Consider the following 57,671-nt stretch of genomic DNA (forward strand, 5'->3'; position numbering starts at 1 on the left):
TTGGTACACTGGCTGCGCTTTGGCTTTTTACCCAACATAAACTGGATGTGGTCATTCTGGAAGTAGGGTTGGGTGGGCGTCTTGATGCAACTAATGTCTGTGAGCATGATGTAGCGGTGATAACCAGTTTAGCAATAGACCATGTTGACTGGCTGGGGGACGATATAGAAGTCATTGGTTTTGAAAAGGCGGGTATTTTCCGCTCGGGCAAGCCAGCTATTTGTGGTCAGCCTGAACCCCCTGCCAGCGTATCTGCGAGGGCTGATGAGATTGATGCCAAGCTGTTTCAGGTGGGATATCAATTTGAATACCAACAGCAGGGTGATGTGTGGCATTGGCATTGCGGTGCGTTTGATTTAAAAGACTTACCCATCCCTGCGCTACCGTTACAAAATGCAGCTACCGCACTGATGGCGTTGGGGGCGTCTGACTTATCTATTACCGACGAGCATATTGTTGCAGGACTAGAGAATGCCAGATTAGCAGGACGCATGGAACAGGTCAGCGATTCACCGCTGGTGTTGATGGACGTTGCTCATAACCCTCACTCTGCACAATATCTTGCAAAACAACTGGCAACGCTCAAAGCCAAGTCTAAAGCAAAAGTACACGCAGTGGTTGCTATGCTGCATGACAAAGATATCAAGGCAACATTGGCTGAAATGCAACATGTAGTTGATGTATGGTGCCCTGCTAGTTTGTCTGGCCCGAGAGCTGCATCGGCCGCCGAACTTTGTCAGTATCTCCCAGATGGGACAAAATCATATGATTCACCTGCTGAGGCTTATGATGAGGCATTGGTATCTCTCTCGTGGCATGGTGATATTGTTATTGTCTTTGGCTCCTTCCATACTGTGGGGCAAATTACCTCGCATCTTTCAACAATGGAGTAATTGTGGCTACTCAGTTTCAAAACCGTTTGGTCGGCACTGTTATGCTGGTGTGTCTGGGTGTGATTTTTCTTCCTGATGTACTCGACGGGAAGAAAGAAAAATTTCAGGAAGACTTCGATGCTATTCCTCTCAGAGAACCCATTGATAAAACTCTATTAGACAGTGAAATTAAGCTACCGGATACCGGGGGGGTGGTAGAAGATATCGATAAACATGCCGATCACCTCCTGGATGATCGACTTGCCACTGTTACGCTTGGCGACACTGAAGAAAAGGTATCTGCTCAGTCACCAAAGCCCGCTGTCGTTCAGAAGCCTAATGCCGAGAAGAATAATCTGGGGCTCAAAGATTCCGCATGGGTCTTGAGACTGGGAACATTCCGAAACATAGATAATGCAAAGAACCTTGTGACCAAGTTGCGCAACAAAGGCTATCCGGCTCACATCTATCCCAAAGATGTTCGGGTAGGGCAATTGGCCCGTGTCGAAGTCGGTCCTGATTTATCAAAAGATAAGTTACAGGGGATGCGTGCAGATCTAGAGTCTTTGACTGGCCTCAAGGGCCAATTGGTCAAATTTAACCCTTTAAACCTTTAAGAAAACGTTTGCGTCGCCATTTTTTCTGTTAGAATGCGCGCAAATCCAATAGAAGAAGAATATATGAATTGGATTGATTACATTATCCTTGGCGTCATTGGTTTCTCGGCATTAATCAGTATTGTTAGGGGATTTGTTAAAGAGATTCTTTCTCTCATCATCTGGTTTGGCGCATTTTTTGTTGCCAGTAAATTTTACCTTCAACTCGCGGCATATTTTACTGAGTTTAAGGATGAGATGCTGAGAAATGGGTTGGCAATCGCTGCTCTTTTTGTTTCAACGCTGATCATCGGTGCTTTGTTGAATTTTGTTATTGGGCAGTTGGTTGAAAAAACGGGTCTTTCAGGCACAGACAGATTACTCGGTGTAGTGTTTGGTGGTGTAAGAGGGGTACTGGTCGTTGCCGCTTTGCTGTTTGCGCTCGACGCCTTCACTGGAGCACCAAACCTCGTCGAGTGGAAACAATCACAACTTATTCCGCGTTTCGGCATTGTGATTGAGTGGTTCTTCTCGTATCTGGAGCAAAGCTCCAGCTTTTTACCCAAGGTGGTATGACACCGAGGGCTAATTCAGGCTTAAAAAGGAAATTATTTACATGTGTGGGATTGTTGGAGTTGTTGGTCAAACGCCTGTAAATCAGTCGATTTATGATGCATTGACAGTGTTGCAACATCGCGGCCAGGATGCTGCCGGTATCGTAACCATAGATGATAACCGTTTCCGGCTCAGGAAAGCGAATGGGCTGGTAAAGGATGTTTTTCAACTCAAGCACATGCAAAGACTTCAAGGGCACGTGGGTATCGGACACACCCGGTATCCAACTGCCGGGAGTTCGAGTGCATCAGAGGCTCAGCCTTTTTACGTTAACTCGCCATATGGTATTACCCTAGCTCACAATGGTAACCTCACCAACGCTAACGACCTCAGACAATCTCTTTTCCAACAAGACAAACGCCATCTAAATACCACGTCTGATTCCGAAGTACTTCTTAATGTTCTGGCTCACCAGATAGACAAAGCCTCCGCGCATCCGCTTACGGAAGAAGATATATTCAAAGCGGTGAGTGCTGTACATCAACAGGTATCCGGTGGCTATGCTGTGGTGGCTATGCTTATTGGTCATGGTCTTATCGCCTTCAGAGATCCAAACGGCATTCGTCCGCTGTGTCTTGGCAAGCGAATTAACGAGCAGGGCAAGAATGAGTATATGGTGGCGTCTGAATCCGTCGCACTAGATGCTGTCGGTTTCGATTTTATCCGCGATGTAGCCCCGGGTGAGGCAGTCTATGTGACTTTCGACGGTGAATTGTTCACTCGGCAGTGTGCGTTAACGCCTAAGCTGTCTCCCTGTATTTTCGAGTTCGTTTACTTCTCCCGTCCAGATTCTTTCATCGATAAAATCTCAGTGTATGCAGCGCGCCTGAATATGGGTAAGAAGCTCGGTGCTAAGATTCGTCAGGAGTGGGAGGATATGGATATTGATGTGGTTATCCCCATTCCGGAAACCTCAATGGACATTGCCTTAGAAATTTCTCAGGTGCTGGGAAAACCCTATCGCCAGGGTTTTGTGAAAAACCGTTATGTTGGCCGTACTTTTATCATGCCGGGTCAACAACAGCGAAGAAAGTCGGTTCGCCGTAAGCTCAATGCTATTCGCTCTGAATTTAAAGGTAAGAATGTCTTACTGGTTGATGACTCGATTGTACGTGGCACGACCTCTGAGCAAATAATTGAGATGGCACGTGAAGCTGGAGCAAAGAAAGTATATATGGCTTCAGCAGCTCCCGAGATACGTTTCCCGAATGTTTACGGTATTGATATGCCAAGCGCTAATGAGCTCATTGCGCACGGTAGAGATGTGGATGAGATCTGCAAAATTATTGGCGCAGATGGCCTTATTTTCCAGGACCTTACTGATCTCGAAGATGCTGTGCGGGAAGGAAACCCTGACATACAAAGATTTGAAAGCTCGGTATTTTGCGGTCAGTATGTCACTGATGATATTGACCAAACCTACCTCGACTACCTCGAAAGCCTTCGTAGTGACGATGCAAAAGTGGTTCGTGAACAGCAGCAGGAACTTGCAAACCTTGAAATACATAACGAGAGCTAACGTAGTACGGATATAGCTCGAACTCAGGTATATAAAAAACGCAGCCATTGGCTGCGTTTTCTGTTTGCGAATATTTACTGAACGAACACGGGTCCTAGACCTGAATTCCATAGTATGACAGACGCCGCGAGAATGGAGACCAACAGAACCAGACCACATGTCACAACAGAGCTGGCATAAATAAACCCTCGTTCCTCTGGTATGTGCATGATAATTGGTACACCGGTGTAAAGAAGGTAGACTGAATACGCTACCCCCACTAATCCAACAAGCATGACGAACCAGACAACAGGGTAGAGTGCTGCTAATCCAACCATAAATATTGGTGTGGCAGTATAAGCGGCCAACTCAAGAGATTGAGTATAGGTCGGTGCTGACCCAAAAGTGCGGCTCATCCAATGAGTCAGATATGCAAGAGCACAAACACCAATAATGAGTGCAAAATACATTGCAACAGCAATCATTATGGCGCTTTCTGGGGTAATAAAAATAGGGTCTCCGACTCCAATTTTCCAGCCAATATGCACGCTTGAGTAGTAGGCACACAATGGTGGAATCAACGCCATGATCAATGCGTGGAAAAGACTGTTAAATGTTCCTTCGTGTAATCTATCGATATTTTTCCATTCTTGCTTGGGCTGCACGTAAAGCCCGACTAAATGTCCCAGTATCATGCTCGCTCCCAGTATTTGATCAATAGAGTAATCTAATAACTCTAACTATGACTAAAATTTATTATTAACAGTTGGTTACGCGGAAATTAGATGTGTCTTGCTTCTGCTGTGGCCAGAAATAAATCCACAAGAGACAGACTTTTTGTTAAAAATAACACGACATTCGGTTTTAAAAATAACTTAAATTTCACTATTTTTTAACATTTATTATTCCGCAGATGATCATTGAGAGAGAAACTGTGACCAAAACCTGACTTTTTATCAGGTTTTAACCTTTTAAGGATGTAAAGAGATATGTATGAGCTTCTTGGGGAGGTATTCCTGAGGTATAAATTTTTACACCTATGATGTTCTCTGCCTTGTTTGAACTCGGTTTCAATTTATGGTCGATAGTCTCAATTTGAGTACTCTCTATTTTTTGCTTAAAACCTTTTCTTTGTTTTCATAAAGTTAGAGTAAAATAATAGAGAGATGATTTGCATTGAAAAGCATGCTCATCTAAGTAAATTGAAACCAAATAAAAAATAAATAGTATATTAAACAATAAAATATAATATTTTTAATGTCTTTTTTTCCATGCAATATGCCGAGTCAGTGAAAGCCAACTATCCTTATACATGAAAGATAAGTGGTTCGCACATGGCTGGAGGTGCAGTTAGGAAGTTCAGGGGAGAGTGAAGGTGCTGGAAGGTAGAGAAGTACTTATTGTCGAGGATGATCCAGTGTTCAGCAGGCTGGTGTCAGGTTTTCTTCATAAAGAGGGATGTGTTGTTCGCATAGCAGAGAATGGCCTTGAGGGGCTGCGTTCCCTACGTGAGGCTATCCCTGATCTTCTTATCAGCGATCTGTCGATGCCTGTAATGACAGGTCTTGAGTTTGTAGAAGAAGTCAGCCGCGAATACCCTATGCTTCCTGTGATTGTTATTTCTGGCACTGGTGGTATGTCTGATGTCGCTCAAGCTCTCCGTTTTGGTGTAAAAGATTTTCTGATAAAACCGATAGAAGACGTGATGACCGTCAAGTCATCAATTTTATCTGTTCTCGGCGATGATAAATTGGCTGCAAATGCGAACAACGATTTCAGCCAACAATGGTTCAGAGTGAATCATGACGATGAAAGACCTCTCAATGAGGAGCTAAAGTGGCACTTGGACGAGCTTTTGGATAACCCGGTTATAGCGAGAGACTTATTGATTGGTTTGCTACCCGAGCAGACATCTAAACAAGGTGATTGGCAACTTTCTTATCACTCTCTGCAATCGACGGATGCCAGTCCAATCGTGCTTGATTACACTTGGCTCATTGATGGTAAGCTTGCGTTTTATATTGTTGATTCAGCTTCAGCAGAAGAAAACGGTCCAGCGACAACGCTGATGATTCGTGCTTTTTTTAATGAATATCTTCGCTCTAATCAGGCTACAGAGCGTTCATTGATTAAACTCATTCAGCAAATAGAAACAGCAATAAAAAAATCCTCTTATGCCTCGCCAATCAATGCCTTATTCGGCATCCTAAATGCACCAGAAAGCGAGCTTGAGTTGCTATCAGTTGGTCTAGATGTTCAGGCAGACGCAGAAGGAGAGGTTCATTCTCTTCGTAATGCACATATGCTGGGCATCGATGCATGTGACTCCTCTTTTAATGTTCTTAAGCTGGAGCAAGGGAAAGCAAGGTTATCACTGAGCCAGATAGGACTGAGCAGTTTCAGCGTGGAAATTGAGCGTTTAAACTCTTGATTAAAAGACTGCGTCAGTTTCCTATTAAATTTCAGATCAACAAGTTAGTCGAAAAAACATATGATTATTTAATTGTACACTGATTGAAATGTCGATTTTCTTTCGTCAGGCTTGCTGCCGAATGCATGTAAGAATATACTTGCGCCTGTTATTTTTAAGCCTATATCTCGCTCAATTTGTGGGATTGGTCTAGTGGGGGCATGTGTTTTGCACAACTGGTATTTACTTTATTGTAAGCGCAATGAGATGCAAAGGGCTGAGGTCCACCTGAAGCGACAAGGAGTAGATTGCTACTATCCTCAAGTTACAGTGGAAAAATTGAAAAGAGGAAAGCCATCTTCAACATTGGAGCCACTGTTCCCTAACTATCTATTTATTTCCTTCGATCCTGAACAAATCAGCTACACCACTATACGTTCAACCCGCGGTGTGATGCAATTTGTCCGAAACGGTAGTGTGCCAAGTGTTGTTGATATAGAAATCGTCAAATCATTAATGATTAATGAAGATTCGGATGAGTCAAGAGCGTATTTTATGCAGCGTTTTGTTGAGGGAGATAGGGTTACCCTCAGTAATGGTCCTTATTCTGGTATCAAAGCAATTTTTAAGGAGAAGGATGGCGATAACCGCTCTATTCTCCTACTGTCAATGCTTAATAAAAAGGTTACATTGTCAGTAGAAAATAAAGAGATAATAGCTATTTAGAGATGCATTTTAATGTCTGATATCTACGACAGCACAAAAAAACTGTGACAGTGAGTGGAGCTTTTAGTTCTTCCCATTACGAGTCATCCCTCATTCTGATAACGTCTATGAAAAGCGAAACCAAGCAACTGTAGTCTTTGCTTAGCCATAAAGGTAATTCATGTCAACACCATCTTCACCTCATATCACCTCTCATACAATGGTAAGAGAGGATGAAATTGATTTAGCCAAATTGTTTGGTATCTTGCTAGATAAAGCGGTCGTTGTTGCTGCCACAACAGCCTCTTTCATAATCCTCGGTGCGTTTTACGCGTTTTTGATTGCTCAACCTGTTTACGAGTCCTCGGCAACGCTAAAATTGGTTGGTAATGGCAATATTTCATTGGATGCTCCTGCCGAAAAAGAACTATTAAAATCAACAGTGGTAATCGGTCCGGTTGTTGATGCAATGGATCTCACTACAATTGTTGAACCTAAGCTAGTTCCCATTATTGGTAGAGGACTTCAACGAGTTATTGGAAAAGAAACCAAATTAAACGTTGCTAAGTTTGATGTGGCCAAACTATGGTTAGGTAAAGAGTTTAAACTCGAAGTTTTAAACTCAAACACTTATAATATAACGTTGCCAGATGGTGAGACATTGAAGGGGTTTTTCGGGCAAAATATTGACTACAAAGGCATTTCAGTACTGATAGAAGCAGGTCGTAATGCGGTTGGCGACGAATTCCTAATATCTAAGATTGCCAAGCAAAAGGCCATAGAAGATGTACTGTCAAATCTTTCAGTGTCTGAGGCTGGAAGAAGAACGAATATTATTGACGTTAAATATTCGAGTGACACTCCCCAGACAGCACTTTCAATGACAAACATCATAGTTGAAAAGTATACTCAACATGTGCTGCAGACAGCTATGGATAATTTGGTACGAAAAATAGATATAACAAAGAAAAAAATTGATGCCCTCCATCTACGGCTCCAAGATACTAAATTAATCAGGGACCTAGATGAAGAGAAAGTAATTTTAGAAAAAAGAAAATTAAACGAACTCAAGGCATTACTTGAAAGTTATCTTATTAGCGAACAAACTTTCAAGTTACCGATAGATGTCGTATCGCTCCCATCTGTATCTAATAAGGCAGCAAAACCGAAAAAAACATTAATTCTTACACTGTCAGGATTGTTGGGTTTAATGGTATCAATCGGTTTTGTTTTGGTGAATGCTGCATTTAAACGTGGTATACACTCAACTGAGGAATTGCGGACAACTGGGATTCCACTATTAGTTAGTGTCCCATTAGAAAAAATCAATAAAGGAAAATCAGCTTCTGATATTACTATGGAAGCGCTAAGAGCATTGGTACCAATGCTTAATGTAAAAGGTCAGGAAAAAGCTAGTATTGTTATGGTTGCAGGAGCATGCCCAGGTGATGGGAAATCATACATCGCCAGAAAATTAGCAGCCGCAGTTACCGAATCACAGCAACGTGTTTTACTCATCAATACAGACCTGAGAAAGCCCACTAACTCATCGGTTCATGGCTTGAAGCAAATACTGGAATTGGAGAAGTCTGCTTCCTCTGTGGTCGATTTAACTCCAGAGGCCTTTAGTTTAATTGACGCAGGCGGTGTAGTAGAGAATCCTGTTCCACTTTTTTATTGTCAAGAATGGTTTGGTCTAATGCAGTGGGCGTCGGAAAACTACGATGTTGTGATCTTAGATACACCAGCGGTGCTCGCTGCAGCGGAGTCACTAGTAATTGGTGCTGCGTGTGACCAGCGCATTCTAGTTTGCCGCGAAGAGAAGACCACTATCGAGCAGGTTAGATTAGTTATCGATAGATTTAAACATTCTGGGCTCTCCATTACTGGTAGTATTTTGAATGGAACACGTAAGCGGTTCTTTACCGATAAAACTGAGTTCTATTTATATTACAAAGACAAGTAATATTTGCTAAATATAACTTTTACTGTAAAAAAGCTCGCATTGGTAATGCGAGCTTTTTTTTTGACTGATGAGCTTGTAATTAAAACAGGTGGTCTATCGCTCTCTCACTGTAATACACAGTAGTGCTCCAAATAATAAGGTATAAGCATACATAATGTGTGTATGGTGGAAAGGAACATCAGTTAAAGAGGCGATGAGTATCGCAGTTAAAGCTGAAAAGACAAAAGTTTTCTGATTGGTTTGCAATAGTTTTATTAGTAAATATGGTAATGAAATAAACCAGAATAAAAAGACGAATAATCCCAATATGCCATTTCTAACTGTGGTGTCAATAAACTGATTATGAAAATGAGCTCTCAAAAAATACCTCACGCCATCACTAATATCGGCATTTTGGGCTCTCGGAATAATGGAATTTGTGCCAATGCCTATAATTGGTGACTCTTTAATCCATTTTAGGCCAATGGACCACATACCTAAACGGTAGCCAATTGACGTATTTAAATTACCATTCATTATTTCATTATATTCATAAACTGATATGCTGATTCTTTTATTAATCGATTCTTGGAATATATAAAAAAAACAAAATGTAAAAACACAGAATAAAACTACCATGTTAACTCTAAATTTTTTTGATAACGATTCTTGGAATATGAAAAATATTATAAACGTCAATGGTGTTGCGATCCAAATTCCCCTTACGCCAGATAGTACAATTGCTATTAACGAGAAAATTAATCCGATAATATAAAGAGCTTGGTAAGACCATTTTTGTTTTTTTGTAATTATTGTATTAATTAAAAATATAGAGCAGATAAGACAAAATAAAGCAAAAGGGATAGGGTTTACCACCTCACCTGCTCGTTGCTGCTCTAAGACTTGGGTGGCATACAGTGCATAAGTACCAGATGATATTCCTCCCAAAACGCATGCTAAAAATAGATGGCGAGACTGGAATTTCTGCCATGGTATGGCAGCAAGGTAGATTACACTCGTCAGTATTGTTCTGTATGGACCAAATTCTTCTCCTCGAAAAAACGAAAGCGTAGCCCCATAAATTACAAATACAGCTGATACTATAAAAAATAACCTAAGGTTTTTATTAGCTACATTTTTTTTTATCTCGCCACGATATTTCAATAGACAGTAGATAACAACTATGGGAACAAGGCGTGAAATCAACGATTTGGCATCAGGTACGGTAAACGCAGTCGTCATAAAAACTAAAATTGGGGACAGTAAAAATACTTTTTCAATTTCTTTGATAATATTTTTGTAGGTCATACGCTGGCTTTTTATGCTGTATATAGATCGTAAACTTCGTAAATGTTAACATCAAACCTGCAGCGATGCATTACGGAAGTCAGATATTGGTTCGCCTTATCTTATTCAAAATTTTTGTAAAAATAGGTTTCTTAAAATCGTGTCAGATTTAGCTAGCGTGTATGTAATTAGTCTCAAATCTAGTGATTCGCGTAGAAGATTAATAAAGCAACAATTTGAAAAAACTAACACAGCTTTTCGGTTCTTTGATGCTATCGATGGAAGAGAGTCGTTCCCTGAGTTGGCATCTGACTATGATATGGTCCGGAGGCTATGGCTTACCAGTGGTAAGAAACCAATGCCTGGAGAAGTTGGTTGTTATGCGAGCCATTATTCGCTTTGGTTAAAATGTGTTTCCGAGCAAAGGCCATTGATAGTTTGCGAGGATGATATTCACCTACACAAAGATGCCAACGAGATTATAAAAAAGGCACTTAATAACGTAGATAGGTACGGTTTTTTGCGTTTGGAAAGTATAGAGCCGGGTGGAAGTTCACTGGTTGTCCATCGTGAAAACGAGTTTAGTTTTCGATTGATGCACGATAATTATGGCGGTTTAAGAGCATATGCCATTTCCCCAAAAGCGGCATCACAACTTATCAAACATCGCTGGTATTTCCCGGTTGACTGCTTTGTAGGAGCCAATTATATTCATAATGTTGATTCTTTTCAGATGGCACCTACTTTGGTAGTACATCACGGAGACGAGATAACAACCATACAAGAAAAAAAGTTACAAAAAACGGCATGGTATCGAGCTCCATCCAGAGAAGCGTACACTATTTACAAAAAAATTCGTTTGTATTTAAGATATAAATACAATTGTAGAAAAGTAATAGCTAATCAAACCTGACTATTTATTTTCACGTTAACTTACTTTGGATAAATATATTTAATAGAGGTTGATATTTTTGAGTTTCCTTATATATGTAGGGTATTTTAATACCATTCCGATATAAATGTGGTAGTTATTTTTAACTCGGAAACAATATTTACATTCAATTACGCTGTGTCTTAAATGTTAAACATTTTAATCGCGGAGAGTGCGCTATCTTATGCGAATTGTACGTATTTTACTAACGGACAATATTGCAGCAGACCGAGTGATAAGGACGAAAAATGGCCGCACTATTTTCACTTTTTTTGACTTTTCTCGCACTCACCTTTCTGCCTCTAAAGCGTTTTGCTGACGAATATGGCCTGTTAGACGTACCAGATGGTCGTAAAGATCATATGTATCCGACACCTCAGGTTGGTGGAATACTTGTGATTATGTCAGTGTTGATAACAGCCGCAGTATTCCCAAACATTTACGAAAAACACCTGATTTTACTTCTTTGTCTAGCTGTAGTTTCAATGCTTGGAGTTGCAGATGACAGACTTGATCTTGATTACCGCATTAGATTAATAGGGGTGACAGGCCTTGCTATCATCATGATGTTATCTGGTATTGGTCTGAACTCACTTGGCGACTTATTCGGCACGGGGCCGGTGCACTTGGGGATCACATCCATCTTCGTTACTGTTTGCGCTGTCTTGGGCTGCGTCAATGCATTCAATATGATAGATGGTATCGACGGTCTTTTGAGTGCTGTCAGCTCTGTTACCCTTCTAAGTCTAGCTTATCTTTTTCAGCAACAAGAAAATATTGAGCACACGCAAATCTGTTTGATCGTGTTTATGGCTTTAGTACCATGTTTTTTATTCAATATCGGAGCATTTGGTGCAGTACGCCGCATATTCATGGGTGATTCGGGCAGTATGTTCCTTGGCTTTTTGATTGTATGGATGTTGGTCGAGGGCTCGGGAAATGAGCTAAAGGCATTCAACGCAACCACAGCTCTTTGGTTAATAGCTGTTCCTCTAATGGATATGGCAGCGGTTATTACAGGACGCTGCGTAAATAAAAAACTGCCGTTCTCTGCCAGTAAAGATCACATTCATCACATATTATTAAAACAGGGCTTGAGTAATTTACAGGTTCTTTTCTTTGTGACGCTGCTTTCATCGATTATGGCAATAGTTGGAATATTGCTCGATGTAAATAATGTTTCTGATTCTGTATCCTTTTCACTTTTCTTAATTTTATTCGTACTTTATTTAGCCATCTTTCGAATAGAAAGTGTCATAAAAAATATCATAAATTGAGGAAAGGCAAGAGCCTTTCCTTATTTACTTAGTCGGCTAACGAATATTCACTTTTTTGATATCTTTGATTAGTCAGGTCATACAGATTATATTTAGTATTTAACATCTGACCACCATCACGTGTGAGTGGTATCCAACTGATAACTGAGCGATTTACAGTGGGATGAGTCATTAAAGTATCTAGCGGAATCGAAATGTAAAATCCTTTATTGAAACTACCCTCACCAAACTCTTCCGCTGATAGATTTGTTTTGGTGGCAAATGCTCCCACTTTTACACCGCTTTTGAATTGTCGAGATATATTAATCGTAAAGCCTTTATCTTCTGCTAAGTATTTTCCAGCACTAAGCTTCAATTCTAGATCTTCAATCCAAGTCCACTGGGGGCGGTAGTAAAACGTACCATGGCCAGTGACAGTTCCAGTTTGAGTTCTATAGTTACGTTTATCACGCATATCATAGTAGGTTTCAGTATCGAAAAATCCAAATTGTGATGCGGGATCGCGTTGCTTCACATAGTTGGCGTTGAGACCCAACGCCCAGTTACTATTGTGTTGTCGAAAAAGTACTTCTGCACCGACACCTGCAAACATGCTCTCGAGGTAGCCAGCGTAGAACTGCCCAAAGACACTGTCTCCGAGTTGGTCAAACTGAGTAAGTTGCAAGTTATTCAGTCTCACGGGTTGATCTGATAAGTAATTTCTTACCAATGTCCTCACCCGTTTAAGTTGGGTGGAGTCTCCGGGTGCAACGGTATGACTGAACTTATCGTAGTTATTGTAAAGGTTAAGGTGAACTTGAGCACTAAGCTCTGTATTTTGATTGAATCTGTATAAGACGTTTCCAGCAATACCTACGCTAAATAGATAAAAGTCTTCCGCGCTACCAAGTGATTGGGCCAACGTCGGCGCGAAATCATAGCTAAAAGGCTCGTAATTAGAGGCTAATACCTCAGTCTCGGGAGAGTTTTTGGGATTGGGTGGTTGGACTGCAGATACTGTTTCATCAAATGTCAGACCAATTTGCTCCTGGTTAGCGTATTTCTTATGCTTATCCGCATCAATAATGGTCTCTGTAAGTGACAATCCCTTTGACTGGTCAATAATCCGAAATGAACTGGCGCCTGTCACTGCATTTTCTATTATCGTAGCTGCTCGTTCATAGCCGCTTCCAGCATTACGATAATGAGTTTGCTTGCCGTATATCAAAATATCCTGTTTATCGCGGTATATCGAGACGTCTGAATACCCAGCATTTTTTGACAGAGAACGTGCAATCTCAGACCAATCTCGAGAAGTGTTTGGAGAATATACCGGTGCTGGGTTGTTCAACCACTCCTGTTGTAGCGAATTGAAGTTGGTTCGTAGCGTAAAACCGAGCGTCCAGATATTTCCACGCTCGAAGCTTGCTCTAAGACGCCCCCAATCTCCGAGCGCATACAACGCACCAATGTTTATATGGCTCTTTGGTGGTTGCTCCAGAGGCGCGAAATCGCCAGTATAGTCATTCGCATCGTATTCCGCTTTTAGTGCAAGTGGTCGCCACGGTGTCTGATATTCTAATCCGCCATACACTGATGCACAGCCAGTAAACCAACGTTTTATATCGAATTCTCCGCCTTTACCGCCATATTCAGATACACGACCACACTCTTTGTTCGATGAGGTCTGACTTCCGCGCAGATTTGCCATATTACCCATATAGCCCCATGCGATACCTGCTGTAATATCAATCGGTCCTACTCGTTTTGTTGCAGCAATGTACTCACCATCGAATAAACCAGTTCCTCCAAGATCTCTAACCCCAACCGAGGTTTCTGGGACCCAAAAGCTTTCATCAAAAAGTTTAAATTTAAAATCTATGCCTTTGTCTGTGTATTTAGTATCGCCACCGAAGCTACCAGAACCATAATTTCGATTCGGCAAAAGAGTGTATCGCAGGGTCGCTTCCAAGCGATCTAACAATTGTATCGAGGCATGATAGTGCTCGTAATCTGCGTTAAATGATAAACCAAAAGAAAACTCCCCATCTCTTGCAACGCGACCTGTGGGCATTTGCATTAAACCAACACCACCAAAATCTGTCTGTGAGGGCTCGAAATATCGATGATCTGCAGATACTGCCAATGCAGGAAGTGATACGAGACAGAGGGTTATAAGTTGAGACAGCGATTTTTGGTAAGATTTCATTAAAGAGGAACCCTGTTGGAGAGCAATGTGAGGAAGGTAGAATTTAAATGCTCAGCATTCTCTGAAATGTTTCTGTAATTGAAATAGACTGCACTTCCCGGGGCTAAAAATAGCTCTTGCTTGTTCCAGTAAGCAATGCCAACTTTTTTCTGTTGTCCATTGGGGGAGATCACAGTGGCATAGCTTCTGTCAGCAAGTTTTGTGTGAGGTTTAGCTGTGTTAATGATATCACTCAAACGAATACCGGGCTGCCACCGTATGTCATTATCACCTGTAGTTGCACCAAAAACAGATATGTACTGAGGTCTCGGTGGAAGATAAAGTAAAAAATTACCATCTAACAAGGGGTTATTGGGAGGGCCGATCCTTGCCGCATCGTAGTTCACATCTAACCAGATACGAGACGCAAATACGGAGCGATTGAGTTGTTCAATGTCGCTAGAAAACACATTGAAACCGTCTAAATCAGTTTGTGAATTTGCTAAGCGATTTAGTAAGGTAACCAATACTTGTTTGTCTGATAAAATTGCCCCCGTCTTGCTTGAGTCAAAAAGACCCGCAGCTGACCAAAATACGCCATTAAACGATTGCTCTTTACTTTTATCAGCTTTTATTTGAATGTCTAGCTGCGCTTTCCCATCTGTCACGACCCGAGCAAAGCGAGGAGGTAGTAAATATCTGAGTGTAATATTTTGATCGCTTTCGATTTTACTTTTCTCCACAGAAAATGAATGCACAATGTTTATTGAAGTGGCATTTACTTGTATGGAATATATAAATAGAATAAAAAAAAAGCAATAAAACAAAGACTTAAAAACGCCTATCAAATCTCGTGTTTTGCAACGACAATTATTTGCAATTAACATCTCAATGATACCTTATTTATACTATCCGAAAGGTTTCAGGATAGTCATTTTGATCTCAGGAAGACCTGGGGCAAGATGTTGACGACTTGCAAGTACATCGCCAGAGTCGGGGGATAACCAGAAATCATTAGAATATTGTAGGTCAAGTGATTTTACTCTTACATGCTCAACAATATGGATAGTATTGACGGGCTTATCGTTCACTGAAATCAGTGTACTACCTCTATTTTCGAAAGTAGAATCTACTCTCACTGCGAAGTGATTACCTGGCTGCCAATCTAAGTACCGTGTCCAGTGATTTGGCGTTGTTTTGAGTAAAAGACCATCTGATATTGGGTCTTTACTCGCCGTATTAACATTGAGTAACTCGCCCTCGCGAAGCCCATGAGTGCGAGTTAACCTTCCTGATTCGGTGACCAGCATCTTTTTGTCGGCAGACAACCAACTTAATTCTGTTTTACTTACTAAGCCATTTTGTGTGCGATGTGTAATTTTATCGGCAAATGCCAAAACTACGAAAGCTCGTGCGCCATCGCCGACTTTTGCGTACATGCTGGCATAGGGAAGGGCATCGACATCAGCTTGAGACACAAAGACATCATTACTATTATCCCACGCATCAGAAACAGTACGGCCAAGCAGTGAAGTAGTCTGACTGCATCCTGCAGACATCATTAAAAGTACATAAAATATGTGCTTTGTCCGAATAAGTGACCGGATGGTACTGATAGGTAAATTCATGTAGTCTCGACCAAGACTCTTTCAGTAAAGTAAGGTGTGATGGAGCAATTACTAGAGCTGAAGTAATCAACCAGCTCTAGCAATAAAGAAGCGATTAGTTGGTGCCAGTTGTACCGGTTGTACCTGTATCACCAGCGGCATCAACTGCTGCAACTACTGCTGCTGCTGCAACCACGCCAAAACCAACAGCAGCAACACTCACTCCACCGATAGCTGCACCACCTGCAGCACCAGCGCCAGCAGCCGCGCCTGCAGTCGAACCAGCACCTACAGAAGAACCTGCAGCTCCAGCTGTTTCACCTGCAGCAAGTACTGAAGACGACATAAATGCCGTTGCTAATAAAGCTATTGATAATTTTTTCATTGTTCTCTCCATTTCACTCAAGACTTGGCTTACTCCACAACAAAGCATATGCTATCTGCAAGATTGAGCAGAGTAAACTGCAATCAAGTAACAATTACATTTTTTAATTCAAATGTTATCAGTGATTCCAAAACTATTTGATTTTATTCTTTCAGCATTGAAGAGAATAATGCGGCCTATATAGTTTGTCTCTACAAGATCGTTACATAGGCATAGCCCAAATGTATACCTGGAGTATCGAAATGATTAATTCTCTATCCTCTAAAGTGTTTCCAGCAATACTACTTATAGCTGTCTTGATGTCCCAGGCTTGCACATCACCAATGACAAATTTGATGGAAACCCATAACGGTGTTATTGAGTGGTCTAGCGGGACGAGTGAATATGTGAATGTATCACTAACAGCTGAATACCTCACATTTGTCGATAGAGGTTTTGCTAACCAGAGACATGTCGTAATTTATAGTAGAATTGATGGTGCTTCTGATGCGCGTTGCGAGTATTACGTTAACGAGCCTAATCCAAAAGCAAGGCTTACGCTATGTGATGATGGTGAAATTAAGCTCATTCAAGGTGGGAATACTTTGAATGTAGGGCGGTTGAAGATTTTTGAACGGTCATGAGTTATCTGTTTTTTGATCAGGCCGATTGGTTTTTCGTCGTAAGCTTAAATGCCGTTAGTGATAGTAAGATGTATATTGGCTCGGTTTGGGAACATAGGCCGTGTATTTAGCAGCCTTAGATGTAATTTGAATTTGCTTTTCGTGATGAACTTTTTGAGTGTCGAGGGCAAAATGCGTCCAGAGATAAATGAACTTCTACACAAATTTTCCTTGACACGGAATAATTAACGCTACCAGTTTTCTTAAACTTTAAGCTGTGTCACAATCGACAAGCTGCTTTGGTGCGTGATTGTCATATAAATATGATAATGTTTGGTGAAAATTAAGTTTGTGTTTCTAGACAGTACGGTCTCCGCTGTTGGTTGATTTAGTAAAACGAAAAGACACACATCGAATTTAGGTCTAGTGAACATTGAAACTCTGTTTGCAGAATGAGTATCTGCAAACTCTATTTACTAGCTAAAATCAAGCTGTTTATACGAAAAACAACAAGATATTTAATGATAAGGATTTGGGGCCTACACCTAAGGGCGGTAGCGTACCAATTTTTCAGGAGCGGAGTTCTGGTTAATTCTGTGCCTAATTAGTTAGACTTAAATTTTAGACTAATTGACAATAATATTGATTTAATCTCTTCATTTTGTTTTTGACTTCAGAGTCAACGATTAAAGAACGAGTTTCAGGTAGTGTAGAGCGTTTATGAATATAAAATCCAAATTCTTTATTATGGTTTTGGCCTTGGGGGCTCTATCAGGTTGTTCCATGGTAGGAAGTCATATAGAGCTCGATGCAAAGACGATTGAATCCAACGATGCATCTAATGATATTTCAACGATGGTTATGGTCCATCCCCTGACAGTAGAAAGTGTTTCAGAATTTAAATCACCATTACCGCAGTCTCGGGCCAATCCATCGCTTCAGTCTCAGATCGCTTCTTATGAATACCGTGTGGGCGCTGGTGATGTACTTAACGTGATCGTATGGGATCACCCTGAATTGACGACGCCTGCAGGACAATTTAGAAGTCCGAGTGACTCAGGACTTTGGGTTGATGCTGATGGTACTATTTTCTACCCCTATATCGGCCGTGTCGATGTACTACACAAAACCGTATCAGAGATACGTGCCATTATTGCCAAGCGATTAGCAAAGTATGTTGAAAAGCCACAAGTTGATGTGAACGTGGCGGCATTTCGTTCTCAGAAAGTACATATCACAGGTGAGGTTGCCCAACCCGGCCAACAGCCTATCACTAACATCCCCATGACGCTTCTAGATGCGGTAAACATGGCTGGTGGATTGTCGGAGAATGCCAACTGGAAAAAGGTAACCATTGTTCGAGACGGCGTCAAAGAAACCACTTCGCTGTATGCGCTGATGCAGCGAGGAGATATGCAGGAAAACCGTCTGCTGCAAGCTGGCGACATTATTAATGTCGACAGCAATGACAACCAAAATGTTTACGTGTTTGGCGAGGTTCAAAATCCAAAACTTTTAAATATAACCAGAAATGGTATGTCGCTGACAGCAGCATTGAGTAGTGTTGGTGGAATTAATGAGCTTGAGGCGGATGCAACAGGCATCTTCGTTATTCGCGGTAGAGAAGTTGACGCGATGAATAGTAAGAAGACTTTAGACAGTGATAATCACTATATCGCCGATCTATACCAACTGGATATAAAAGATGCGACAGCTCTAGTAGTTGGTACTGAGTTTGAACTTGAACCTAAAGACATAGTTTATGTTACCGCAGCCCCAATCTCTCGCTGGAATCGTGTCATTAGGCAGCTGCTACCCACTATTAGCGGTTTTGATACGCTTACTAACGGAGTGAGAAGAGTACGCAATTGGCCAAATTAATAGTGCATTTGGAAGAAAGCACGGTTTTTCTCGACTTCTAAGGGCAATGATGCAGACGACGAAAAAGGATAGATATATGTTTAACAGTACTCGCTAGGTATGTATTAGGAATATTTGCTACTTCCGAACAGTGGAGCACCTGCCAAATCGTCTGCTCCCAGTAAATTAATAGTATCAGCGGGAATTGCTACTGACAGAAGTAAGCTTGCTGGCCAATTTGCATGACAAGCTGTCCTAGTACACGAACTTAGCTCAGAGCAGATCATTAATCCGCAACTCACGGGGTCAATGTACCAGGACTTCGAGCTGATTCTGGTGATGGAAAAAGGACATATTGATGCAGTTTACGATATTGCGCCAGAAGCCCGAAGCTAAATTACGTTGTTCAGTCATTGGCTGGATGAAGCCGGTATCTTTGGCCCACCAAAAAAGCGAAGAAGTTCATCAGCATTTTGAGAACCTAATTGAAAAGTCAGCTCACAAAGGGGTCGCCCAAGTTATAAAGCTGAAATTGGTTACCTACTTTTAACTTTAATTAAAACAAATTTTAATCTGCCCAAAACGTGGCACTTGAGAGCGAAACGAAGAAGCGTATGACAACAACGAATACAACGCAGACAGCATCAGATGAAGTAGATTTAGGTCGCTTATTCGGCATATTAATTGACAGCCGTTGGATGATAATCAGCATTATATTTTTGTTCGCAGCTATTGGTGTGGCATATGCGGTACTGAGTGCACCCATCTACAAGGCAGATGCCCTGTTGCAAGTTGAAGAAAAAAGTAATGGCATGCCAGCACTTGGTGAAATGGGAGAGCTATTCAGTAGCGAGTCATCATCGTCGACTGAAATAGAGATTCTTAAATCACGTATGGTGTTGGGCAAAACCGTCGATAAGTTTGCGCTTACCACAGTGATAGAGCCTGTTTACCTGCCATTTGTTGGAAAGGGCATAGCAAGATTAAACCATGCTCAGCCAACTATTGATGTTGCTCGCTTCACCATACCTAAAGATGTGGATGATTCCTCTTTTGTATTGACCATTGATGATACTGAAGCTGGCAAATACCGCTTGTTAAACAGCCGTGATCAGACTGTATTAACAGGCGTTGTTGGTGAACTCGCTGAAAGTAACGGCTTTAGTCTCCGGATACTTAAAGTAGATGCCAAAAACGGCACCTCATTTACAATCAGTAAAAGAAGTCGATTTGATGCCATTCAGTGGATTCAAAAACATTTGACGGTGAGTGAGCGCGGTAAAAAAACGGGAGTGCTTCAGCTTTCTTTTACCGGAGAAAACAAACAGTTTATTGGAAAGCTGCTTGATGATATTGCAACCAATTACTTTCTTCAGAATGTTGACAGAAACTCAGCAGAAGCACAGAAAAGCCTAACGTTCCTTGAAAGTAACCTACCTAAAGTAAAACAAGAATTAACTGACGCAGAAAACACGTTGAATGCCTTCCGATTAAAAAACGAATCGGTTGACTTAAGTCTTGAGGCGAAAGCGAACTTAGATGCTGCGGTAAAAGTGGAAGCCACTTTAAACCAACTAGCTATTGAAGAGAGGGATTTAGCCACCAGGTTTACCAAAGAACACCCTCTTTATTCAGCACTTATTGAGAAACGTAAAGCAATACTTGAGCAAAAAGCCAGACTAAATAAACAAACTCAAGCTTTACCGAAGACGCAACGCGAAGTACTACGCTATACAAGAGATGTAGAAGTTAAACAGCAACTTTATGTTGAACTACTTAACAAAGTACAAGAGCTAAAGATCGTTAAAGCAAGTACGGTGGGGAACGTACGCATACTTGATTCCGCTCAAGTGTTTAGCGCGCCGATAAAACCGAAAAAGTCCTTAATTTTTATTCTCGCTACGATTCTTGGGGGGATGTTGGGTGTTGGCATCGCGTTATTACGAGCTGCACTTCATAAAGGTGTTGAGAACCCTGCTGAACTTGAAGCAATAGGGTTATCGGTTTACGCAAGTATCCCGCTTTCAGAACAACAATCTGGCTTAGAGAAGCTGTATAAACGGCAGAAAGTACAGTCTTCAAATGAGGGACTTTTAGCGGAATTAAACTCGGCAGATCTCTCTATTGAAGCTCTTCGTGGACTTCGTACCAGCTTGCATTTTGCAATGATGGAAGCAAAGAACAATGTATTGATGATATCCGGTCCTAGCCCAAATATCGGTAAATCTTTTGTGTCTGCTAACCTTGCTGCAGTGATGGCGAAAGCCGGGCAGAGAGTATTAGTGATTGATGCAGATATGCGTAAAGGTTACTTGCAAAAATATTTTGGGATTAATTGGGAAAACGGTTTAAGTGATGTGCTATCAGGTAAGGCAGAGTTTGCAGATGCTGTTAAACATTCCGGCGTTGTGAACCTAGATATGTTGACACGCGGTAGTGTACCACCCAATCCATCAGAGCTTCTGATGCACTCGCGTTGTAAAGAATTTATTGATTGGGCATCGAATAATTATGATCTGGTGATTGTAGATACGCCGCCTGTGATGGCAGTGACAGACCCTGCAATTATAGGTGCACTTGCAGGGACCACTTTGATGGTTGGGAGATTCGGCGTCAATCCGATCAAAGAAATTGAAGTGTCACGAGAGCGTTTCGAAAAAGCTGGCGTAGAAGTGAAGGGATTTATCTTAAATGCCGTTGAGCGAAAAGCAAGCAATGCATATGGTGGTAATTATGGGTATTACAACTACAGCTATAAATAAAGCTAAATAGTTAATGGTATATTCTAACATGTCAAAAATATCACTTAGTGGCATGTTAAGTGCACAAATAAAGATACTTATCCCAATATATCCATATAAAATTCGTATTTTTCTTACCGAATAGCTCTGAGTTTTACCTCGGAGTTATAGCCCCGAAATTTATCCGACTACATAAAAAGAGAGTCAATTTTGAAGATTCTATTAACTGGTGGTGCGGGCTTTATTGGCTCAGCCGTTGTACGTCACATTATAAAGAATACGAAAGACAGTGTTATTAATGTAGACAAACTAACTTATGCTGGGAATTTAGAGTCCATTGCTGACTTTGAATGCAATGAGCGTTATGCATTTATTGAGGCTGATATTTGTAATCGCAGTGCGATGGACGATATTTTTGCTATCTATCAACCTGATGCGGTAATGCATTTAGCGGCGGAGTCTCACGTTGATCGCTCAATCGATGGCCCTGCAGCATTTATAGAAACCAATATTATCGGCACTTACACACTATTGGAGGCTGCTCGTCAATATTGGAATGCTCAGAATGACGATAAAAAAGCATCGTTTCGTTTTCATCACATCTCCACTGATGAAGTATATGGTGATCTAGAAGGAACTAACGACCTTTTTACCGAAGAAACATCCTACGAACCGTCTAGTCCATATTCTGCATCAAAAGCATCTAGCGACCACTTGGTTCGTGCGTGGCAGCGTACATATGGTTTACCAACGTTAGTGACGAACTGCTCGAATAACTATGGGCCATATCATTTCCCAGAAAAACTCATTCCGTTGATGATTTTAAACGCGTTGGAAGGGAAAGCTTTACCAGTATACGGTGACGGCATGCAAATTCGTGATTGGTTGTTTGTTGAAGATCATGCACGTGCGCTTTACAAAGTAGTGACTGAAGGCGTTGTTGGCGAAACTTACAACATTGGCGGCCACAATGAAAAAGCCAACATTGAGGTAGTGAAAACGATTTGCTCGCTCCTTGAGGAGTTGGTTCCCAATAAGCCGACGGGGGTCACTGAGTACAAAGAACTTATTACTTATGTAAAAGATCGCCCGGGGCATGATGTCCGCTACGCGATTGATGCTTCCAAAATTGAACGTGATTTAGGTTGGAAACCAGAGGAAACCTTTGAATCAGGTATTCGTAAAACTGTCGAGTGGTATCTTATAAATCAAGAGTGGTGGGCTCGTGTACTTGATGGCTCTTACTCTCGCGAACGTTTGGGTTCAAATTAATTGAGTCTTCTTATTTTGCTGTCTTCAGCCCCTCAAATTTAAACGTCGGAACTAATTATTTATGAAAGGTATTATCCTTGCTGGTGGTTCAGGAACTCGTCTTTACCCCATAACTCGCGGTGTTTCAAAGCAGCTACTACCCGTATACGACAAACCTATGATTTATTACCCGCTATCGACCTTAATGTTAGCGGGAATTCGCGATATCCTAATTATTACCACTCCTGAAGACAACGAGAGCTTCAAGCGTTTACTGGGTGACGGCACAGACTTTGGTATCAATCTAGAATATGCCGTACAGCCGAGTCCTGACGGGTTAGCTCAAGCATTTATCATAGGCGAAGACTTTATTGGTGATGACAATGTGTGCCTGGTTTTAGGTGATAACATATTCTACGGTCAATCTTTTGGTAGGCAGTTGAAAAATGCGCGAGAGCTTGCTGCAACTAGTAAAGCCACAGTGTTTGGCTATCAGGTAAAAGATCCAGAGCGTTTCGGAGTCGTCGAATTTGATGACCAAATGCGTGCGATTTCTATCGATGAAAAACCAATAAAGCCAAAATCAAATTATGCGATAACAGGCCTGTATTTCTATGACAATCGTGTTGTTGATTTTGCAAAAGATGTCCGACCATCCGAGCGTGGTGAGTTAGAGATAACAACACTGAACGAAATGTACTTAAACAATGGTTCACTGAATGTTGAGTTGTTGGGACGTGGTTTCGCATGGTTAGACACTGGAACTCATGAAAGCCTTCATGAAGCATCTTCTTTTGTTCAAACAATAGAGAATGTTCAAGGCTTGAAAGTGGCATGCCTTGAAGAAATTGCTTGGCGAAACGGATGGCTCTCTACAGAAGAAATTGTAAATCTAGCTAGACCAATGTTAAAAAATGAATACGGTCAATACCTCATTCGCATAATTGCTGAGGACGGAAATAAGTTATGAAAATACTATTAACAGGAAGCTCTGGACAAGTCGGACGTTGTTTAGTTGAAAAATTGAACAATACGATTGGTACAGAGTTTATTGCACTAAATAGAAACGAACTTGACATCACTGATTCGATTTCTGTTGATAAAATTGTAACGTCTTTCCAGCCTAACGTGATAATCAATGCTGCAGCGCACACGGCTGTCGACCGCGCTGAAGAAGAAGTTGAGCTTTCATATGCTATCAACAGAGATGGCCCAGAAAACTTGGCTAAAGCAGCAGCTAGAATTGGTGCAACAATACTACATATATCTACGGACTATGTCTTTGCTGGCGACAAAGATGGCGAATATGTAGAAAATGACGAAACTGTGCCGCAAAGTGTTTACGGTAAAAGTAAACTGGCGGGTGAAATCGCTGTTGCCGAGGCGTGTCATCGTCATATCATTATTAGAACGGCCTGGGTATTTAGTGAGCACGGGGGGAACTTTGTAAAATCTATGCTGCGTTTAGCTGAGAGTCGAGACGCATTAAGCATTGTTGCCGATCAGTTTGGCGGCCCAACGTATGCGGGTGATATTGCCGATGCACTACTTCAAATCTCAGCGGCTATTGTCAAAGAGAAAAACGTAGAATTTGGTATTTACCATTATTCTGGTATGCCGCATGTGAGCTGGTATGACTTCGCTAATACCATTTTTATTGAAGCGAAAGAACAGGATGTGTTAAAGAAAGTTATGGCAATAAACCCAATAACGACTGCAGTCTATCCAACGCCAGCAAAACGTCCGGTAAACTCCAAACTGAATAGCGGGAAAATTAATATCCAGTTCGGAATAGTCCCAAGTAATTGGCCGTTGGCTCTAAAAAATTTGAAACACTACATGGGTTAAATATGAAAGTTATTGATACCGAAATCCCTGATGTGAAAATTATAGAGCCGACAGTATTTGGAGATGAGCGCGGATTTTTTATGGAGACGTGGAATCAACAAAAGTTTGAAGAGCATGTCACAGGAAAGCCGACTACCTTTGTACAAGACAATCACTCCAAGTCAAAGAAAGGAATTCTTCGAGGCCTACATTACCAAACAGAAAATACTCAAGGAAAACTTGTTCGTGTGGTTGCCGGAGAAGTGTATGATGTCGCGGTGGACATTCGCAAAAACTCTAAGACATTTGGTCAGTGGGTGGGTGTATATCTATCAGCAGAAAACAAGCGCCAGCTATGGGTACCCGAAGGCTTTGCTCATGGCTTCTATGTTACAAGCAATGAAGCTGAATTCGTATATAAATGTACTGATTTTTATAATCCTAAAGCAGAGCATTCAATTTTATGGAATGACGTTGAACTTGGTATTAAATGGCCAATAATGAATGAACCTATATTGTCTGTAAAAGATAAAAATGCCTCTCCACTATCTAGAAACCAACTTGTGTAATAAGAGATTAATCAAGTGATCATAAATAGATTAAAATACATAAAGAAATCATTAGTATTATTTCTTTCATATATGAAAGACTACAGAGTGTATCAAAATGCATCATTGATAAAAAAGCACGAAGATGTAGAAGGAGTACACTCACTAGGTCTTATTATTCGTTTATATCACACGATTGAAAAAGGTCTCTCAGTTAAAGAGAGAAGGTACGAATTTTCAATGGATCACATTGAATTACTACAAAAAAAAATGATGACATATTGCGGCGATAAAAATGAACCTCATTTTTTAAGCGCTTTTAAAACTCTGGGTATATACTTTTCCATACATGAAAAAATAGAGTGTAGTAAACGATTTAATGCTCAGGCAAGAATTTTTGAAAATTTGAAAAAAAAATATGGTAAAACTGAAATTGGGGGAGGTACAAAATCTGTAAAGAAAGTTGAATACCCAAATAGAATTGAAACGATAGAAATTTTAAAAAAAAGACATAGCATTAGAGACTACGACGGAGAGTTTTTAATTGATAAGCAGGATATAATAAGAGTCATAGATTTAGCCAAGTTGTGCCCTTCAGCGTGTAACCGACATGCAATAAAAATATTTTACTCTCTAGATAAGCACAAAAATAGTGAAATTCTAAAATATCAAAATGGTAGTAGAACATTTAGAGACAACGTTCCAGGTTTGCTAATTGTAGCATCTGATTTAAGATACCAAGAGGGGGTTGAAGAAAGGAACTTAGGCTATATTGAAGGTGGCATATGGCTGATGTCACTGGTTAATAGTTTATATTTAAATGGTTTCGGTTCCTGTGTACTTAACTGGTGTGTAAGTCCATCTCATGATCAAGATTTTAAAACAGCATTTGGAATCCCAGAATATTATCAGATTTCAGCATTGATTTCTTTCGGTAAACAAACTGAAGACCAAAAAGTACCATACTCTATAAGATGCAAGTCAGAAGACTTTATCGAAAAGGTAGAACTTTGAGGAAAGTAAAAAAGCTAGTAACTAATAGCGTTTTAATGTTTTCGCGTATGGCGGTTATGATGCTGATTACTCTATATACATCAAGAGTCGCAATTGATTATCTCGGTGAAGAGGTGTATGGGTTATTTAGTTTAATAACAGGCGTTATCGTACTGGGGGCTTTTTTAACTACAATTTTAGAATCTACAGCGCAAAGGTTTATCTCAGAATCAATTGCATTACAAGACGACAAGCAAACGACAATAAGTACCCTATTTTCAGTTAACTTAGTCATGGCTATTACATTGTCAGTGATAGTTTATATCATTGGACAATATTATATTGAATATAAACTAGTCCAAAATGTAGTTAATAGAGAAACAATAGATAAAATATTTGTTGTAGCGATAATCACATTTATAGTTGGTGTTGTTTCATCACCATTACTCTCTATTTTTGTAGCATTTGAGAGAATGGGGTTATATGCAGCGATCACTTTTTGTGAGGTAATTTCAAAGCTATTGTTGTTGATATTTTTAATGAATGGAAAATATGACTCGGTACTATATTACTCGTTAGCACTCTTAACTTCAGTATTAATATCTAGATTATTAGCAATTTGGCTTTTGCGAATATATATTAAAAATTTGAAAATCCGCTTTGGTTTTGACAGAAACAAGCTAAAAAGAATATTTTATTATGTATCTTGGAATGCTTTTGGCTCATTGGCAGCAATTGCCAATAGTCATGGCGTGAGCCTTATTGTCAATGCGTTTTTTTCTCTAAATGTCAGTGCATACAGAGCAATAGCTCTGCAACTAAACTCTGCAATAATCCAAATCATCAACAGCGTACAAATTTCTTTCAACCCACAAGTTGTGAAGAATTATACTAAAAGTGATTATAGTTATTTATCATCATTAATTACAGTCAACGGTAGGGTTGTAAATTATCTATGCACCCTTATTATCGTTAGCCTAGTGGGTAATGTTGAAAAAATATTAGAATTGTGGCTTGGTGATAGTCAGCAATACCTTGTGAAATTTATATATCTTATGCTTGTCGATATATATATTATTTGCCAAACAAGTGCGCTTGTTTCTCTTGTCCAATCGACAGGAAAAATTAAAATTTACCAAATTGTTGTAGGTGGAACGATGCTAATGAATATACCTCTTTGCTATTTTTTATTGGGTATACATAAATCGCCACTAGTCGTTTACATCATTCCAATTATCATATCTCTTATTTGTATGCTAGAAAGGTTTATATTTGTTAAACATTTAAATATAGTATGTTTGAGTAATTATATTATAAACTCGCTACTCCGAGGCTTACTAATAATTCTTAGTCTAATATTTTTAAAATATACATTTTTAGATCAATCCATTCCGTTATATCTTAATATTTTAATATCAATTTCTATGTCTACATTTTTTTGGGTCATATTTGGACTGAAATATAGAGAATTACAATGGGCATGGAGTGTATTTACCTCTCAAAAAAATAATGTAACAAAATAAATATTATCTTACGACTTAATTAAACTAAATAGAAAAAGAAGTATTAAAATGAAAAAAATTGGAATTATAACTTTTCATCGAGCACATAACTATGGCGCTGTTCTTCAAGCATATGCGCTACAGAAAGCAGTCAAAAATCTGGGTTTTGATGTTGGATTTATTGACAAACAAAACAAAAAAATTGAAGAAGCTTACAAGTTGTATCCTAAATTCTCATTCATGAAAATTAAAAGTGAAACAAGAAAACTTGCACATCTACTACTTGATTTTAAAAGGAAGAGCCAAAGACACTCTGCATTTGAAAGTTTTATTTCAGAAAATCTTAATTTGTTAAATGTAGATAAGAACCAACCTAACTTTAGCTCAGTAGTTTTAGGAAGTGACCAAATATGGAATTTTACTTATACAGATGGTTTCGATGATCTATATTTTGGTGAAGATTGCAGTTTCAGCGCCGATAAAATAGTATCGTATGCCGCGAGTATGGGAAAAGCCGACTTAGAAGAAAAACTGATAAATCAACTTAATAGAAAATTAGCTAAAATAGATACAATCGGTGTTCGGGAGGATAGCTTACGAGACTTTATCCAAAAAAATTACGAAATGGAAGCCGAAGTCAATCTTGATCCAACTCTTTTACTAGATAAAGACGACTGGCAAGAAATAAGTGCAGAAAATATTAATAAAGAACCGTATTTATTAGTATATGAAGTTCAAGAGAATAGAATAACTCAACCTACTGTTAATTATATTGCAAAAAAATTGGGCTTACGAGTCATCACATTGTCAGCTAGGACAGACTTTAGGACGCCAAAGGATCACATATCAAACGCTTCACCAAACGAATATGTTAGCCTCTTTAGAAACGCGGCTTATGTTGTAACGACATCGTTTCATGGAACAGTTTTCTCTATCATTAATAATGTGTCATTTACAACAATTGGATTTGACAATGAAATTGATATTCGGAGTAAGTCTATCCTTGCAAAACTTGGAATTCCAGAGCGTATGATCGGCAAAGACGATGAGATATCTAATATTAAATTTGATATAAATTATACCAAAGTTGAAGATAAACTAAGTTTAATGAAAAATCAATCATTGAGTTTTTTAAAAAATGCAATTGAAAGCTAAAAAAATATTATTTGTCTTTCATAATAATGATGGGCACAGTGGTGCGACGGCCTCAATGCTGGATATTATTAAATATTTAGCTAATCAAAATAATTTAACACTTTGTGCTGTTATTCCTCATAAACCTGGAAATCTTGAGAGCAACTTACGAGATTTGAATGTGGAAGTTTTCATAGAAAGATACTATTCATGTAGATATGGAAATAAAGAGAGTTCATTCTTTGCCAAATTACCGACATTAAAGTCATTATTAAAGTCTGCGCTGACTTTTTTATCTGCTGTAAAGTTTCACTTTTCAAAAAATAATAAATTTGACCTTGTCTATAGTAATACAACTGATAATTTTTGGGGCTCTATCTATTCAATAATTTCAAGTATTGATCATATTTGCCACATTAGAGAATTCGGACTAGACGATCAAAATCAATTGCAGTCAATTGGCAATCGGAACTATTACAATCTTCTCAATAAAAGCACCGTAAATGTGATTGCTATTTCAAAGAGTATCTCGAAATACTTAGTCGAAGAGAGAAATATTGAATGTGGAAAAATAGTAGAGATATATGATGATGTAGGCGATGAACTAGAAGATTTTCAATATAGAAAGTTTAATAGTGAAATCCGACTATTAATGGTTGGCAGCTTCTTAGAAGGTAAAGGACAAGAATTTGTAATTGAATCAATTCAGTTGCTTAAAAACCAAGGTCTAGATATTCATTTGGGCCTCATCGGAGATGACTCTACACCATATGCAAGTTATCTAAAAAGAAAATGTTCTGAACTAGAGATAGAGAAAAATGTACATTTCTATGGATTTAGACATGACGTGAAAAAAATCAGAAAAAGTTACAACTTTGCCGTTATAGCTTCAACTGCTGAAGCTTTCGGTAGAGTTACTATAGAAGGAATGATGTCTTCACAAATTGTAATTGCAAGTGATACAGGTGCAAATACAGAGCTTATCAAACAAAATATCAATGGATTTCTATTTAAATATGGATGTAAAAAATCATTTTGTGACACAGTTATAAGCCTTGCAAATAATGATTTTGATCTAGAACGTGTCCAAAAGAATGGATTTAGTTACTCTAAATCTTTTTATAGAAATGAGTGTGGTAAAGCAGTACTCAAATTAATTCATAGTTAACGGCATGTTATGCGTAATTCAATATTCAATATCAGAACATCCACTTCAATATTCGGTTTTTTTTCGATAATAAGTGCCTATCTTCTAACAATAGGTCCGATTAATATTAGAATTTATGAAATAGGATTTTATATATTTTCATGTTCTATATTTTCACATATACTTAGTGAGAGAAAAATCAACTATAAATTTCTGATAGTATATCTAATAATTATGACATTCGTCTTAATGTCAATGTTTTCAATATTGGATTACAATGACATATACCAGAGATATTCTTTTCTATATCTTCTCAATAAATTAGTACCGATTTTAATATATGGTTTATGTGTATTTTATATAGGAAGAGATTCTATTGAATTTTTCTTTAAAGGACTATTGGCTATATGTTTTCTAGGATCAATTTTTGTTATGGTGGAGTATATTGAAATTTTAAGAGGTACTTACTCCGTCTCTAAAACCATTTTCGGCGTAATAAACGTTGATCCAAAAAAAATCACTGACTATATAAACCAAGGCTTTATAAGACCATCAGGTTTATCTATAGATCCAAACTTTATGGCAGGTTATAGTGGTCTATGTATTATTTACCTTTTTGGAGTTTACAAAAATAAATCTACATTTTCATTGAAAAGGTGGACTTTCGCCCTTCCATTATTTTTTCCAGCATTTGTTTTATTATCAAGGACTGCCATTTTTTCTATATTAATTACTTTGTTGATTATTCTGATATTGTCTATATTTGGGCTTTATCGAGGCAGAAAACATTCGCTTAATCAACTAACCCTCCTCGGTTTTTCTGTGGTCTCTGTCGTCTTTATTAACGTTGTAATAACACAGCCTGAGCTTTTGGAAAATATTTTAAGGCGGTTTTCTGTCAATGACGGCAGTGCGAGTCAGCGCATGGAGTATATTAAGTATTATTTATCCAATAATTCATTATCTTCAATGTTCATTGGAGGCGGCCCATATTCGTCCGGTTATATATTAGGAAAGGAATTTTTTGGTGATAATTTTGTTTGGGCGCCTGAAAGTGCATATCTTTCAATATTAATTGATTATGGTATTCTTGGGTTTACGTTCTTCTTAGGTGTTATTTTTTACACATCGTTGAAGTTATATGTAAATAGGGATTCATATTTTCCAGTGTATATCTATTTGTGTGTAATGCCGGTGGCATATAATTTTATGGGCGATAGAATTTTCTTGTATTTAATTACAGCTTTTTCAGTTTATGCATTTAAATATAGTAGGTTTAATTTTGAGTAATAATAGTATCTTAATTATTTGCCCAAGTTTTAATGGTTATCAAAACGAGATAAAGCATGGTGTGGAGCAAAAAGGTTACGAATCAGACCTCATCACTTATAACGAAGAAATAGCATTTGGAATTAATAAGCTAAAGTACCTATTAATACTTCTTGTAAGATGTATTTTTTGTATTTTTTGTATGGATTACAAGAAAAGTGAAAGCTATGCAAAAATAGAAAATTATATCTATCTTAGAGGAAAAGAAAACTTAAATAACTATCTTCAATCTGAGATAGATAAATTGATTAAAAATGGGAAGATATATAAATCAGTTCTTGTAGTTAAGGGCTTCGGGTTAAATTACAGCACTATTAAAAAGATAAATCTGGCATCACAAAACAATTCAATTCTGTACCAATGGGATCCGTTGTTACGTTATCCCGATGTATTAAAAACTTACGATCACTACCAAAAAGTGTTCACATTTCAAAGTACAGATGTTTTTAAGTATCCTGAATCTATATATTTTCCTACATTCTATAGAAAAGATAAGTCTTTAGAGAAATGTACATTAGAATATGATCTTTGCTTCGTTGGTGTTTTCGCCATCGGTAGGTATTTTAGATTGAATAAAATTAAAAAGAAGTGTAAAGCACTTAATCTTAGAGTTTATTTTAAACTTTATAGCAGGAATACTTTTTTACGGTTATTTGTGCCATCAGATTATCTAATTGATAAGAAGTTAGGGGCTGTAGAATTACGGGAAATCTATTCGAGGTCAAAATGTGTGGTAGATTTGTGCCACTCTGGTCAAGACGGCATAACCCAGCGAGTTTTTCAAGCGTTATCTTTGTCTAGGTATGTTTTCAGTGATACACCAGATATTGAAAAATTAAAAAAACTCCATCCGTCTTTGAAAACTCTAGTTTTTGATTTTAATACAATAGAAAATTTAGGCAATGCAACTCTTGAAAACACTTGTTTTTTGGAAGCTAAAAATAGTATCGAATCATATGAAGTCAGTAATTGGTTATCAACAGTATTGGATATAAAATAGTGAATATTCTATTCCTTATGGAAGATTTCGAAATGGGTGGTGTAGAGAATGTTACTCTAAGATTAATATCTGGATTATTAGATATTAGCCCTAATTATAATATCTCTGTAATTGGGTTAAGAACTGATGGGGTTCTTTTCAGACAGTTTGACAGCGTTTCAAATGTCACTAGTTTAACAGGTAACAATTTCTTTCAGCAGTGCAAATCACTAAAGAAAAACATAGATGAAATAGTGCCAGATATTGTCTTTTTCACCAAAGGAGGTCTAAGTCGCTTTAGTTTCTTATTTGGCAGTAATATAAAGACTTACGTGGTCCAACACGTTCCAATAGCTTTGCCAAGGAATAGGTTACACTTGAATTTTTTACGGAGGCTTTTTGCAACTTTTCTCTACAGAACAGTAACTGGTGTTGTTTGCGTTTCTGACGGTATAAAAGATGATCTAATTGCTAAGAAAGTTGTTCCTGAGGAGCGGGTTACTCGCATATACAATCCAGTTTTAGATGACAAGTTGTTCAAGTTGTCAAAAGAAGTCTCTGTAGAGTACAGCGACTATTTTGTTTGTATCGGTAGGTTACACTTTCAAAAAGGCTATGACTTTCTTATAGAAATAGTTAAATACCACAAAAGATTTAATCCGAATGTTAAAGTGGTAATTATTGGTGATGGTCCACTGAGGTCATGTTTGGAGCAGAAAATTAAAGATTTTGATCTTGAAGATAATATCTTGTTACACGGTGAAGTGCCAAATCCATTTCCGTATATTAAGAATTCAAAAGCTTTGCTATTACCATCAAGATGGGAAGGATTACCAACTGTATTGGTTGAAGCTTTGGCACTCAAGAAGCAAGTTATTTCTTTCGATTGTCCCTACGGACCAAAGGAGCTTACCTGTGGTGGGCGATACGGCTTTTTAGTCGATTCTGCAGATTATCGTAATTTTTCTGCAGCGATGAGTGATGTCAACCATTCGCCTAAACCAGAGCTAGATGTGAGTGAGTTTTTGATTTCTTCTTCTTGCCTAAATTATATTAGTTTATTTTCTGAGGGTTCACATGGATAACCTGAATGTTCAATGTGGAACGGCGTTTGAAAACTCTTTTAATTATTTCCTCAAGTCAAAAGGAAAACATATTATATCTTTTGTCAATCCTTTTTCTTACTATCAGTTAAAGGGTGACAGTAAATATAGAGATATTGATAAGCTTTTTTCTGATGGTTTACTACTTTGTACTTTACATCGTATTTTTTTTCGTAAGATAGCCAGAGCAAGTTTTGACTTTAGTTCAGTAGCGGATTTTGTCTTTGAAGAAGCATTACATCAAAACGCTAGACTCGCCATTGTGGGGGCAACTGATGATGAAAATAGAAAAGCTGTTGATATAATTGAAAGGAAGTATCCAGGCATTAATATAGTGTACACTAGCAACGGTTATATTAAGCGCGACCAATTGTTATTAGAGTCTATTGAATCGGTAATGCCTGACTTAGTTATATTGGGTATGGGGACGCCCCATCAAGAAAACTATGCACTTTTTTTGAAGGACAACTTACATAATGATTGTTTGATTATAACTTGCGGTGGTTTTCTAACTCAAACGTCAATACGTGAAGACTACTATTTCCCAGTGGTAAAGAAACTTGGTCTACGTTGGTTACAAAGAGCAATCATGCATAAACATGTCAGAAAAAGACTTCTAAAAGAATACCCATTATTTATTATTAGATATATTTCAGAAAATATTTACCATAAGTTGATCAATTAAATTGACAACAGTCAACCTTCTTTTACCTTCTATCATCTTAAATGAAATATCTACTTGAGATTTTAAATGATTAAAAAATGTTTATTCCCAGCAGCTGGCTATGGGACAAGATTCTTACCAGCAACCAAGTCGATGCCAAAAGAAATGATGCCAATCGTTAATAAGCCATTGATAGAATATGGTGTTGACGAGGCGATTCAGGCTGGCATGACGGATATGGCGATTGTGACAGGCCGTGGAAAGCACGCACTTATGGATCATTTTGATATGAACTATGAGCTCGAGCACCAAATTTCCGGTACAGCCAAAGAAGCATTACTCAATGATATTCGTGATGTGATCGACTCAGCTAGTTTTACTTACATTCGTCAACGTGAGATGAAAGGCTTAGGTCATGCGATCTTAACGGGTCGTGAGTTGGTGGGGGATAATCCGTTTGCGGTAGTACTGGCAGATGACTTATGTATCAACGAAGATCAAGGTGTACTGGCGCAAATGGCTGCGCTCTACAAACAATTTCGCTGTACTATTGTCGCGGTAGAAGAGGTTCCACGCGATGAAACCCATAAGTACGGTGTTATTGCAGGAGAACCACTAACAGACAGTATTATTCGTGTTACTGACATGGTTGAAAAACCTGAACCCGGTAAGGAGCCCAGTAACCTTGCTATCATTGGACGTTATATTCTGACTCCAGATATATTTGAAATTTTGGAGAATACTCAGCCAGGTAAAGGCGGTGAAATTCAGATTACTGATGCACTTTTAGAACAAGCAAAAAATGGTTGTGTATTAGCGTACAAATTTAAAGGTAAGCGGTTCGACTGCGGAAGTGTTGAAGGGTTTATCGAAGCGACAAACTATTGTTATGAAAATATTTACAAAAAATAGTGTCGTTTAAGTTGTTATGAGGAGCAGAAGTGCTCCTCTTTTTGTTTGAGGAATAGATATGAATGTTCTAGTCACTGGCGGTATGGGCTATATTGGAAGCCATACGTGTGTGCAAATGATTGAAGCCGGGCTTAACCCTGTAATTCTTGATAATCTCTCTAACAGCAAACAAGCTGTCCTTGGGCGAATCGAGGCGCTGACAGACCAAAGACCAACATTTTATCAAGGTGATATCCGAGATAAGTCATTTTTGGTCGAGCTTTTTAAAAATGAAAATATCGATGCAGTTATCCATTTTGCGGGTTTGAAAGCGGTCGGTGAGTCCGTTGAAAACCCTCTGGAATATTATGATAATAACGTCAACGGTTCTTTGGTGCTGGTCGATGCGATGAGGGAGGCTGGTGTCAAAAAGCTTATTTTTAGCTCGTCGGCAACTGTCTATGCTGAATCAGACATCCAACCAATGAATGAAGACTTTCCCAAGGGAGCGTCAAGCCCATATGGCCGTTCCAAGTTAATGGTTGAGGAGTGTCTAACTGATTTTCAGAAGGCTAATCCAGACTGGAGTATCACGTTATTGCGTTATTTTAATCCAGTTGGTTCTCATCCATCTGGCACCATGGGGGAGGATCCTCAAGGTATACCTAACAATTTAATGCCATATATATCTCAGGTTGCAGTTGGCCGAAGAGAGAGCCTTTCAGTGTTTGGAGACGACTATCCAACAAAGGATGGAAGCGGGGTAAGAGATTATATTCATGTCGACGATCTTGCCTCAGGCCATATTTCAGCTCTGAACAAAGTTGGTTCTGTTTCAGGTCTCCACACATATAACCTTGGCTCAGGCCAGGGGCAAAGTGTGTTTGAAATGGTTAGGGCATTTTCTGAGGCGTCTGGAAGAGAAATTCCATACGATATTACTGAACGTCGTGCTGGGGACTTGGCTGAATACTTTGCAGATGCGTCAAAAGCGGAGCGAGAGCTTGAATGGAGCACTTGTCGCTCGATACAAGACATTGCGAGAGACACATGGCGTTGGCAATCGCAAAACCCTATGGGATATAGCGAAGGCGAGTAAAAAACTCTGCCCAAATGATAAAGCAGCCAAATGGCTGCTTTATAAATAGTAAGTTACGCTTCTTTCTGCACTGAGTATGTTTCTTTTTTAGTCAAAAAACGTCTTACAAAACTTGTCACTTTCCAAATATGAGATAAGGTAAAATAGTAACCGACAAATAGAATCATGAAAGAGTAAAACATAATACTCTCTGAAATGTTGAGTTTCTCCCCAGCGATACCAATACCTACAAAGACAGATGACAGAAGGCAAATAGCGATAAGTGTCTGGGTTGGGCTCAGCCCAATTCTCTGGCATATATGATGTAGATGTTCCCTATCTGGTTTGAAAGGTGAGTCGCCTCTCTTAATCCTTCTTGCCATTATTGCAGCCATATCCATAAGGGGTAGGGCGATTAGCCAAAGAGCAGTGACTGGGCGCATGGATAAGCTTGATGACTCAGATTGTGTTCCACTTAATAGGAGCCAAATAACACTGAAGCCAATTAACATACTGCCAGCATCGCCCATGAAGACCTTTCTTGTTTTCCCCATCCAGCCCAAGTTCATTGCAACATACGGAATTAACGCTGCAATGAATATCAAGCAAAATTCAAACAACTTCATGTCTTGAGCGTCAAAGAATAAAAATGCTAAGCCTGAGAAAGTAACAATCGAAAGTCCGCCTAATAAGCCGTCAATACCATCAACCATGTTAAATGCGTTAATAGCACCGATGACAGCGAATACCGTTACTGCTAAGCCAAAGATTCCAAGTTCGACATTACCAAACGCAAAGAGATTCCCTAGATGTTGAAGTTTCAGGCCAGCAACAAACATCATTAATCCAGCTAGAACAGCTTGAATGATGATTCTTATTTTGTAACTGATATCGAGTTTATCGTCGAAAGCCCCAACCGTGGTGAGTGTTATCGCACAGCCTAGATAAGTGAGTGTCGTTGGATCGATTGTTTCATGTAATAAGATGTAACTGACAATTGTTAGGCAAACTGAAATGCCGCCAACAAGAGGAATAACGCCCTGATGTAGTTTTCTTGCGTTAGGATGATCAACTAGCCCAACTTTGATAGCAACTTTTCTCGCCAGCAGTAAACAAATGAACGAAGTGATGAGCCCGAGAAAAAAGGGTTGTATTATTTGAGCATATGGAGCTATCAGAGACATTTTCTTTCCGCCTTCTAAGACTCAATTGGGTCTTCTGTCTATTTTTGTGTGCAATACTACTCTTTGATATAGGATGATTTATTGCAGTGGATTAAATATGTGACTAGAGTCTCGTATGGAACGTTTTTTGTACTATCTTTTTAGACAAATGGCTCAGTGTCTAAAACCGAACCGAATTAATGTACTCTAAGAAACGTGAATATTATAGCGCGGGAGATTTACTCGAGAAAGCGTGAATTAAATCAACTTCAAATCAAACTCACACTAAGTGGAGATGCCCATCGTGACACCTTGTCGATAGCGTATAGAAGCCAACTTTTAGCTGGCTCCGACATAAAGTTAACTTAAGAATGAAACTGCTCGCAGGCCATTAGTGTGTTTTCTATTAATGTGGCGACAGTCATAGGCCCTACACCGCCAGGCACTGGCGTAATATGCTTTGCATTTTCACAAGCGACATCATATTCAACATCACCAACCAAGGTACCGTCTTCCTGGCGGTTGATACCCACATCCACAACCACTGCGCCGGGTTTGATCCAGCTTCCTGGAATGAAATTTGGTTTGCCTACCGCAACAACTAGAATATCAGCTTGGCGAACATGGCCTTCAAGGTCTTTGGTAAATCTATGACAGGTTGTCGTGGTACTACCCGCAAGCAAAAGCTCAAGAGTCATTGGGCGTCCTACTATATTTGATGCTCCAACCACTACGGCATGCTTACCTCGTGTTGGAATGTTGTATCTTTCGAGTAGTGTGACCACGCCTTTCGGGGTGCAGGAACGAAGTAGAGGTATGCGTTGACACAAACGTCCCACATTGTAGGGGTGAAAGCCGTCGACGTCTTTATCCGGGCGAATGCGTTCAAGGACATTAACTGCGTCCATCTGGGCTGGCAGAGGTAACTGAACCAAAATGCCATCAATTTCTTTGTCATCGTTTAGCTGGTCAATAACGGAAAGAAGCTCGTCTTCGGTTGTCGAGGCAGGTAAATCGAAGGATTTAGAGATAAATCCTACTTCTTCACACGCTCTTCGCTTACTACCGACGTAAACGCTGGAAGCAGGATCTTCGCCAACAAGTACTACCGCGAGTCCGGGAGCTCTCAGGCCAGCATCGGTCCGTGCTTGAACTCTAGCAGCGACTTCCTGACGAACAGTTTTAGCAATCAGTTTTCCATCAATAATTTGGGCGGCCATGGGTTTCCTTTGGCATTACAGGGAAGGACAGGATAGGCGCGTATTTTGGCAAAAAATGTCAGGAATAGCTACAGCGCAAACGTTTGCTTTTGGTTTGTGTTTGTTAACCGAACCTCTTTTGTATAACCAATTCCACGTTCTAGACTCGGCTATCTTTGAGGTGGATTTGTTGCCAGTGTCTCCGCTGCTGAGGATTCCGAGTATAAAACGACGTCATAACCGTGATAACTGTTGACAGCTTGTTGCAGCCACTCTTGGATATAAAGGGTTGAGACAAATACGGTTGTCCTTTTATTGCCCAGAGAAGGTTGGTTAAGCAGTTTGAAGCCAGAGCCAGACATCCCTGAAATCACACCAACCAGTTCGCCGCTATCATTAAACACACCGCCACCACTCATACCCGACTGAATAGCAGCGTCTGTGATACTAGCAGGGCAGCGTTGGAATAGCTTGCTATCTAAAAAGTTAACATCGAGATAGTACTTTCCACTGCTTGTGATCACTTTTCCAGTTAGGCCAAATCCAAATACATCTAGAGTTTGATTCTGATAAACGCGGCCAAGCATTGGGAGCCGTTTATCTATATTACTTGATTGAATGATTGCCACATCGCAGTAGGGGTGATATGCAACTACTTCACTGTAGTCATATCTCGCTACATGGGCCGCAGTTATGCTGAGTTTTGGGGTGATAGGAACACTGCTTCCATGGCCCCCAAGTAAAAAAGGAATACCGATAGGCAGATAGTTAAGTTCGGGGGATGACTTTTCATCTGCGAATTCAGTTGGCCCGTTTATGAGGAAACAGCCTTGAAGTACAGCTAAGCTGCATATAAATATGGCTAATGTCGCCTTTTTTAAGAAACGGATCATATCAATTATTCCATAAACGAGATTAAAGTCTCATTAATAAGATTGTCAATATGAGAGTAGGTAGGGATTGTTGTTCTTGCCAACTAAGGTGCCGATTTTTATGACTTTTAGGCTATATTGCTGATTTTTAAGGATTTACTTCCTTTTGGTGTTAAGTTGATGAAAGTATTGCTTATTTAGTGACTATTGGTTAGAAGAGCAGTCATAGGTGCCTATCATACTTGGCTCCTCTTCTCGCCTTGTTGCGTTTGACAAACTTCACCGTTGTCGAAAATGGGTGGAATCGCTGGATAGAGGTTTTCCGCAAACGAAAATCAGAATGGAGTTTTTGGAACGCAACAGAGATATGAATTATTTGGACGTAGTAGTGACTGGCTGTATCTGTATTGGTTTGAGTGAGAAGTTCCCTCCTCAGGGAGATATGAATATTGAAGAGTAACAAGCAGTTGGCGGATACTAACGAGAAGATACTAAGGCTCGATTCCTTTCTAGGATGAACTTTTCAGTTTTCATACCGATGGAGACATAAACTGTATGGGTCTGTTCCCCCTAGCAAAGATAAATTTATCGACTCTTCTGAAAGCTCTTTCTTTCCAAATTAGATAGAAATAATGTTGAAGCCAAAAATATCCACAGTGCAAGCGCGTTCTGGCAGTGGGTGCAAGTGACAGGTAGATAGCTAAAAGTCTCTCATCCGCAGTATTTTGGGCTCTGTCTTGAGTTGAGAAACACTGCCTAGTATTGGAGATTTTATATAATTGATATTAAATGAAATCACTTTTGCTGCATAAAAGAAGCCTAATGAAGCAGAGGCGTGAATGAAAGATCACACCTTCCACTATCTTGGTGATATGAGTGGTGCACCGTATTCAGTGCACCACTTATTTGCGCGTTTACTTTCAGAGAGTATCGCTGTCGGGTGCCACTGGTTGAGGCTCCTCAACAACAATTTTAGCTTTGCGAATACTGGCCAAGAACATGTATATGCAGGTCGCTGCGAAGCCAGCCCCAAAATATCCCATCAAATCGCTTGATTGCACTAACCACAATTTTGCAAGGCTCGGTCCCGCAACCGACCCCACACTGTAGCTGAGCAGCATAAGCTCTGTTGCAGCAACTATCTGCCCTTTGCTGATAGTTTGACACGCTAAGGTGATCGCCACTGGATAGAGAGCGAAAGTAGCGGCACCAAGCAAAAATAAGCTGACAATAGTACCAATTTGATGAGTGGCTACCTCTGTCATTGCTACCGAAAGCACGCCCAGCAAGCTGAATAGTGCCATCAGGAGTCGCTTTGATACCCGTGAATTCAACCAGCTCACTGCCGGCTGAATGATCATGCCACCCAGAATTACCACAGACATCAGTGTTCCTACTTGTTCGCCACTGCTAAAGCGTCTCTCGAACTCGAGTGGCAGCAAACCATATACCACACCCATCAGCAGGCCTGAAACGACACAACCAACGAAAGCGGCCATAGGTAGTGAACGGATGTCATTCATTCTGATGGCACTGTGTTCCACATCAGCAGGTTGCGAACCTTTTTTTAGTGCAGGCGGCAAACTGGCCAGCAGCATCATTGTGCCAATCAGTGCGAATGGCATCAGACCTTCAACACCAAAAAATCCAATACCCAACTGCCCAAAAGCGGTGCCACCGTAAAGAGACGCCATGTACAGCCCAAGGCGTTTCGATCGTGCACTCTCGCTGTCTGCCATTAAGAGCCAGGATTCAATAACAACAAAGACGCCGGCAACTGCAATCCCTGCAACAAAACGTGCGCCCAGCCAGACTGTCTGACTAATAAAAAAAGCCATTATCAATACTGTGGCTGCTATGACAGCTAAAAAACTCATTAATGCGATACGGTGGCCTAGTCGAGCCACAACTTTTGCGCTGAATAGAGCACCGATAAGAAGACCAAAATAATAAATGCTTGCTAACCATGCGGCGAGCTCAACCGGGAGTCTGTGCGTCTCAAGAGCAAGCGGGACCAGACTCATCAGGTAGCCAGATGCTAGAGCGAAAATGCTTAGGCTAGCAACAGGCACAATAGTGCTGTTGCCCACATCGAGAGAGAGTGGGTTTGCGTTCACTTTTTTATTCCAAAATCATGGGATTGAAAGGTAGAGATTTTGGCGGTCGCCGAATGCTCTGATTGTTTTTCGCGCGGATTATTCAGTTGAAAGTAAGATGAGTAAAATGAAAAAAATGATTGTTTAAGATTAAAAAAACTAATCCGAAAAAGTATAGGTTTAATGGTGATAAGCAGGACGAAAAGAAAAGATTAGACGGCGAAAGATTTACATAACTCAGTCTCTATAGCTTTCAATAAGTTCTGTGCGTCTATCTTGAATAGTTACTTCGCACCAATACTGTTTATTATTAAAAATAAAATCATCCGTGTTGCTCTTCGATGGGGGTGGAGAAGAGATTCTTTCGAAATGAAAAGACAGTCTTTTGTCTATTACTGTAGATTTTATCCGCAATACTAAGAAAACCCAGTCGTTAATAGAGATAAATGGTCACTAATGTCTATTTATTAGGCGGTTAAACAAAATCACGTAGGAAAAGCATTGACGACCTGAAAGCTGTCTATATAATTCAGCTCTGTGTTAGACGCAGCTCGTTAAGGCCTCGTCAAATACAGACCAAAATGTGCGCCCTTAGCTCAGTTGGATAGAGCAACGGCCTTCTAAGCCGTGGGTCACAGGTTCGAATCCTGTAGGGCGTGCCATTTTCCTCACATTTTCGTGAATATCCCCGAAATACAAGCTTTCCCTAGTGACTATCGGGATGCCAATCCGCTAACACGTTAGCTACTGCTCTATTTGTAATTAGATCCACTCGTTTAATCGACTCCTGTAGTGATCTTTTTATCTCAGATAGAAGTTCCAATAAACCGCTTGTTTGTCCTCAAGAACTCAATAGACATTTGAGATCGATGGGTTGTTGTGAATGTTGATTGTATTTCTCAGCAGCATCCATGAATCAATATAGAGAAATAATCATCCACAAACCCACCGTATAAAACAGTTTGTACCCTCAACGAAACAAATTACCCGCATAATACTAATCAAATCATAAACGTTGATAGGCTATGAAATTTTGTGAGAGAAAAGATTAGCTGTGATTCCAATTATCTAGTTCCTGTCCGTCATTAGGTGACAGGCCCAAAATATCACCATCGGTATTGATGCCAAGACCTGTAACTGTCCGGTTAGCGTAGGCAAAATAGGCGGTGACCTGGTTTATCTCTAGAATTTCACCATCACTCCAGCCCAGTGTCTGTAATCCCTGGATGTCACGTTTGCCTGTATTACCGGGAGACACGGTCAGAGTGCGAACATAATCGAAGACTTTTGCATGTTTAGTATCAAAGGCCTCATCAAAGTTGTGAGACTGTAGCGCTTGTTTGATCTTGTCAGCGTTGTGCAAAGGTTGTTCACCGGATGTATTGAGTAAACGCTTCATTCCCTCGAAGTGATGGTCAAAGCAATAGTTACAACGATTGAGGTAGCTGACGTAAACGCCAATGGCCTCGAGAAACCACTTCGGCACAGTGTTCCTTGGGTGGTGTAAGACATACTTATAAATAGTCATATGTCCTTCCATCGTGTGGGGACGAAGACTGTGAGCCAACATAATATTGTCGACGTTATTGTCTGGACCTTTTACTCTGTCATACAGTTTTTTGAGATTGTCGCTGGCGTCTTCGTAACTGACCGTTTTGATCCAACTCATACTATTTCCCTCATTTATGTTTTCATCGGCAGTTGTTGGATCCACTATGCCGACGGTACGATGTCGACTCTATTTTCGGGCGCGACTTTGAGAGCCGTCTTGCTTTCTCACAATGTTTTATGCCGATCGCATACAACTGTTCACATGGATAGAGCAAACTTCCCGCGTTTTCCGTCAAAATCTGATAATAAAATTCAAATTACGCCTTGAAAGATGGAAATCTGTCCCCATTTCACAGAAACATTGTATCTGCGCTGACCTGTCTCGACTCGGTCGAACGGTGTCGCTATAATGGCGCGTCTAAAAATTTGGCTCTTTCCGAGAGCTCGTTGATACTGGCATTTCACATGCTGTGTATCCTGATTCACAGGCGCTGTGGCAAATCTAACACGCTGCAGCACGAAAGGATGCTACCGGCGGTAAGCCGGGCAACATCACTCAGTAACCCTGAGTTAGTTTTGAGGTTATATTAAAAATGCAAGTTACCGTTGAAACCACAGAAGGCCTAGAGCGCCATCTGACCATCACTGTTCCGGCTTCTAACATTGAAGATGCTGTAACTGCTGAACTACGCAACATTGCGAAAAATCGTCGTTTCGATGGTTTCCGTAAAGGCAAAGTGCCTTTGAAAATGGTTTCGCGCATGTACGGCAAAGCAGTACGCATGGACGTTATGGGTGAAGTGATGCAACGCCACTTCATCGAAGCCATCATTAAAGAAAAAATCAACCCAGCAGGCGCGCCAAGCTTCACTCCGGTGGACAATGAAGAAGGCAAAGATCTGGTATTCAAAGCTTCTTTTGAAGTTTACCCAGAAATCGAACTTAAAGGTCTGGAAAGCATCGAAGTCGCTAAGCCAAAAGCAGAAGTAAAAGACGAAGATGTTGCTGAAATGATCGATACGCTTCGCAAGCAGCAAGCAGAATGGTCTGAAATCGATGCAGCGGCAGAAGAGAAAAGCCGTGTAACTGTCGACTTCACAGGTTCTATCGACGGCGAAGAGTTTGAAGGTGGTAAGGCTGAAGGCTTTGCACTGGAAATGGGCCAAGGCCGAATGATTCCTGGTTTCGAAGACGGTATTGTCGGTAAGAAAGCAGGCGACGAGTTCGCTATCGACGTGAACTTCCCAGAAGATTACCACGCTGAAAACCTGAAAGGTAAAGCGGCGAAGTTTGACATCAAGCTGCACAAAGTTGAAGCGCAGGAATTGCCAGAGCTGACTGAAGAATTCGTTCAGCGTTTCGGTGTTGCTGATGGCTCTCTTGACGGCCTGAAAGCAGAAGTTCGCAAAAACATGGAACGCGAACTGAAGCAAGCCGTTAAGAACAACATCAAAGAGCAGGCGATCAACGGTCTTGTTGAGCAAAACGATATCGACGTACCTGCTGCTCTGATCGAGCAGGAAATCAACGTTCTGCGCCAGCAAGCTGTTCAACGTTTCGGTGGTAACGCTGACAACGCACCTGAGCTTCCTGCTGAACTGTTCCAAGAACAAGCGAAGCGTCGCGTAGTTGTCGGTCTGCTTCTGGGCGAAGTGATCAAGTCAGAAGAATTGAAAGCTGATGACGAGCGTGTCAAGGCTCTGATCTCTGAAATGGCGTCTGCGTACGAAGATCCAGCCGAAGTTGTTGCTTACTACGAAAACGACCAGAAGATGATGGACAACATGCGCAATGTTGCTCTGGAAGAGCAGGCCATTGATGCAATTCTGGGCAAAGCTAAAGTATCTGAAAAAGAACAAGCTTTTTCTGAGCTGATGAACCCTGCTCAGGCTTAAGTGCTAGAATTGTAGAGTGGACATTTGACTTAGAATTCACTCTTCTGATAACAATGGTCCGTATGAAGTTTTTCATCCGGGCCATTTATTTTTAGGGATTTTTATTATGAGCTATCAAGAAAAAAACGGTATGCCTTCAATCATGGATGCGCTGGTACCCATGGTCGTCGAACAGACGTCTCGCGGTGAGCGTTCGTACGATATCTACTCCCGTTTGCTCAAAGAGCGGGTGATCTTCCTGACGGGCCAGGTTGAAGACCACATGGCTAATCTTGTTGTGGCTCAGTTATTATTTTTGGAATCAGAAAATCCTGATAAGGACATCTTTCTGTACATCAACTCACCGGGTGGCTCTGTGACTGCGGGTATGTCAATTTATGACACCATGCAGTACATTAAACCAGATGTCAGCACTGTGTGTATGGGACAGGCGTGTTCTATGGGAGCATTCCTTCTCGCTGGTGGCGCTGAGGGCAAGCGTTTTTGTCTGCCTAGTTCTCGAGTAATGATTCACCAGCCTCTGGGCGGTTTCCAAGGTCAGGCATCAGATATTCAAATACATGCCCAAGAAATTCTGACCATCAAACAAAAACTCAACAACTTGCTGGCAGAGCACACAGGACAACCACTGGAAGTAATTGAACGTGACACGGATCGCGACAACTTTATGTCTTCGCAGGATGCGAAGGATTACGGTCTTGTCGATGACGTGCTCAATAAACGATCATAAGTAATCCAGTCAGAAGTTTAGCGCGTTTACCAATGCTGGTTCTAACAAATGAGTTTGACGCATGTCGGAAATTTGTACCGAATTGTTATAGACTCAAAACATGGCAATAATGGGTAAACGCCACAAAGAGGATAGCTAATGACAGATAAGCGTAAAGATGGTGGCAGCGGTAAATTGCTCTACTGCTCCTTCTGCGGCAAAAGCCAGCATGAAGTGCGCAAATTAATTGCCGGACCTTCTGTTTATATCTGCGACGAGTGTGTCGATTTATGTAATGACATCATTCGCGAAGAAATTAAAGAAGTTATGCCGAAGCGTGATAGCAATCAGCTTCCGACACCGCATGAAATCCGTGCTCACCTAGACGATTATGTCATCGGTCAGGCGCAGGCGAAAAAAGTACTCTCAGTAGCGGTCTACAACCACTACAAGCGTCTGAGTAACGGTGACACCAACAAGGAAGGCGTTGAGCTTGGCAAGAGTAACATCTTGCTCATTGGTCCGACAGGTAGTGGTAAAACGTTGCTTGCCGAAACACTGGCTAGATTCCTTGATGTTCCTTTCACTATGGCAGATGCAACCACGCTAACTGAAGCGGGCTACGTAGGTGAAGATGTAGAAAATATCATCCAGAAACTGCTCCAGAAGTGTGATTATGATGTCGCGAAGGCGGAGCGGGGCATTGTCTACATCGATGAAATTGACAAAATTTCGCGCAAGTCGGATAACCCATCTATTACGCGTGACGTGTCAGGTGAAGGTGTGCAGCAGGCGCTCCTCAAGCTGGTTGAAGGGACCATTGCTTCTGTCCCTCCGCAAGGTGGACGTAAACACCCTCAGCAGGAATTTCTGCAGGTAGACACTTCCAAGATCCTGTTTATCTGTGGTGGTGCATTTGCTGGCTTGGATAAAGTCGTTGACCAACGTGTATCCAAAGGTTCGGGTATCGGTTTCGGTGCTGAAGTGCGCTCTCAAGAAGAAGAGGCGTCACTCAGCGACTTGTTTAGCCAGGTTGAACCCGAAGACTTGGTCAAGTATGGCCTGATTCCTGAATTCATCGGTCGTTTGCCAGTAACGGCAACACTTGGCGAGTTGGACGAAGCTGCATTGGTTCAAATACTACGCGAACCGAAAAACGCGTTGACCAAGCAGTATGGCGCATTACTCGAAATTGACGGCGTTGAGCTGGAATTCCGAGATGATGCACTGACCGCAATTGCTCACAAGGCGATGGAAAGGAAAACAGGTGCTCGTGGTCTGCGTTCGATTGTTGAAGCAGTGCTGCTTGACACCATGTATGACTTACCTTCGACTAAAGACGTCAGCAAAGTTGTCATTGATGAAACCGTCATCAATGGCGAGTCTGAGCCTCTTCTCATTTACGAGGCGGGCGAAAATCAGGCCGCTGGTGCGGAATAATACCTTACAAAGTGACAGGTTATCACTTGTCCTTATCGTGACGTTCTGAACAAAAGGAGGCAAACGCCTCCTTTTTTGTCAAATAACCACCAATATACTGCAGTTTTGGCATTGAATACGGCTAATACGACCCCATATACTCAATAACTACGTAAAGCGGAAGAGAGAAAAATATGAACTTGGAGCGTTCCGAGCGCATTGAGATTCCGGTCCTGCCACTACGCGACGTGGTAGTGTACCCCCACATGGTTATTCCACTGTTCGTTGGCCGGGATAAATCTATCCGCTGCCTCGAAGCAGCCATGGATGACGATAAACAAATTCTGTTGGTTGCTCAGAAGGATTCAGCAACTGACGAGCCGACTATTTCTGACTTGTATGAAGTAGGAACCGTTGCCACCATTTTACAGTTACTGAAACTGCCTGACGGCACAGTAAAGGTGCTGGTTGAAGGACTTCAACGCGCTGAAATTAAGAAATTTTCAGACCATGACTACTTTGTTGCTGATGCTGATTATCTCGTCACGCCTGAGATGGACGAACGTGAGCAAGAGGTACTGGTAAGAACGGCGATTAGCCAGTTTGAAGGCTTCATTAAGCTAAACAAAAAGATACCGCCTGAAGTCCTGACGTCAATGAGCGGGATTGATGAAGCTGCTCGGCTTGCGGATACCATTGCTGCCCACATGCCACTTAAGTTGCAGGACAAACAGCAGGTTCTTGAGATCATTGATATTGCAGACCGTCTTGAATATCTGATGACCATGATGGAATCTGAAATTGATCTGTTGCAGGTTGAGAAACGCATACGCAGCCGCGTTAAAAAGCAGATGGAGAAAAGTCAGCGCGAGTACTATCTCAACGAACAAATGAAAGCTATCCAGAAAGAGCTGGGAGAGCTTGATGATGCGCCTGATGAGTTTGAAACGCTTCAGAAGAAAATTGATGAAGCGAAGATGCCGCAGGAAGCCAAAGAGAAAACAGAGCAGGAACTGCAAAAGCTGAAGATGATGTCTCCGATGTCAGCTGAGGCGACAGTGGTCCGCAGTTATATCGACTGGATGGTCAGTGTACCTTGGGCGAAGCGTTCGAAAGTGAAGAAAGATCTTTCGAAAGCTGAACAAGTACTTAACGAAGACCATTATGGGCTTGAGCGGGTCAAAGAACGTATTCTTGAGTACCTCGCAGTACAAAACCGTGTCAACAAGCTCAAGGGACCCATTCTGTGCCTTGTAGGGCCTCCTGGCGTAGGTAAAACTTCTCTAGGACAGTCTATTGCAGCAGCAACGGGGCGAAAGTATACCCGCATGGCTCTGGGTGGTGTTCGCGACGAGGCTGAGATCCGTGGTCACCGTCGTACTTATATCGGCTCGTTGCCGGGTAAGCTGATACAGAAAATGGCGAAGTTGGGGTTAAGAACCCGCTGTTCCTGTTGGATGAGATTGATAAGATGTCATCTGACATGCGTGGTGATCCGTCTTCTGCATTACTTGAAGTACTTGATCCTGAGCAGAATAACGCGTTCAACGATCACTACCTTGAAGTGGACTATGACCTGTCTGACGTGATGTTCGTGGCTACCTCGAACTCAATGGATATTCCGGGTCCACTGCTTGACCGTATGGAAGTGATTCGTCTGTCTGGTTACACAGAAGATGAAAAACTGAATATCACTAAGCAGCACTTGCTCGACAAGCAAATCAAACGTAACGGTCTTAAGCCACACGAGCTGACGATTGAAGACTCTGCAATACTGGGTATTATCCGTTACTACACGCGTGAAGCGGGTGTTCGTAGTCTTGAGCGTGAGGTATCTAAACTGTGTCGTAAGGCAGTGAAAGAGATCCTTCTCAACAAAGATATAAAGACCTTAACCATCAACGGTGACAACCTCAAAGATTACCTTGGTGTTCAACGCTTTGACTATGGCAAAGCGGACGAAGAGAACCGCATCGGTCTGGTGACTGGTCTGGCATGGACTCAGGTTGGTGGTGATTTGTTAACCATTGAGACTGAATCTGTACCGGGTAAAGGTAAGCTGTCGCAAACAGGTTCTCTGGGTGATGTCATGCAGGAGTCGATACAAGCAGCAATGACTGTTGTTCGAAGCCGTGCTGACAAATTGGGTATCAACAGTGATTTCTATGAGAAGCGCGATATCCACGTCCACGTTCCTGAGGGCGCAACACCGAAAGACGGTCCGAGTGCAGGTATTGCCATGTGCACTGCATTGGTATCGTCCCTGACGGGTAATCCAGTCAAAGCGGAAGTTGCCATGACAGGCGAAATTACCCTGCGCGGTGAAGTTTTGCCTATTGGTGGTCTCAAAGAGAAACTGTTGGCTGCACACCGCGGTGGTATCAAGACAGTGATTATCCCGAAAGAAAACGAGCGTGATTTGGAAGAGATTCCTGATAATGTGAAGGCAGATTTATCAATCCATCCAGTACGTTGGATCGATGATGTGCTAACCCTTGCACTTCAGAACAATCCTCTTGGAATCGAGCTGGTCACTCCCCGAAATAGTGACGCGCAGCAAAAATAAACAACGAAATAAGCTGACAGTCGGCAAAAGGCTTGTCAGCTTTTTTGTTGAGGGCTAACTTAAATTTTAACGCTGCATACCTTATTAACTCAGTAGCAGCAGCGTCTATAAACCAAAGCGTTAACTATAAGTGGCGATGAGAGTCGTCTTTGACCGAAAAAAATGGGATTTTCGGAATTGCTTCAGTAAGGGGATGAATAGTGAACAAATCACAGCTAGTAGAAAAAATCGCAGAAAATGCTGATCTGTCAAAAGCATCAGCAGGCCGTGCGTTGGATGCGTTGATCGACGCCATCTCTGATTCACTCAAAGACGGTGATCAGGTTGCTCTTGTTGGTTTTGGTACATTCTCTGTTCGTGAGCGCTCAGCACGCACAGGCCGTAACCCACAGACAGGTGTTGAAATAGACATTCCAGCAGCGAAAGTACCCGGCTTCAAAGCCGGTAAAGCACTCAAAGACGCAGTAAACTGAGCCACCACCTTTTGTCTTTTGTCGCACCATGTTGGTTTAAGACTTTAATCATCGCGACTTGAGCGTATAATCAGTTTTATCAGAGTGTAAGGGCGCATCTCGGATGCGCCTTTTTAGTTTTTATAAACAGACAAAATGTCAAAACAGTAGTTTCAAGAGTAGGAGTGACGGCAAGTTATGATGGAACGACTGCGTGAAGGCGCAAATAGCTTCGTGGTAAAGATAATCCTGGCATTGATTATCTTCTCCTTTGTATTTGCCGGAGTGGGTAATTACTTAGTGGGCGGAAGCAGCGCACCGGCCGCTAAAGTCGGTGATCGAGAGATCAGTCAGAACGATTTTGAGCAGGTTTATCAAAATGAACGTGCCCGTATGCAAAATCAGGCTGGTGAATTCTTTACAGCACTTTTGGGTGACCCCAAGTATCTGGCGGAGTTTCGCCGCAATGTGCTTGATCGTATGGTTAATGATGTGTTGCTTGAAGAGCAAGCTGCGAACCTTGGTATGCGTATCAGTGATCAGCAAATCAAAGATGCAATCTTGGCGATGCCTCAATTCCAGCAGGGTGGTAGCTTCGATAACGAAATGTATAAAGCTGCGCTTCGCCGTGCGGGATTCTCACCTGAGAGCTTTGCGGAATACATGCGCCGCGAATTGGTGAGAGAACAGCTCGTCTCTGGTCTGCAGGGAAGTGAATTTGTTCTCAAAGGAGAGCTTGACAGTCTCTACAAGTTGGAGAATCAGACGCGCCGTGTCAGCACACTGACCCTTCCAGTCAGTGACTTTTCTGCCAAGGCTGAAGTGACTGAAGATGAGATGAAAGAGTACTATGAAGCGAATTCTTCTCAGTTCATTCGTCCGGAAAAATACAAAATTGCCTACGTTGAGGTATCTGGAAAGAGTATCGCTGATAACTCTCAAATCACTGATGAAGAGATCAACGCATACTATGAAACCAACAAGGCAAGCTTTAGCAGTGCTGCACAGCGGAAAGTGAGTCATATCCTGATCGAGGGTGACAGCGACGACGCTAAGCAGAAAGCGGAAGCGCTATTATCACAATTGAAAGCTGGCGCTGACTTTGCAACATTAGCAAAGGAGAATTCGGCAGATACTTTCAGTGCTGAAAACGGTGGCGAGCTTGACTGGTTTGAAGCGGGTGTGATGGATGCTGAATTTGAAAAAGCAGCATTTGCCATGACGGAAAAGGGTCAGCTGTCGGACGTTGTGAAATCGTCGTTCGGTTACCATATTCTAAAGCTTGATGACTTAAAAGAAGTCGAGTCCAAGCCTTTAGAGACGGTTAAAGACGAGATCATTAAGCGAGTTAAAGAGCAGCAGGCTGCTGAAAAGTTCTATGAGCTGCAGACAGCACTGTCTGAAAAAGCATTTGAAATGCCAGATAGCCTTGAGGATGCCGCTGAAGCTGTTAACCAGAAAGTGGTAACGACTGACTTTGTCTCTCTTGACGAACTCAAAGGCTCCTTGGCTAATGCTGCGGTGATTCGTGCACTGCAAAGCGATGAGGTACTAAAGGACGGCCTGAACTCAGAGGTGGTTGAGATTGCTCCTGAGCATATCATTGCTGTTCGCATAGAAGACAGTCAGCCAGAAATTGTTCTCCCGTTTGATCAGGTTTCTGAAAAGGTCAAAACCAGCCTATCTGAGCAAAAAGGTGAAAAAGCGGCAAAATCTCTCGCTGATTCTCTGATTGCAGAACTCGTTGAAGGTAAAACTGACGCGCTGACTCAATCTGGTTACAGCTTTACTGAGGCGAAGGACATTGCGCGGGTATCTGAGCAGCGCGAGGTGTCGCGACTGGCATTCACGTTAGGTAACCCATCAGAGGGTGAGAAGCGCTACGGAACCACAACGGATGTTAATGGTGACGTTGTGGTTATTGCTCTTGAGGCGGTAAACCAGCCAGACACCAAAGAGCTTGAGCAGAGTAATCCTCTCGCAACCCGTGTGGAGCGTACGTTAGCAACGACCAACATTACTGCTACTCTTCAGCAGCTAAAAGAGAAAACGGGTGTCACTTACTTGGTAAACGGCGCAGAAGCGTCTGAGTAAGATAATTAGAGCAGTCATAAATACTGTTGTAATTGATAAGTATATTCGACGGAGCCTGTCATAGGCTCCGTCGATTTTTTTTCAATATCATTTTTATCATCTTAAATAACCACTTACGCTCCTCCCTAATTTATTAAACTATATTAGTGAGGAAGAAATCATGAAACACATCATCTCTGCCATTATCCTATCTTTTGCTGTATTACTGACTCCGGTGGCATTGGCTGAGCAGTCTGAAGCTGCGAAAGTTGAACAGGTGAATATCAACACCGCCGATCTGGAAGAACTCGACAAAATACTGATTGGCATAGGAGAAAAAAAAGCTCAGGCAATCATTGATTATCGACTGGAATTCGGTCAGTTCACCACGATCGAGGACTTGTCTAAAGTGAAAGGAATTGGTGAGGCGACAGTAGAAAAAAACAGACATCTTATTGTTCTGTAACTAAAACTGAATGTTATGTGCAGGGAGATCACACTCTCCCTTCTTTCCTTTCCGTACTTCCATCTCTTCTTTTTACCCGCTTTGATAAGGCTTTTTCCCGCTTTTGCTTGAGTATTCTTGCCTACCACAACACAATGATATTAGGGCACCTTGATGTGCGCACTGGATATATTCTCGTCTAAATCAGTTGGTTTACCATGTAAGGACACTATGACTAAAGATTCTAAAACCAGTCACTTTTTTGCTTATCTCGCCAGAATGAAACTTATTTATCGCTGGCCACTGATGAGGAATGTTTTCAATGAAAACATCTCTGAACACAGCCTGCAGGTTGCTTTTGTTGCTCACGCATTAGCATTGATTGAGAACCGTAAGTTTGAGGGGAACTTCAATCCAGAACGTGTCGCTCTGCTCGCCATGTTTCATGATTGTAGTGAGGTCATTACTGGGGACTTACCGACGCCTATCAAATATTTCAATCCTGCGATCGCCGATGAATATAAAAAAATAGAACAAATCGCGGAAGAGAAATTGATCTCCATGTTGCCAGAAGAGTTTCAGGATGACTACCGTGGACTGGTCGTGAGTGAAGATAAAGATCCCGACGAATACAGGCTGGTGAAACAAGCTGACTCAATCTGTGCTTATCTCAAGTGTCTGGAGGAATTGTCGGCCGGCAACCATGAGTTTAAGTTAGCAAAAAGTCGACTCGAAAAGACAATGAAGAAACGCCGTAGTGAGGCGACGGATTATTTTATGTCAACGTTTGCAGAAAGCTTCAACCTGACACTGGATGAAATCAGCGATGAGTAAACAAGTAATATCTGATAAATGGCAGGAGAGACTGGCAACAGAGAATAAAAAGCGCCGCGATGACAGGCGCTCTGTCTTCCAGCGCGACCGTGCCCGTATCCTTCACTCAGCTGCATTCCGTCGTCTTCAGGCTAAAACGCAGGTGCTTGGGGCGGGCCTCAACGACTTTTATCGTACCCGTTTGACACATTCTCTTGAAGTGTCTCAGATAGGCACAGGTATTGTTGCCCAGTTAAAGCAGAAACAATCAGAATTTCGTGATCTTTTGCCTTCGACCAGCTTAATGGAAAGCCTATGTCTTGCTCATGATATTGGTCATCCACCCTACGGACATGGTGGGGAAATTGCCCTTAATTATCTGATGCGAAACGATGGAGGGTTCGAGGGAAACGCGCAAACGTTCAGGATTGTCACTTTACTAGAGCCATACACCGAAGATGATGGTATGAATTTGGCGAGAAGGACCCTGTTGGGTTTGATGAAATATCCTGTGCCACTTCGTTCTGTGTATCGGCAAAAGCTCGCACCAGATGTTGAAAATTTCCGTCACCTGAGAGTGGATGACTGGCACCCTGCAAAGGGGCTGTATGATTGCGATGCAGCACGCTACGACTGGGTGCTTTCGCCATTAAGTGATTCGGACAGAGAGCTTTTCACCTCATTGAGGTTCGCTCCTGAGGCGGACAGCCACGGCAAATCTAAATTTAAATCCCTTGATTGCTCAATTATGGAATTGGCTGATGATATAGCCTATGGTGTGCACGACCTTGAAGATGCAATTGTCATGGGAATAGTCACCCGGGAGCAGTGGCAACTTGCGGTGGCCAGCAGGCTGGCAGAATGCAGTGATCCATGGCTTGAAGCAAATGTAGGCTACCTGAGCGATCAGATGTTTGGTAAGCATCATGAGCGTAAGGATGCCATTGGTGCACTGGTCAATACCTTGCTGACATCGATAACGATTGTGCCATCGATACAGGATGGCGTGAATGCATTCAACGATCCCTTACTTAAGTGGAAAGCGAGTATGCCAGAGAACATGAACGTGGTTCTGGATACGCTCAAGCAGTTTGTGAGTAATTACGTCGTGAAAAAGCCAGAGCTTCAGGTTATCGAATACAAAGGTCAGCAGTTAGTCATGGAGCTCTTCGATGCTTTTGACTCCGATCCCAAGCGCTTATTGCCTTCAGCAACACGTGAACGTTGGCTTGAGGCCAGAGCCGGGGGGGAGAGTGGAAAGCGGGTGATCGCAGATTACATCTCAGGTATGACTGACGGTTTTGCGCAACGTTTACATGCAACTATGTTTACCGCAGCCAGTCAGGGCCCTCTGTACGACATTCACTGAGTCTTTTTTCCTGGACCAAACTGTCGCTCATAAACATCGGGCGGCAGTTGACTGAGGTGAAAGGCGACCATCTTATCGAAACAGTCGATTAGAGGTTGGTAATGGTTGTTATCGTTCGCCAGCAGAGACAGAGCATGATAGCCAGCTTCGACGGTCGATAACCCGCCAGTTTTTGCCGTCTTTCTTATCCGATAATTACCTGTTAAGTCGTCCGGTAACACGAGTGCAGGTAACATCTGTAGCCGTTGCGATAGCTGATACATCTTAAATGCCTTTTTCCACGTGCCATCTAAGAGAACTAGGCCAAGGTTATGTACATTCTGGTCCGATGAAAGCGAAGTAATTGTTTTTGCGTTATCTGAGGGATAAAGAAGGTGCCAGTTGATATCACTGTTATCCAATTGATCGAGAAACTCAGTGTTCTGATCGAATTCTTCACCGACGATCAGTTGCGAGTGCTCCAGTGATAGAGAGAGAATTCTTGCTGTCCCTTTGGCTTGATTTACCTCGCTGGGGTGTTGAAGGATCAGCAGAGGGATGTTGTTACCAATAGGTGTAATCTTCTCGCAGATACACGCTTTGTGGGCTTTGTTACAGCGATGGCAATATCGGGAGCAATTTCGTTGCATGGGATCTATCTGGCCAATTAATATCAAGCTTTCGCATCAGTAAATGCTAACTAATTCAATGTTGGTAATTTCAACAGGTAATAGTCATTGAAGTTTAGCGTGTTGAGCTTTGTGATTTTTCAACAAGGAGCCATCTTGCCAGTCATTATTCTTTTTTGCTCAATCGCTATACTCGCGGTGGTGTCACAGTTACCTGAAATTCGTGACTTCATGGTCTGGGACAGGCAGCTAATCATTGACCATAGCCAATGGTGGCGCATAGTAACAGGAAACATTACTCATACCAATGACAACCATCTTGGGATGAATCTGGCGGCATTAGCGGTAATATATTGGGTTCACAAGGACTACTACAAAGCCTTGCCGATAGCGGCGCTGATACTGACATGTATGCTTGCTGTTGGTGTAGCGATGTTTAGCAGTAGTTATAATCTGTACGCGGGCCTATCTGGCATGTTACATGGTTTATTTGCCTGGGGAATAGTGAGAGATATTTTTGAGCGAGTCAGATTCAGCCTGTTGTTGTTTATTGGTTTGATTGTCAAAGTTATCTACGAGGTCATTAATGGTGGGGCTGCATCCACGGAGTCTTTTATTAATGCCGCCGTTGCGGTTGAAGCTCATGTGGCTGGTACATTAGCGGGTCTGCTTTTCGTCACTCCTTTTGTTTTTCAGCAACTACAAAAAAAGCCCGACTGACGGGCTTTTCGCTTTTTTGTAGCGTTTATTGACCAATACAAAAAAGTGTTTATTGGTGATAGGTTGACAGGAAACGCTCAAAGCGGCCAATTGCCATCTCAAGATCATCGACACGCGGCAGGGTAACAATCCTGAAATGATCAGGCTTCGGCCAGTTAAACCCGGTGCCATGTACCATCAGGACTTTTTCCTGCATCAAAAAGTCCAGCATCAGCTTTTCATCGTCGTGTATGTTGTAGCGTTTGGTATCAATTTTCGGAAACAGATACAGCGCGCCTTTCGGCTTAACACAGCTGACACCCGGTATCTGGTTGATTAATTCATACGCTTTGTCACGCTGCTCGAGGAGACGCCCGCCCGGTAGGATGAGTTCGTTGATACTTTGATAGCCACCCAATGCGGTTTGAATGGCATGCTGCATAGGGACATTGGCACATAAACGCATCGAAGAGAGCATGTCCAGACCGTCAATATATCCTTTAGCAAGTTGTTTAGGCCCGGATAACAGCATCCAGCCAGCACGGAAACCACACACTCGATATGACTTGGAAAGACCACCAAAAGTGACGCAAAAAACATCCGGTGCAAGAGGAGCAACAGAGTGGTGTTGCGCGCCGTCATAAAGGATTTTGTCGTATATTTCGTCTGCGAAAATGATCAGCTTGTGTGTTCTGGCCAGTTCAATCACTTCAATTAAGAAGTCACGGCTATATACAGCGCCAGTGGGATTGTTTGGATTGATCAGGACGATCCCTTTAGTATTCGGTGTGATCTTATTTTTTATATCATCGATGTCGGGGTACCAATCTGCCTCTTCATCACACATATAATGAACGGGCGTGCCTCCCGAGAGGGAAACAGCGGCTGTCCACAGTGGATAATCTGGGGCTGGTACCAATAATTCATCACCCGTATTCAGCAGAGCCTGCATCGCCATTACAATCAGTTCAGACACGCCATTACCGATATAGACATCCTCAACGTCCAGATCCAGCATACCTCGCTTTTGGTAATGTTGAACAACGGCTTTACGCGCTGAGTAAATACCTTTTGAGTCGCAGTAGCCCTGCGAGGTAGGAAGATTGCGGATTACGTCAACCAATATTTCATCCGGTGCATCAAAGCCGAATGGGGCGGGGTTTCCGATATTAAGTTTAAGTATTTTGTGGCCTTCTTCTTCCAGACGTTTCGCCTGTTTCAGCACCGGCCCCCGAATGTCGTAACAGACGTTGTCCAGCTTTGAGGACATTCCGACTTCTTGCATGGTCTTTCCCAGATTTGTTTATTGTTATCAACAATAAAATACACTAGTCACCCGCCATATTTAAATAGTCACCAGATAAAAATCATGGAATAAACAGGATTAAGTTATTTAATCCTGTTGTGCTGGAATGAAATGCTGGTTGTTGTCTTTAAGACCGTATTAACGGGCATCACCACGAAGCATGGCAACTTTTTCAAACATTTGATCAGACCTTGCCTCGCGTGGCGGCACGGGTTCATCGGCAATAATGGTAATTTTTGACCAGAAACGTTTTGGAAGCTTCAACAATGCACGTCCTCCCTCGCGACTGAAATAGCTTCCCCAAAGACCCTGAAGTGCCATTGGTACCACTGGAACCGGTGTTTGGCGAAGAATAAGATCAATGCCGCGTTTGAACGGGATCATCTCACCGTCGGAGGTCAAATGCCCCTCAGGGAAAATACAGACCACTTCACCTGCTTCTAATTCCGTCTTCACGGTTTCCAGAGCTTTTCGAATTGATTTACTGGAGGT

At 41.4% G+C, this 57,671-nt stretch carries 51 protein-coding genes, 1 tRNA gene and 1 pseudogene (1 of these 53 running past the window's edge); 39 read left to right on the forward strand and 14 right to left on the reverse strand.

The features are described from left to right. From folC to purF, 4 genes are all read left to right on the forward strand, one after another. The coding region (folC, locus tag A8L45_RS01520) for a bifunctional tetrahydrofolate synthase/dihydrofolate synthase (RefSeq protein WP_068898509.1) at nt 1–893 on the forward strand (893 nt) is incomplete at its 5' end. A gap of 2 nt (nt 894–895) precedes the next feature. After that, nucleotides 896–1,489, forward strand: coding sequence for an SPOR domain-containing protein (locus tag A8L45_RS01525; RefSeq protein WP_068898510.1), 594 nt, complete (start codon nt 896–898; stop codon nt 1,487–1,489). Nucleotides 1,490–1,552: 63 nt separating this feature from the next. After that, entirely contained in the window at nt 1,553–2,044 is a 492-nt protein-coding gene (locus A8L45_RS01530; protein WP_068898512.1) for a CvpA family protein, read from the forward strand. 40 nt (nt 2,045–2,084) lie between these two features. Beyond that, nucleotides 2,085–3,602, forward strand: coding sequence for an amidophosphoribosyltransferase (gene purF / locus A8L45_RS01535; protein WP_068898514.1), 1,518 nt, complete (start codon nt 2,085–2,087; stop codon nt 3,600–3,602). 74 nt (nt 3,603–3,676) lie between these two features. Here purF and A8L45_RS01540 read toward each other — a convergent pair whose 3' ends face one another. Beyond that, nucleotides 3,677–4,276, reverse strand: a complete 600-nt coding sequence (locus A8L45_RS01540; protein ID WP_068898516.1) for a Yip1 family protein — start codon at nt 4,274–4,276, stop codon at nt 3,677–3,679. A gap of 680 nt (nt 4,277–4,956) precedes the next feature. On the opposite strand from A8L45_RS01540, the gene A8L45_RS01545 reads away from it, so the two are divergent. The 3 genes from A8L45_RS01545 (at nt 4,957) to A8L45_RS01555 (ending at nt 8,662) form a co-directional block, all read left to right on the forward strand. Then, a complete protein-coding gene (locus A8L45_RS01545; protein WP_068898518.1) occupies nt 4,957–6,012 on the forward strand; it encodes a response regulator in 1,056 nt (351 codons plus the stop codon). Nucleotides 6,013–6,204: 192 nt separating this feature from the next. Next, the gene (rfaH, locus tag A8L45_RS01550; RefSeq protein WP_349266987.1) at nt 6,205–6,717 is read left to right on the forward strand and encodes a transcription/translation regulatory transformer protein RfaH; all 513 of its coding nucleotides are present in this window, start codon (nt 6,205–6,207) and stop codon (nt 6,715–6,717) included. Between the two features lie 160 nt (nt 6,718–6,877). Then, a complete protein-coding gene (locus tag A8L45_RS01555) occupies nt 6,878–8,662 on the forward strand; it encodes a Wzz/FepE/Etk N-terminal domain-containing protein (RefSeq protein ID WP_068898520.1) in 1,785 nt (594 codons plus the stop codon). A gap of 93 nt (nt 8,663–8,755) precedes the next feature. Here A8L45_RS01555 and A8L45_RS01560 read toward each other — a convergent pair whose 3' ends face one another. Next, entirely contained in the window at nt 8,756–9,949 is a 1,194-nt protein-coding gene (locus A8L45_RS01560) for an O-antigen ligase family protein (RefSeq protein ID WP_068898522.1), read from the reverse strand. 139 nt (nt 9,950–10,088) lie between these two features. Here A8L45_RS01560 and A8L45_RS01565 point away from each other — a divergent pair, with 139 nt between their 5' ends. Together A8L45_RS01565 and A8L45_RS01570 are read left to right on the forward strand one after the other, a co-directional pair. Beyond that, nucleotides 10,089–10,841 carry a glycosyltransferase family 25 protein gene (locus A8L45_RS01565; protein ID WP_083228143.1) on the forward strand — a complete coding sequence of 251 codons (753 nt, stop codon included), beginning with the start codon at nt 10,089–10,091 and terminating at the stop codon, nt 10,839–10,841. 266 nt (nt 10,842–11,107) lie between these two features. After that, a complete protein-coding gene (locus A8L45_RS01570) occupies nt 11,108–12,136 on the forward strand; it encodes a hypothetical protein (RefSeq protein ID WP_068898523.1) in 1,029 nt (342 codons plus the stop codon). A 28-nt stretch (nt 12,137–12,164) separates the two neighbouring features. Here A8L45_RS01570 and A8L45_RS01575 read toward each other — a convergent pair whose 3' ends face one another. From A8L45_RS01575 to A8L45_RS01590, 4 genes are all read right to left on the reverse strand, one after another. Continuing rightward, on the reverse strand, nt 12,165–14,324 hold the full coding sequence (locus tag A8L45_RS01575) for a YjbH domain-containing protein (protein ID WP_068898525.1): 2,160 nt from the start codon (nt 14,322–14,324) through the stop codon (nt 12,165–12,167). Next, the gene (locus tag A8L45_RS01580) at nt 14,324–15,190 is read right to left on the reverse strand and encodes a capsule biosynthesis GfcC family protein (RefSeq protein ID WP_068898527.1); all 867 of its coding nucleotides are present in this window, start codon (nt 15,188–15,190) and stop codon (nt 14,324–14,326) included. The genes A8L45_RS01575 and A8L45_RS01580 overlap by 1 nt, the downstream gene beginning before the upstream one ends. A 21-nt stretch (nt 15,191–15,211) precedes the next feature. After that, a complete protein-coding gene (locus tag A8L45_RS01585; RefSeq protein ID WP_068898530.1) occupies nt 15,212–15,931 on the reverse strand; it encodes a YjbF family lipoprotein in 720 nt (239 codons plus the stop codon). Nucleotides 15,932–16,025: 94 nt separating this feature from the next. Continuing rightward, nucleotides 16,026–16,295, reverse strand: a complete 270-nt coding sequence (locus A8L45_RS01590; protein ID WP_068898532.1) for a hypothetical protein — start codon at nt 16,293–16,295, stop codon at nt 16,026–16,028. A 242-nt stretch (nt 16,296–16,537) separates the two neighbouring features. Here A8L45_RS01590 and A8L45_RS01595 point away from each other — a divergent pair, with 242 nt between their 5' ends. The 18 genes from A8L45_RS01595 to galE all read left to right on the forward strand — a co-directional run bounded on the left by A8L45_RS01595 (nt 16,538) and on the right by galE (nt 35,965). Continuing rightward, entirely contained in the window at nt 16,538–16,918 is a 381-nt protein-coding gene (locus tag A8L45_RS01595; RefSeq protein ID WP_083228144.1) for a hypothetical protein, read from the forward strand. 699 nt (nt 16,919–17,617) lie between these two features. Next, on the forward strand, nt 17,618–18,778 hold the full coding sequence (locus A8L45_RS01600; protein WP_068898534.1) for a polysaccharide export protein: 1,161 nt from the start codon (nt 17,618–17,620) through the stop codon (nt 18,776–18,778). Nucleotides 18,779–19,115: 337 nt separating this feature from the next. Then, complete coding sequence (locus A8L45_RS01605; RefSeq protein ID WP_068898536.1) at nt 19,116–19,307, forward strand: hypothetical protein; 192 nt, start codon at nt 19,116–19,118, stop codon at nt 19,305–19,307. A 64-nt stretch (nt 19,308–19,371) separates the two neighbouring features. Further along, nucleotides 19,372–21,519: a polysaccharide biosynthesis tyrosine autokinase gene (locus A8L45_RS01610; protein ID WP_068898538.1), complete on the forward strand. Its 2,148-nt coding sequence runs from the start codon at nt 19,372–19,374 to the stop codon at nt 21,517–21,519. A 189-nt stretch (nt 21,520–21,708) separates the two neighbouring features. Continuing rightward, nucleotides 21,709–22,770, forward strand: a complete 1,062-nt coding sequence (rfbB, locus tag A8L45_RS01615) for a dTDP-glucose 4,6-dehydratase (RefSeq protein WP_068898540.1) — start codon at nt 21,709–21,711, stop codon at nt 22,768–22,770. Nucleotides 22,771–22,831: 61 nt separating this feature from the next. After that, complete coding sequence (gene rfbA, locus A8L45_RS01620) at nt 22,832–23,719, forward strand: glucose-1-phosphate thymidylyltransferase RfbA (RefSeq protein WP_068898542.1); 888 nt, start codon at nt 22,832–22,834, stop codon at nt 23,717–23,719. After that, nucleotides 23,716–24,597, forward strand: a complete 882-nt coding sequence (gene rfbD, locus A8L45_RS01625) for a dTDP-4-dehydrorhamnose reductase (RefSeq protein WP_068898543.1) — start codon at nt 23,716–23,718, stop codon at nt 24,595–24,597. Before rfbA ends, rfbD begins: the two co-directional genes overlap by 4 nt. A gap of 2 nt (nt 24,598–24,599) precedes the next feature. After that, nucleotides 24,600–25,145 (forward strand): dTDP-4-dehydrorhamnose 3,5-epimerase, encoded by a 546-nt coding sequence (rfbC, locus tag A8L45_RS01630; RefSeq protein ID WP_068898547.1) that lies wholly within the window; start codon nt 24,600–24,602, stop codon nt 25,143–25,145. 72 nt (nt 25,146–25,217) lie between these two features. Beyond that, complete coding sequence (locus A8L45_RS01635; RefSeq protein ID WP_083228145.1) at nt 25,218–26,138, forward strand: nitroreductase family protein; 921 nt, start codon at nt 25,218–25,220, stop codon at nt 26,136–26,138. After that, nucleotides 26,099–27,640, forward strand: coding sequence for an MATE family efflux transporter (locus A8L45_RS01640; protein ID WP_139122280.1), 1,542 nt, complete (start codon nt 26,099–26,101; stop codon nt 27,638–27,640). The genes A8L45_RS01635 and A8L45_RS01640 overlap by 40 nt, the downstream gene beginning before the upstream one ends. A 48-nt stretch (nt 27,641–27,688) precedes the next feature. Continuing rightward, complete coding sequence (locus A8L45_RS01645) at nt 27,689–28,774, forward strand: polysaccharide pyruvyl transferase family protein (protein WP_068898554.1); 1,086 nt, start codon at nt 27,689–27,691, stop codon at nt 28,772–28,774. Next, entirely contained in the window at nt 28,758–29,921 is a 1,164-nt protein-coding gene (locus A8L45_RS01650; RefSeq protein ID WP_068898555.1) for a glycosyltransferase family 4 protein, read from the forward strand. Before A8L45_RS01645 ends, A8L45_RS01650 begins: the two co-directional genes overlap by 17 nt. Nucleotides 29,922–30,332: 411 nt before the next feature. Beyond that, a complete protein-coding gene (locus tag A8L45_RS01655; RefSeq protein ID WP_175401880.1) occupies nt 30,333–31,190 on the forward strand; it encodes an O-antigen ligase family protein in 858 nt (285 codons plus the stop codon). Further along, complete coding sequence (locus A8L45_RS01660; RefSeq protein ID WP_068898560.1) at nt 31,156–32,229, forward strand: WaaS/CpsH family glycosyltransferase; 1,074 nt, start codon at nt 31,156–31,158, stop codon at nt 32,227–32,229. The genes A8L45_RS01655 and A8L45_RS01660 overlap by 35 nt, the downstream gene beginning before the upstream one ends. A gap of 17 nt (nt 32,230–32,246) precedes the next feature. After that, entirely contained in the window at nt 32,247–33,293 is a 1,047-nt protein-coding gene (locus A8L45_RS01665; RefSeq protein WP_175401881.1) for a glycosyltransferase, read from the forward strand. Then, entirely contained in the window at nt 33,286–33,996 is a 711-nt protein-coding gene (locus A8L45_RS01670; protein WP_083228146.1) for a WecB/TagA/CpsF family glycosyltransferase, read from the forward strand. Before A8L45_RS01665 ends, A8L45_RS01670 begins: the two co-directional genes overlap by 8 nt. Before the next feature lie 66 nt (nt 33,997–34,062). Then, a complete protein-coding gene (gene galU / locus A8L45_RS01675; protein WP_068898564.1) occupies nt 34,063–34,887 on the forward strand; it encodes a UTP--glucose-1-phosphate uridylyltransferase GalU in 825 nt (274 codons plus the stop codon). Between the two features lie 58 nt (nt 34,888–34,945). Continuing rightward, entirely contained in the window at nt 34,946–35,965 is a 1,020-nt protein-coding gene (galE, locus tag A8L45_RS01680; protein ID WP_068898566.1) for a UDP-glucose 4-epimerase GalE, read from the forward strand. A 53-nt stretch (nt 35,966–36,018) separates the two neighbouring features. Here galE and wecA read toward each other — a convergent pair whose 3' ends face one another. The 3 genes from wecA to A8L45_RS01695 form a co-directional block, all read right to left on the reverse strand. Beyond that, nucleotides 36,019–37,128 carry a UDP-N-acetylglucosamine--undecaprenyl-phosphate N-acetylglucosaminephosphotransferase gene (gene wecA, locus A8L45_RS01685; RefSeq protein WP_068898568.1) on the reverse strand — a complete coding sequence of 370 codons (1,110 nt, stop codon included), beginning with the start codon at nt 37,126–37,128 and terminating at the stop codon, nt 36,019–36,021. A gap of 344 nt (nt 37,129–37,472) precedes the next feature. Next, nucleotides 37,473–38,327 carry a bifunctional methylenetetrahydrofolate dehydrogenase/methenyltetrahydrofolate cyclohydrolase FolD gene (folD, locus tag A8L45_RS01690; RefSeq protein ID WP_068898570.1) on the reverse strand — a complete coding sequence of 285 codons (855 nt, stop codon included), beginning with the start codon at nt 38,325–38,327 and terminating at the stop codon, nt 37,473–37,475. Between the two features lie 149 nt (nt 38,328–38,476). Then, on the reverse strand, nt 38,477–39,199 hold the full coding sequence (locus A8L45_RS01695; protein ID WP_068898572.1) for a S1 family peptidase: 723 nt from the start codon (nt 39,197–39,199) through the stop codon (nt 38,477–38,479). A 208-nt stretch (nt 39,200–39,407) separates the two neighbouring features. Between A8L45_RS01695 and A8L45_RS01700 the strand changes: the two genes are divergently transcribed. Continuing rightward, nucleotides 39,408–39,638, forward strand: a complete 231-nt coding sequence (locus tag A8L45_RS01700; RefSeq protein WP_068898574.1) for a hypothetical protein — start codon at nt 39,408–39,410, stop codon at nt 39,636–39,638. A 460-nt stretch (nt 39,639–40,098) separates the two neighbouring features. On the opposite strand, the gene A8L45_RS01705 is transcribed toward A8L45_RS01700, so the two are convergent. Further along, the gene (locus A8L45_RS01705) at nt 40,099–41,295 is read right to left on the reverse strand and encodes an MFS transporter (RefSeq protein WP_068898576.1); all 1,197 of its coding nucleotides are present in this window, start codon (nt 41,293–41,295) and stop codon (nt 40,099–40,101) included. Between the two features lie 564 nt (nt 41,296–41,859). Between A8L45_RS01705 and A8L45_RS01710 the strand changes: the two genes are divergently transcribed. After that, nucleotides 41,860–41,936, forward strand: a tRNA-Arg gene (locus A8L45_RS01710). A 386-nt stretch (nt 41,937–42,322) separates the two neighbouring features. Here A8L45_RS01710 and A8L45_RS01715 read toward each other — a convergent pair. Next, entirely contained in the window at nt 42,323–42,943 is a 621-nt protein-coding gene (locus A8L45_RS01715; RefSeq protein ID WP_068898579.1) for a carboxymuconolactone decarboxylase family protein, read from the reverse strand. A 475-nt stretch (nt 42,944–43,418) separates the two neighbouring features. On the opposite strand from A8L45_RS01715, the gene tig reads away from it, so the two are divergent. From tig to A8L45_RS01760, 9 genes and pseudogenes are all read left to right on the forward strand, one after another. Next, on the forward strand, nt 43,419–44,720 hold the full coding sequence (gene tig / locus A8L45_RS01720; RefSeq protein ID WP_068898581.1) for a trigger factor: 1,302 nt from the start codon (nt 43,419–43,421) through the stop codon (nt 44,718–44,720). A 106-nt stretch (nt 44,721–44,826) separates the two neighbouring features. After that, on the forward strand, nt 44,827–45,450 hold the full coding sequence (gene clpP, locus A8L45_RS01725; protein WP_068898583.1) for an ATP-dependent Clp endopeptidase proteolytic subunit ClpP: 624 nt from the start codon (nt 44,827–44,829) through the stop codon (nt 45,448–45,450). Between the two features lie 138 nt (nt 45,451–45,588). Next, nucleotides 45,589–46,869: an ATP-dependent protease ATP-binding subunit ClpX gene (gene clpX, locus A8L45_RS01730; protein WP_068898585.1), complete on the forward strand. Its 1,281-nt coding sequence runs from the start codon at nt 45,589–45,591 to the stop codon at nt 46,867–46,869. A 173-nt stretch (nt 46,870–47,042) separates the two neighbouring features. Then, nucleotides 47,043–49,414: pseudogene (gene lon / locus A8L45_RS01735) on the forward strand (endopeptidase La). 200 nt (nt 49,415–49,614) lie between these two features. Then, nucleotides 49,615–49,887: a nucleoid-associated protein HU-beta gene (hupB, locus tag A8L45_RS01740; RefSeq protein ID WP_068898587.1), complete on the forward strand. Its 273-nt coding sequence runs from the start codon at nt 49,615–49,617 to the stop codon at nt 49,885–49,887. A gap of 177 nt (nt 49,888–50,064) precedes the next feature. Further along, nucleotides 50,065–51,960: a peptidylprolyl isomerase gene (gene ppiD, locus A8L45_RS01745; RefSeq protein ID WP_068898588.1), complete on the forward strand. Its 1,896-nt coding sequence runs from the start codon at nt 50,065–50,067 to the stop codon at nt 51,958–51,960. Between the two features lie 160 nt (nt 51,961–52,120). Further along, nucleotides 52,121–52,405, forward strand: a complete 285-nt coding sequence (locus tag A8L45_RS01750) for a ComEA family DNA-binding protein (RefSeq protein WP_068898590.1) — start codon at nt 52,121–52,123, stop codon at nt 52,403–52,405. A 210-nt stretch (nt 52,406–52,615) separates the two neighbouring features. Further along, nucleotides 52,616–53,218: a 5'-deoxynucleotidase gene (yfbR, locus tag A8L45_RS01755; protein ID WP_068898593.1), complete on the forward strand. Its 603-nt coding sequence runs from the start codon at nt 52,616–52,618 to the stop codon at nt 53,216–53,218. Beyond that, nucleotides 53,199–54,566: an anti-phage deoxyguanosine triphosphatase gene (locus A8L45_RS01760; RefSeq protein WP_175401882.1), complete on the forward strand. Its 1,368-nt coding sequence runs from the start codon at nt 53,199–53,201 to the stop codon at nt 54,564–54,566. The genes yfbR and A8L45_RS01760 overlap by 20 nt, the downstream gene beginning before the upstream one ends. Here the strand turns inward: A8L45_RS01760 and A8L45_RS01765 are convergent. Further along, the gene (locus A8L45_RS01765; RefSeq protein ID WP_068898598.1) at nt 54,560–55,195 is read right to left on the reverse strand and encodes a tRNA-uridine aminocarboxypropyltransferase; all 636 of its coding nucleotides are present in this window, start codon (nt 55,193–55,195) and stop codon (nt 54,560–54,562) included. The genes A8L45_RS01760 and A8L45_RS01765 overlap by 7 nt on opposite strands. Before the next feature lie 135 nt (nt 55,196–55,330). On the opposite strand from A8L45_RS01765, the gene rrtA reads away from it, so the two are divergent. Next, nucleotides 55,331–55,894 carry a rhombosortase gene (gene rrtA / locus A8L45_RS01770; protein ID WP_068898601.1) on the forward strand — a complete coding sequence of 188 codons (564 nt, stop codon included), beginning with the start codon at nt 55,331–55,333 and terminating at the stop codon, nt 55,892–55,894. 49 nt (nt 55,895–55,943) lie between these two features. Here the strand turns inward: rrtA and A8L45_RS01775 are convergent, their stop codons facing one another. Both A8L45_RS01775 and A8L45_RS01780 read right to left on the reverse strand, forming a co-directional pair. After that, complete coding sequence (locus A8L45_RS01775) at nt 55,944–57,158, reverse strand: pyridoxal phosphate-dependent aminotransferase (protein ID WP_068898603.1); 1,215 nt, start codon at nt 57,156–57,158, stop codon at nt 55,944–55,946. Between the two features lie 159 nt (nt 57,159–57,317). Further along, on the reverse strand, nt 57,318–57,671 hold the final stretch of the coding sequence (locus tag A8L45_RS01780; RefSeq protein ID WP_068898605.1) for an MFS transporter. The gene runs 1,512 nt beyond the window's last position; only the last 354 of its 1,866 coding nucleotides appear in the window; the start codon falls outside the window, past its right edge; it ends in the stop codon at nt 57,318–57,320.

This window comes from Veronia pacifica, assembly GCF_001707825.1.
GTDB classification, from domain to species: Bacteria; Pseudomonadota; Gammaproteobacteria; order Enterobacterales; family Vibrionaceae; genus Veronia; species Veronia pacifica.

Bases quoted from the DNA above. Each gene is read 5' to 3' on its own strand.
- A8L45_RS01650 (WP_068898555.1), top strand. From the start codon at position 28,758: ATGCAATTGAAAGCTAAAAAAATATTATTTGTCTTTCATAATAATGAT.
- A8L45_RS01590 (WP_068898532.1), bottom strand. From the start codon at position 16,295: ATGAAAAAATTATCAATAGCTTTATTAGCAACGGCATTTATGTCGTCT.
- A8L45_RS01665 (WP_175401881.1), top strand. From the start codon at position 32,247: ATGGAAGATTTCGAAATGGGTGGTGTAGAGAATGTTACTCTAAGATTA.
- rfbC (WP_068898547.1), top strand. From the start codon at position 24,600: ATGAAAGTTATTGATACCGAAATCCCTGATGTGAAAATTATAGAGCCG.
- A8L45_RS01600 (WP_068898534.1), top strand. From the start codon at position 17,618: ATGAATATAAAATCCAAATTCTTTATTATGGTTTTGGCCTTGGGGGCT.
- A8L45_RS01715 (WP_068898579.1), bottom strand. From the start codon at position 42,943: ATGAGTTGGATCAAAACGGTCAGTTACGAAGACGCCAGCGACAATCTC.
- A8L45_RS01555 (WP_068898520.1), top strand. From the start codon at position 6,878: ATGTCAACACCATCTTCACCTCATATCACCTCTCATACAATGGTAAGA.
- rfbD (WP_068898543.1), top strand. From the start codon at position 23,716: ATGAAAATACTATTAACAGGAAGCTCTGGACAAGTCGGACGTTGTTTA.
- wecA (WP_068898568.1), bottom strand. From the start codon at position 37,128: ATGTCTCTGATAGCTCCATATGCTCAAATAATACAACCCTTTTTTCTC.
- A8L45_RS01760 (WP_175401882.1), top strand. From the start codon at position 53,199: ATGAAATCAGCGATGAGTAAACAAGTAATATCTGATAAATGGCAGGAG.
- A8L45_RS01750 (WP_068898590.1), top strand. From the start codon at position 52,121: ATGAAACACATCATCTCTGCCATTATCCTATCTTTTGCTGTATTACTG.
- A8L45_RS01670 (WP_083228146.1), top strand. From the start codon at position 33,286: ATGGATAACCTGAATGTTCAATGTGGAACGGCGTTTGAAAACTCTTTT.
- A8L45_RS01775 (WP_068898603.1), bottom strand. From the start codon at position 57,158: ATGCAAGAAGTCGGAATGTCCTCAAAGCTGGACAACGTCTGTTACGAC.
- clpP (WP_068898583.1), top strand. From the start codon at position 44,827: ATGAGCTATCAAGAAAAAAACGGTATGCCTTCAATCATGGATGCGCTG.
- purF (WP_068898514.1), top strand. From the start codon at position 2,085: ATGTGTGGGATTGTTGGAGTTGTTGGTCAAACGCCTGTAAATCAGTCG.
- A8L45_RS01540 (WP_068898516.1), bottom strand. From the start codon at position 4,276: ATGATACTGGGACATTTAGTCGGGCTTTACGTGCAGCCCAAGCAAGAA.
- clpX (WP_068898585.1), top strand. From the start codon at position 45,589: ATGACAGATAAGCGTAAAGATGGTGGCAGCGGTAAATTGCTCTACTGC.
- A8L45_RS01560 (WP_068898522.1), bottom strand. From the start codon at position 9,949: ATGACCTACAAAAATATTATCAAAGAAATTGAAAAAGTATTTTTACTG.
- galU (WP_068898564.1), top strand. From the start codon at position 34,063: ATGATTAAAAAATGTTTATTCCCAGCAGCTGGCTATGGGACAAGATTC.
- yfbR (WP_068898593.1), top strand. From the start codon at position 52,616: ATGACTAAAGATTCTAAAACCAGTCACTTTTTTGCTTATCTCGCCAGA.
- tig (WP_068898581.1), top strand. From the start codon at position 43,419: ATGCAAGTTACCGTTGAAACCACAGAAGGCCTAGAGCGCCATCTGACC.
- A8L45_RS01610 (WP_068898538.1), top strand. From the start codon at position 19,372: ATGACAACAACGAATACAACGCAGACAGCATCAGATGAAGTAGATTTA.
- A8L45_RS01765 (WP_068898598.1), bottom strand. From the start codon at position 55,195: ATGCAACGAAATTGCTCCCGATATTGCCATCGCTGTAACAAAGCCCAC.
- galE (WP_068898566.1), top strand. From the start codon at position 34,946: ATGAATGTTCTAGTCACTGGCGGTATGGGCTATATTGGAAGCCATACG.
- A8L45_RS01640 (WP_139122280.1), top strand. From the start codon at position 26,099: ATGCAAGTCAGAAGACTTTATCGAAAAGGTAGAACTTTGAGGAAAGTA.
- A8L45_RS01695 (WP_068898572.1), bottom strand. From the start codon at position 39,199: ATGATCCGTTTCTTAAAAAAGGCGACATTAGCCATATTTATATGCAGC.
- ppiD (WP_068898588.1), top strand. From the start codon at position 50,065: ATGATGGAACGACTGCGTGAAGGCGCAAATAGCTTCGTGGTAAAGATA.
- A8L45_RS01530 (WP_068898512.1), top strand. From the start codon at position 1,553: ATGAATTGGATTGATTACATTATCCTTGGCGTCATTGGTTTCTCGGCA.
- A8L45_RS01655 (WP_175401880.1), top strand. From the start codon at position 30,333: ATGGTGGAGTATATTGAAATTTTAAGAGGTACTTACTCCGTCTCTAAA.
- rfbA (WP_068898542.1), top strand. From the start codon at position 22,832: ATGAAAGGTATTATCCTTGCTGGTGGTTCAGGAACTCGTCTTTACCCC.
- A8L45_RS01570 (WP_068898523.1), top strand. From the start codon at position 11,108: ATGGCCGCACTATTTTCACTTTTTTTGACTTTTCTCGCACTCACCTTT.
- A8L45_RS01645 (WP_068898554.1), top strand. From the start codon at position 27,689: ATGAAAAAAATTGGAATTATAACTTTTCATCGAGCACATAACTATGGC.
- folD (WP_068898570.1), bottom strand. From the start codon at position 38,327: ATGGCCGCCCAAATTATTGATGGAAAACTGATTGCTAAAACTGTTCGT.
- A8L45_RS01595 (WP_083228144.1), top strand. From the start codon at position 16,538: ATGATTAATTCTCTATCCTCTAAAGTGTTTCCAGCAATACTACTTATA.
- A8L45_RS01660 (WP_068898560.1), top strand. From the start codon at position 31,156: ATGCATTTAAATATAGTAGGTTTAATTTTGAGTAATAATAGTATCTTA.
- A8L45_RS01605 (WP_068898536.1), top strand. From the start codon at position 19,116: ATGCAGTTTACGATATTGCGCCAGAAGCCCGAAGCTAAATTACGTTGT.
- A8L45_RS01585 (WP_068898530.1), bottom strand. From the start codon at position 15,931: ATGAATTTACCTATCAGTACCATCCGGTCACTTATTCGGACAAAGCAC.
- A8L45_RS01575 (WP_068898525.1), bottom strand. From the start codon at position 14,324: ATGAAATCTTACCAAAAATCGCTGTCTCAACTTATAACCCTCTGTCTC.
- A8L45_RS01635 (WP_083228145.1), top strand. From the start codon at position 25,218: ATGAAAGACTACAGAGTGTATCAAAATGCATCATTGATAAAAAAGCAC.
- A8L45_RS01580 (WP_068898527.1), bottom strand. From the start codon at position 15,190: ATGTTAATTGCAAATAATTGTCGTTGCAAAACACGAGATTTGATAGGC.